Annotated in this window: 55 protein-coding genes; 38 read left to right on the forward strand and 17 right to left on the reverse strand. The window is 43.6% G+C overall.

Annotation, left to right across the window (positions count from 1 at the left end; translation table 11 throughout):
* The 12 genes from OCV54_RS09715 to OCV54_RS09770 all read left to right on the forward strand — a co-directional run.
* Positions 1–543: DUF4368 domain-containing protein (locus OCV54_RS09715; RefSeq protein WP_156327921.1), on the forward strand; the 543-nt coding region annotated here is incomplete at its 5' end.
* Between the two features lie 132 nt (positions 544–675).
* Complete coding sequence (locus OCV54_RS09720) at positions 676–1,068, forward strand: hypothetical protein (protein WP_055272543.1); 393 nt, start codon at positions 676–678, stop codon at positions 1,066–1,068.
* A 226-nt stretch (positions 1,069–1,294) separates the two neighbouring features.
* Complete coding sequence (gene queA / locus OCV54_RS09725) at positions 1,295–2,359, forward strand: tRNA preQ1(34) S-adenosylmethionine ribosyltransferase-isomerase QueA (RefSeq protein WP_055223842.1); 1,065 nt, start codon at positions 1,295–1,297, stop codon at positions 2,357–2,359.
* A 100-nt stretch (positions 2,360–2,459) separates the two neighbouring features.
* Positions 2,460–3,005, forward strand: a complete 546-nt coding sequence (locus OCV54_RS09730; RefSeq protein WP_055223760.1) for an alpha/beta hydrolase — start codon at positions 2,460–2,462, stop codon at positions 3,003–3,005.
* Positions 2,945–3,409 (forward strand): DUF2752 domain-containing protein, encoded by a 465-nt coding sequence (locus tag OCV54_RS09735; protein ID WP_082431310.1) that lies wholly within the window; start codon positions 2,945–2,947, stop codon positions 3,407–3,409. Before OCV54_RS09730 ends, OCV54_RS09735 begins: the two co-directional genes overlap by 61 nt.
* A gap of 75 nt (positions 3,410–3,484) precedes the next feature.
* The gene (locus OCV54_RS09740) at positions 3,485–3,961 is read left to right on the forward strand and encodes an LURP-one-related/scramblase family protein (RefSeq protein ID WP_055223764.1); all 477 of its coding nucleotides are present in this window, start codon (positions 3,485–3,487) and stop codon (positions 3,959–3,961) included.
* Between the two features lie 88 nt (positions 3,962–4,049).
* Positions 4,050–4,205, forward strand: a complete 156-nt coding sequence (locus tag OCV54_RS09745) for a hypothetical protein (RefSeq protein WP_004848591.1) — start codon at positions 4,050–4,052, stop codon at positions 4,203–4,205.
* Between the two features lie 237 nt (positions 4,206–4,442).
* Positions 4,443–5,168 carry a LytR/AlgR family response regulator transcription factor gene (locus OCV54_RS09750; RefSeq protein WP_055223766.1) on the forward strand — a complete coding sequence of 242 codons (726 nt, stop codon included), beginning with the start codon at positions 4,443–4,445 and terminating at the stop codon, positions 5,166–5,168.
* A gap of 260 nt (positions 5,169–5,428) precedes the next feature.
* Positions 5,429–6,463: a GHKL domain-containing protein gene (locus tag OCV54_RS09755; protein WP_262563306.1), complete on the forward strand. Its 1,035-nt coding sequence runs from the start codon at positions 5,429–5,431 to the stop codon at positions 6,461–6,463.
* Positions 6,464–6,503: 40 nt separating this feature from the next.
* Positions 6,504–7,925 (forward strand): hypothetical protein, encoded by a 1,422-nt coding sequence (locus OCV54_RS09760; protein ID WP_055223770.1) that lies wholly within the window; start codon positions 6,504–6,506, stop codon positions 7,923–7,925.
* 2 nt (positions 7,926–7,927) lie between these two features.
* Positions 7,928–8,824 (forward strand): hypothetical protein, encoded by an 897-nt coding sequence (locus OCV54_RS09765; protein ID WP_055223772.1) that lies wholly within the window; start codon positions 7,928–7,930, stop codon positions 8,822–8,824.
* 103 nt (positions 8,825–8,927) lie between these two features.
* On the forward strand, positions 8,928–9,158 hold the full coding sequence (locus tag OCV54_RS09770) for a hypothetical protein (protein ID WP_070099121.1): 231 nt from the start codon (positions 8,928–8,930) through the stop codon (positions 9,156–9,158).
* 140 nt (positions 9,159–9,298) lie between these two features.
* Here the strand turns inward: OCV54_RS09770 and aroA are convergent, their stop codons facing one another.
* On the reverse strand, positions 9,299–10,576 hold the full coding sequence (gene aroA, locus OCV54_RS09775) for a 3-phosphoshikimate 1-carboxyvinyltransferase (protein ID WP_055223777.1): 1,278 nt from the start codon (positions 10,574–10,576) through the stop codon (positions 9,299–9,301).
* A 41-nt stretch (positions 10,577–10,617) separates the two neighbouring features.
* Entirely contained in the window at positions 10,618–11,712 is a 1,095-nt protein-coding gene (locus OCV54_RS09780; RefSeq protein WP_055223779.1) for a prephenate dehydrogenase, read from the reverse strand.
* Between the two features lie 274 nt (positions 11,713–11,986).
* Between OCV54_RS09780 and OCV54_RS09785 the strand changes: the two genes are divergently transcribed.
* Complete coding sequence (locus OCV54_RS09785) at positions 11,987–13,258, forward strand: M18 family aminopeptidase (protein WP_055223781.1); 1,272 nt, start codon at positions 11,987–11,989, stop codon at positions 13,256–13,258.
* A 106-nt stretch (positions 13,259–13,364) separates the two neighbouring features.
* Entirely contained in the window at positions 13,365–14,477 is a 1,113-nt protein-coding gene (locus tag OCV54_RS09790) for an N-acetylmuramoyl-L-alanine amidase family protein (RefSeq protein WP_055223783.1), read from the forward strand.
* A gap of 51 nt (positions 14,478–14,528) precedes the next feature.
* Here OCV54_RS09790 and OCV54_RS09795 read toward each other — a convergent pair whose 3' ends face one another.
* On the reverse strand, positions 14,529–15,254 hold the full coding sequence (locus OCV54_RS09795) for a pseudouridine synthase (RefSeq protein WP_055223784.1): 726 nt from the start codon (positions 15,252–15,254) through the stop codon (positions 14,529–14,531).
* Between the two features lie 280 nt (positions 15,255–15,534).
* Between OCV54_RS09795 and OCV54_RS09800 the strand changes: the two genes are divergently transcribed.
* The gene (locus OCV54_RS09800) at positions 15,535–16,149 is read left to right on the forward strand and encodes an SH3 domain-containing protein (protein ID WP_055223787.1); all 615 of its coding nucleotides are present in this window, start codon (positions 15,535–15,537) and stop codon (positions 16,147–16,149) included.
* Positions 16,150–16,264: 115 nt separating this feature from the next.
* Here OCV54_RS09800 and OCV54_RS09805 read toward each other — a convergent pair whose 3' ends face one another.
* Both OCV54_RS09805 and OCV54_RS09810 read right to left on the reverse strand, forming a co-directional pair.
* Positions 16,265–16,918 (reverse strand): response regulator transcription factor, encoded by a 654-nt coding sequence (locus OCV54_RS09805; RefSeq protein WP_015533205.1) that lies wholly within the window; start codon positions 16,916–16,918, stop codon positions 16,265–16,267.
* 53 nt (positions 16,919–16,971) lie between these two features.
* A complete protein-coding gene (locus OCV54_RS09810) occupies positions 16,972–18,129 on the reverse strand; it encodes a sensor histidine kinase (RefSeq protein WP_015533204.1) in 1,158 nt (385 codons plus the stop codon).
* Positions 18,130–18,431: 302 nt separating this feature from the next.
* Here OCV54_RS09810 and OCV54_RS09815 point away from each other — a divergent pair, with 302 nt between their 5' ends.
* The 6 genes from OCV54_RS09815 (at position 18,432) to OCV54_RS09840 (ending at position 25,465) form a co-directional block, all read left to right on the forward strand.
* Positions 18,432–19,379 (forward strand): ABC transporter ATP-binding protein, encoded by a 948-nt coding sequence (locus OCV54_RS09815; protein WP_015533202.1) that lies wholly within the window; start codon positions 18,432–18,434, stop codon positions 19,377–19,379.
* 85 nt (positions 19,380–19,464) lie between these two features.
* A complete protein-coding gene (locus tag OCV54_RS09820) occupies positions 19,465–20,628 on the forward strand; it encodes an ABC transporter permease (RefSeq protein WP_055223789.1) in 1,164 nt (387 codons plus the stop codon).
* Positions 20,615–21,775: an ABC transporter permease gene (locus OCV54_RS09825; RefSeq protein ID WP_022217173.1), complete on the forward strand. Its 1,161-nt coding sequence runs from the start codon at positions 20,615–20,617 to the stop codon at positions 21,773–21,775. The genes OCV54_RS09820 and OCV54_RS09825 overlap by 14 nt, the downstream gene beginning before the upstream one ends.
* A 72-nt stretch (positions 21,776–21,847) precedes the next feature.
* Complete coding sequence (locus OCV54_RS09830; protein WP_055223791.1) at positions 21,848–23,653, forward strand: alpha-amylase family glycosyl hydrolase; 1,806 nt, start codon at positions 21,848–21,850, stop codon at positions 23,651–23,653.
* 31 nt (positions 23,654–23,684) lie between these two features.
* Complete coding sequence (locus OCV54_RS09835; protein ID WP_055223792.1) at positions 23,685–24,587, forward strand: NAD-dependent epimerase/dehydratase family protein; 903 nt, start codon at positions 23,685–23,687, stop codon at positions 24,585–24,587.
* A 344-nt stretch (positions 24,588–24,931) separates the two neighbouring features.
* Complete coding sequence (locus OCV54_RS09840) at positions 24,932–25,465, forward strand: hypothetical protein (protein ID WP_004848629.1); 534 nt, start codon at positions 24,932–24,934, stop codon at positions 25,463–25,465.
* Positions 25,466–25,597: 132 nt separating this feature from the next.
* On the opposite strand, the gene OCV54_RS09845 is transcribed toward OCV54_RS09840, so the two are convergent.
* Positions 25,598–26,836 carry an argininosuccinate synthase gene (locus OCV54_RS09845; protein ID WP_004848633.1) on the reverse strand — a complete coding sequence of 413 codons (1,239 nt, stop codon included), beginning with the start codon at positions 26,834–26,836 and terminating at the stop codon, positions 25,598–25,600.
* 419 nt (positions 26,837–27,255) lie between these two features.
* On the opposite strand from OCV54_RS09845, the gene argC reads away from it, so the two are divergent.
* The 9 genes from argC to OCV54_RS09890 all read left to right on the forward strand — a co-directional run bounded on the left by argC (position 27,256) and on the right by OCV54_RS09890 (position 38,292).
* Positions 27,256–28,296, forward strand: coding sequence for an N-acetyl-gamma-glutamyl-phosphate reductase (gene argC, locus OCV54_RS09850; protein WP_055223794.1), 1,041 nt, complete (start codon positions 27,256–27,258; stop codon positions 28,294–28,296).
* A gap of 55 nt (positions 28,297–28,351) precedes the next feature.
* Positions 28,352–29,578: a bifunctional ornithine acetyltransferase/N-acetylglutamate synthase gene (gene argJ / locus OCV54_RS09855; protein ID WP_022217177.1), complete on the forward strand. Its 1,227-nt coding sequence runs from the start codon at positions 28,352–28,354 to the stop codon at positions 29,576–29,578.
* A gap of 228 nt (positions 29,579–29,806) precedes the next feature.
* A complete protein-coding gene (gene argB / locus OCV54_RS09860) occupies positions 29,807–30,697 on the forward strand; it encodes an acetylglutamate kinase (protein ID WP_015533199.1) in 891 nt (296 codons plus the stop codon).
* 328 nt (positions 30,698–31,025) lie between these two features.
* On the forward strand, positions 31,026–31,643 hold the full coding sequence (locus OCV54_RS09865; RefSeq protein WP_022217179.1) for a ComEA family DNA-binding protein: 618 nt from the start codon (positions 31,026–31,028) through the stop codon (positions 31,641–31,643).
* Between the two features lie 30 nt (positions 31,644–31,673).
* On the forward strand, positions 31,674–32,360 hold the full coding sequence (locus OCV54_RS09870; RefSeq protein ID WP_015533197.1) for a response regulator transcription factor: 687 nt from the start codon (positions 31,674–31,676) through the stop codon (positions 32,358–32,360).
* Position 32,361: 1 nt separating this feature from the next.
* Complete coding sequence (locus OCV54_RS09875) at positions 32,362–33,837, forward strand: sensor histidine kinase (RefSeq protein WP_055223797.1); 1,476 nt, start codon at positions 32,362–32,364, stop codon at positions 33,835–33,837.
* A 9-nt stretch (positions 33,838–33,846) separates the two neighbouring features.
* Positions 33,847–34,782, forward strand: a complete 936-nt coding sequence (locus tag OCV54_RS09880; protein WP_117874671.1) for a GerMN domain-containing protein — start codon at positions 33,847–33,849, stop codon at positions 34,780–34,782.
* A gap of 108 nt (positions 34,783–34,890) precedes the next feature.
* Positions 34,891–37,260, forward strand: a complete 2,370-nt coding sequence (locus tag OCV54_RS09885) for a DNA internalization-related competence protein ComEC/Rec2 (RefSeq protein ID WP_055223798.1) — start codon at positions 34,891–34,893, stop codon at positions 37,258–37,260.
* A 75-nt stretch (positions 37,261–37,335) separates the two neighbouring features.
* Positions 37,336–38,292, forward strand: a complete 957-nt coding sequence (locus OCV54_RS09890) for a YitT family protein (protein ID WP_262563300.1) — start codon at positions 37,336–37,338, stop codon at positions 38,290–38,292.
* 90 nt (positions 38,293–38,382) lie between these two features.
* Here the strand turns inward: OCV54_RS09890 and pdxT are convergent, their stop codons facing one another.
* Positions 38,383–38,946 (reverse strand): pyridoxal 5'-phosphate synthase glutaminase subunit PdxT, encoded by a 564-nt coding sequence (gene pdxT, locus OCV54_RS09895; protein ID WP_055223802.1) that lies wholly within the window; start codon positions 38,944–38,946, stop codon positions 38,383–38,385.
* 1 nt (position 38,947) lies between these two features.
* Positions 38,948–39,826, reverse strand: coding sequence for a pyridoxal 5'-phosphate synthase lyase subunit PdxS (gene pdxS, locus OCV54_RS09900; RefSeq protein WP_004848658.1), 879 nt, complete (start codon positions 39,824–39,826; stop codon positions 38,948–38,950).
* A 263-nt stretch (positions 39,827–40,089) separates the two neighbouring features.
* On the opposite strand from pdxS, the gene holA reads away from it, so the two are divergent.
* Entirely contained in the window at positions 40,090–41,121 is a 1,032-nt protein-coding gene (gene holA, locus OCV54_RS09905; protein WP_055223804.1) for a DNA polymerase III subunit delta, read from the forward strand.
* Between the two features lie 142 nt (positions 41,122–41,263).
* On the opposite strand, the gene rpsT is transcribed toward holA, so the two are convergent.
* Positions 41,264–41,527 (reverse strand): 30S ribosomal protein S20, encoded by a 264-nt coding sequence (rpsT, locus tag OCV54_RS09910; protein WP_055143958.1) that lies wholly within the window; start codon positions 41,525–41,527, stop codon positions 41,264–41,266.
* 297 nt (positions 41,528–41,824) lie between these two features.
* On the opposite strand from rpsT, the gene OCV54_RS09915 reads away from it, so the two are divergent.
* The 5 genes from OCV54_RS09915 (at position 41,825) to OCV54_RS09935 (ending at position 48,753) form a co-directional block, all read left to right on the forward strand.
* On the forward strand, positions 41,825–42,505 hold the full coding sequence (locus OCV54_RS09915; RefSeq protein WP_055223806.1) for a hypothetical protein: 681 nt from the start codon (positions 41,825–41,827) through the stop codon (positions 42,503–42,505).
* Positions 42,506–42,529: 24 nt separating this feature from the next.
* Complete coding sequence (glgB, locus tag OCV54_RS09920) at positions 42,530–45,082, forward strand: 1,4-alpha-glucan branching protein GlgB (RefSeq protein ID WP_015533190.1); 2,553 nt, start codon at positions 42,530–42,532, stop codon at positions 45,080–45,082.
* A 150-nt stretch (positions 45,083–45,232) separates the two neighbouring features.
* Complete coding sequence (locus OCV54_RS09925) at positions 45,233–45,433, forward strand: cold-shock protein (protein WP_015533189.1); 201 nt, start codon at positions 45,233–45,235, stop codon at positions 45,431–45,433.
* A gap of 389 nt (positions 45,434–45,822) precedes the next feature.
* Positions 45,823–46,788, forward strand: coding sequence for a PfkB family carbohydrate kinase (locus OCV54_RS09930; protein ID WP_055223808.1), 966 nt, complete (start codon positions 45,823–45,825; stop codon positions 46,786–46,788).
* A gap of 114 nt (positions 46,789–46,902) precedes the next feature.
* Entirely contained in the window at positions 46,903–48,753 is a 1,851-nt protein-coding gene (locus OCV54_RS09935) for an alpha-amylase family protein (protein ID WP_055223809.1), read from the forward strand.
* Here OCV54_RS09935 and OCV54_RS09940 read toward each other — a convergent pair whose 3' ends face one another.
* Both OCV54_RS09940 and OCV54_RS09945 read right to left on the reverse strand, forming a co-directional pair.
* On the reverse strand, positions 48,754–49,806 hold the full coding sequence (locus OCV54_RS09940) for an alpha/beta hydrolase (RefSeq protein ID WP_055223811.1): 1,053 nt from the start codon (positions 49,804–49,806) through the stop codon (positions 48,754–48,756).
* A gap of 98 nt (positions 49,807–49,904) precedes the next feature.
* Positions 49,905–50,834, reverse strand: a complete 930-nt coding sequence (locus OCV54_RS09945) for an AraC family transcriptional regulator (protein ID WP_082431314.1) — start codon at positions 50,832–50,834, stop codon at positions 49,905–49,907.
* An 81-nt stretch (positions 50,835–50,915) separates the two neighbouring features.
* On the opposite strand from OCV54_RS09945, the gene OCV54_RS09950 reads away from it, so the two are divergent.
* Complete coding sequence (locus OCV54_RS09950; RefSeq protein WP_207641790.1) at positions 50,916–51,173, forward strand: hypothetical protein; 258 nt, start codon at positions 50,916–50,918, stop codon at positions 51,171–51,173.
* Positions 51,170–51,796, forward strand: a complete 627-nt coding sequence (locus OCV54_RS09955; protein ID WP_055223816.1) for a hypothetical protein — start codon at positions 51,170–51,172, stop codon at positions 51,794–51,796. Before OCV54_RS09950 ends, OCV54_RS09955 begins: the two co-directional genes overlap by 4 nt.
* A 208-nt stretch (positions 51,797–52,004) precedes the next feature.
* On the opposite strand, the gene OCV54_RS09960 is transcribed toward OCV54_RS09955, so the two are convergent.
* The 6 genes from OCV54_RS09960 to OCV54_RS09985 form a co-directional block, all read right to left on the reverse strand.
* A complete protein-coding gene (locus tag OCV54_RS09960) occupies positions 52,005–52,940 on the reverse strand; it encodes a thiamine pyrophosphate-dependent enzyme (RefSeq protein ID WP_004848697.1) in 936 nt (311 codons plus the stop codon).
* Positions 52,941–52,953: 13 nt separating this feature from the next.
* Positions 52,954–54,135, reverse strand: coding sequence for a pyruvate ferredoxin oxidoreductase, alpha subunit (gene porA / locus OCV54_RS09965; RefSeq protein WP_015533185.1), 1,182 nt, complete (start codon positions 54,133–54,135; stop codon positions 52,954–52,956).
* Positions 54,136–54,438, reverse strand: coding sequence for a 4Fe-4S binding protein (locus OCV54_RS09970; protein WP_004848700.1), 303 nt, complete (start codon positions 54,436–54,438; stop codon positions 54,136–54,138).
* Positions 54,438–55,013 (reverse strand): 2-oxoacid:acceptor oxidoreductase subunit gamma family protein, encoded by a 576-nt coding sequence (locus OCV54_RS09975; RefSeq protein WP_022217194.1) that lies wholly within the window; start codon positions 55,011–55,013, stop codon positions 54,438–54,440. The genes OCV54_RS09970 and OCV54_RS09975 overlap by 1 nt, the downstream gene beginning before the upstream one ends.
* Before the next feature lie 225 nt (positions 55,014–55,238).
* Positions 55,239–56,522, reverse strand: coding sequence for a sensor histidine kinase (locus OCV54_RS09980; protein WP_238050442.1), 1,284 nt, complete (start codon positions 56,520–56,522; stop codon positions 55,239–55,241).
* The gene (locus OCV54_RS09985) at positions 56,522–57,229 is read right to left on the reverse strand and encodes a LytR/AlgR family response regulator transcription factor (protein ID WP_022217196.1); all 708 of its coding nucleotides are present in this window, start codon (positions 57,227–57,229) and stop codon (positions 56,522–56,524) included. Before OCV54_RS09985 ends, OCV54_RS09980 begins: the two co-directional genes overlap by 1 nt.
* Positions 57,230–57,671: the final 442 nt, after the last annotated feature.

Consider the following 57,671-nt stretch of genomic DNA (forward strand, 5'->3'; position numbering starts at 1 on the left):
CGCCAGTGTTCCATGCACTATATCCGCTATGATGTACTGTATGCCTATGTGCTTGTAAGACTGCAATACTGGTCTATGCTGGCACAGAAAGACGAGGACAAGCTGCTGAAACGCCTGCTCAATGCCAGCGACAGGGAAAGAAACTCTGCGAAGAAAAAGCAGGCTGCGGAGCTGAAAAAGGCAGAGAAGCGTAAAGCCGAGGTTGACGGGCTGTTTGCTAAAATGTATGAGGACTGGTCTGCCGGACGCATAACCGAGTATAACTTCAATATGCTGTCCGAGAAGTACCAGAACGAGCAAAAGGAGCTTGAAACAAAAATAAGACAGCTTCACGAAACGATGGAAGCCGCCGTACAGACCGCAGCGGATGCTGAAAAGTGGATTGCCCTAATGAAACAGTATGTCAACCCTGTGGAGCTGACCGCAGAACTTCTGAACACTCTAATTGAAAAAATAACCGTCCACGAAGCTGTCAAGGGCGAGGACGGAAGCCGTGAGCAGGAAGTAGAAATCTACTACCGCTTCATCGGCAAAATTGACTGACCTTTCTTTTTTACCCAATAATATCTTTAATTAAGGGAAACGGGAAAGACCATGCCAGATATTGCCAGCGTGATCAAAATGAGTGATCTCTATCATATCAGTCTGGATGAACTGTTGAAAGGAGATCAGGATATGATGAAAAAGATAGAGAAGGACACAAATATCGTAAGGTCCAACAGTAGGCTTATCGCTGTGGGCATAGTGGCTATCATAGTGGCTGTCGTTGTCATATTTGCAAGTATCATGACGGGAAATGCGGTGTTGGATTTTCTTGCGGCGGCGCTTCCGTGGGTATTCATGGGGATTGCCCTTGCGTGTTTTCTTGCAACGAGAAAGCCTGATGAGAACACGCCGAAGCTCAGGGTGGCAGGATTTATACCTATCATGATAGGTGTGATGTTTATGATAGGTGGAATATATCTGATGAACGCATGTATGTGGAGAGGGATTGGAATTGGAGCGTTGGTTGTAGGCATTGTATTGAATGGAGTGGGGCTGGTAATTTTATTTTACAGAAAAAAATAGAGATGGAAAGCGTTGTTTGCTGTCCTTGAAATATTTGTGATAGTAGTATAATATGTAACTGTTTGGCAACGGATATATTGTATCTGATGCCAGACAGTTATTTTTGTGCGGACAAGGTATCAGAGAATATGATCACACAAGAAGCAAAGCGGCTGTATAAATTTGAAAACACGTTTTGTGTTTCTCAGAACATGATAGATTAGAAGATGCGAGGAATTACGATATGATGAAATTAACAGACTTTTACTATGATCTGCCACAGGAACTTATAGCACAGGACCCACTCCTCAAGAGAAGTGAGTCACGTCTCATGGTCCTGGACAGAAAAGATAATACGATAGAGCACAAGCACTTTTATGATGTGATAGACTACCTGAATCCGGGAGACTGTCTGGTCATCAACGATACAAGGGTTCTTCCGGCGAGACTTATGGGCGTCAAGGAGGATACGGGAGCATCCATAGAGGTTCTTCTTCTGAAGAGAAAGGACGACTGTACATGGGAGACTCTGGTAAAACCGGGCAAAAAGTGTAAGGTGGGTGCTCGTATAGTATTTGGTTCAGAGTCAAATGAACCTGACCCTGAGACAGGACTTATAAAGGGCAAACTTGTTGGTGAGGTCGTCGATATAGTTGAGGAGGGCAACAGACTCATCAGATTTGAGTTCGATGGAATATTCGAGGAGATCCTTGACGAGCTGGGACAGATGCCACTCCCTCCATATATCACACATAAGCTTGAGGACAAGAACAGATATCAGACAGTTTATGCAGAGCATGACGGTTCTGCGGCAGCACCGACTGCAGGACTTCACTTTACAACAGAGCTGCTTGACCAGATCAAAGCGAAGGGAATCAAGATAGCGCATGTGACACTTCACGTCGGACTTGGAACGTTCAGACCAGTGAAGGAAGAGAACATACTAGATCACCACATGCATTCTGAGTTCTGTATCATAGAGCAGGATGCAGCTGATATGATCAACGAGACAAAGGCTGCAGGCGGAAGAGTTGTGTCCGTAGGAACGACAAGTACCAGAACTCTTGAGTCCATGTCGGACGACGATGGAACAGTTCATGCAGGCAGCAAATGGACGGATATTTTCATTTATCCGGGATACAAGTTCAAGGTTATTGACGCACTCATCACGAATTTCCATCTGCCTGAGTCAACGCTTCTTATGCTTGTTTCTGCGCTGTACGACAGAGAGCATATACTTGAGGCGTACAAGGTGGCGGTTGAGGAGAAGTACAGATTCTTCTCATTTGGCGATGCTATGCTGATAAAATAGCAGAAGAATCAGGACGATTAGAATAAAGGCATGATGTAATAGGGGTGCTGATAATTTATGTACTCTGGATGGGACTTATATCCGGAGAGGAGACAGATATATGGGAAAGAAGATATGCGTGGTATTCCCGGGAATCGGATATCACACTGATAAACCGTTACTTTACTACAGTAAAAAATATATGATGGCACATGGATATGATATTGTTGATGTGACATATGGCAAGCTTTCGGGACATCTCCCGGAGGAGATACAGAAGGTATTTGATGATGGCTGGAATAAAGCGGTAGATTGTCTGAAGAATGTGGATTTCTCGGATGCTGAGGATATAGTATTTCTATCAAAGAGTATAGGTACGGCTATATCTGCAAGATATGTGGCGGAGAAAGGACTTAAAGTAAGAAATATATATTTCACACCACTTGAGATTACCATGCAATATGCCAATTCAAATGGCATAGCTTTTCACGGAACGGCGGATCCACTAGTGAATACGGGTGAGATAACCAAACTTTGCGAGGAAAGACATATACCACTCTACAGATATGAGGGTGGCAATCACTCAATAGAGACAAAGGATATTCTATGGAACATAAAAACGCAGAAAGATATAGCGGAAAAATATATAGATTATTTGAACTTCTAGGACATACAGAGGGGCAGTTATATATTGCGGGGATAGCAGTGCTCATAACACTGCTTATCGGCACGGCGGTATATATACTGCTCCTTCGTGTACTTCCGGATACAAGCTGGCTTGAGGGGTGTCAGATACGCCGGTTTACAGGGGTGATATGTCCCGCATGCGGTACGACAAGGGCTGTACTTGCCATGCTCCACGGACATATTCTGACGGCTATGTATTACCATGTGGCGACTGTGTATCTGGCGTGCATCTGCATCATATATTTGGTGGGCAATACGATCAGGCTTGCCACGAATGGCAGGACACCGCTTGTGAGATTCCGGTTGTGGTATGTGTATGTGTGGCTTGGGATATTTGTGGTGTCTTACGTGGTGAAGCTGGTGGTGCCGGGATATGTCATATAATGAGCGCAAGTTGAGTAGGCGTGTGCGTGTCATCGCGCTTATGCACGATGACATATGATATAAGGAGTGGATTTTATGAGACTTATGATAAAACAACGGGTATTTGCCTGGACAGATACCTACGATATATATGATGAATGGGGAAACAAAAAGTATTTTGTGAAGTCGGAGGCGTTTCGGCTGACGCATCAGGTTCACGTATATGACATTGCGGGAAATGAGATAGGTCTTATCAGTCAGAGATTATTCGCGTTCCTGCCTACATTTGACATCAGTGTGGGTGGCAGACCGTGTGGAAGTATCAGGAAGGAATTTACATTCTTCAAGCCATCGTACAGTATTGAGTATGGAGGATGGCAGTGTGATGGAGATTTCCTTTCGTGGAATTACAGTGTCACAGCTGGAAGCAGGCTGGTGGCAAATATAGCAAAGCAGCTTCTCAGCTGGGGAGATACATACACACTTGATATCTCAGATCCGGGTGATGAGATCATGGCACTTATGCTGGTGATCGCCATTGATGCGGCCAATTGTTCGCAGAATAATAATTAATTTTTAAACAGGTATTAAGAACTCCTTCATCAGAATCCATTGATAAGAAGAAAAAGATGCTTAAGGCAAGAAAGCGGATTGAAAATAAATGAGTTATTTGACAACAGAAGAATTTGAAAGTATTTTGGATAATGTGTCGATATTTCCAGTTACCTCAGTAGAATTAGGAGATATTTCACAGTATTTTTTTGAATGTGGAGATGCAGAAGAGTATGTCACATTTTTGATTAATAAGATCGTTTAGAAAGCATTTAGAAATTATCCCTTTTATGTTTAGTCGGATGTATGATAGCAGAGCTCTGGATCATCCTTGGAATCTGTAATTGAATATGTTTACAAAAAGGCTTTTCGGGTTATTTGTAACCGGAAAGCCTTTTTTGTCCAAAATCGGCACAATCATGTCGTTTCGTGCATTCAGCATTGAAGAGGTAATATAACAAAGTGTATAATATTCAAATGTTTTACATAATGGGGTGAGTATATGGACCAAAGAAGTAAGCTTAATATAGCGGTATGCGATGATGATATATTTGTAACTGAACAGCTGAGTGAATGGATAAAGGAATATTTTGTTTCCAATCATTTGGAAGAACCCAACATATATGAGTTTGACAATGGCGAGGATCTGATAAAAAGCGAAGTGAAATATGATTTTGTATTCTTGGATATAGTAATTCCGGGAATGAATGGGATAAATATAGGCAGACGGCTATTGGCGCAGAATGAGGAGTGTCTGATATATATAATAACGGCATACGACAGCTATCTTGATGCTGCTATGAGCTTGAGGGTGTTCAGGTATATTTCAAAGCCGCTTGACAAATCCCGTATATACCGAAATATACAGGATGGACTTAAGATATACACAACATCAAATACTAAGATATTGATTGAGACAAAGAATGAAAATATAATCCTCAGAGCTCCGGAGATTATTTACCTGGAGGCACAGGGACATACGCTATTTGTGAACACCAGTGAGGGAAAATACATCTCTGTGAGAAAGATGGATTACTGGGAGAAGACATTGGATACAAGGGGATTTTTTAGAACACACAGAAGTTTTATTGTGAATATGGAACATGTAGTAAGGTTTGATCATTCATTGGTGTATCTGGATACTGGGGTAACAGCCTATCTAACGAAACGCAATTATCAAAATTTTAAGCATGCATTTATGATGTATTTGGAGGGGGCAAGGACATGACAATGGCTATGATTTATGGAATCGTTTTTCTGATAGAAGCGTTGATAGCATTTCAATACTTCGAGTGGATGTTTGTAAAACCAAGATATACGGTGATAAAGAGATTTGTTTTGGTGTTGGCGTGTTATGTTGTTTTATTTGGTTTGTTTGAACTAAATATATTGATATTTAATTTTATTTCATTTCCAGTATTCAACTGGATAATAATAAAATTTGTATATGGACAAAAAACTTTAAGCTCAGTTTTTCACAGTGTGGCAATGTCAGTAATTATGACATTGTCAGAGATGGTGGTTGTGGCGGTATTTTCTGGAATCAGTCAAAAAGCATGGGATCCATCTGGTGGTGTTTTGACGGTATTATTTTTTGCAATGTTAAGTAAGTTTGTGTATTTCCTTGTGATGTTTGCAATCAGCCGATACGGGATGAGACACAGGGTGGATGTACATATGGGAGCACAGGGGTGGGTAATTCTTGTCATACCAGTGTGTGTGATAGTTGTTGTGTGTCTGCTCAATTACATGTGTTACTTTTCTGACATCAGCAAAATGCAGGAATCCATAGTGTTGTATTGTTCAATAATCTGTCTGGTGATAATTATTATTTCATTTGTGATCTACGGATATCTGCAGAGTGCCTACAAGGAGAATCTGGATAAGACATTGCAGATCCAGAGAGAAAAATATGACGTTGAGTATTATAAAAAAATTATCAGTCAGGACGAAGAGCAGAAAATAATGATACATGACATAAAAAAGCATATCAGCGGGATACATGATTTGCTCGAACATCATGATTACGATAAGGCAGTTGAATATACTGAAAGGATATATGAATCCAGCGAGTTGAAAGAGACTATAAGGTTTTCGGATGATCATATGGTAAATGTTATTCTTAATAGATATGCCAGCAGGTTCATTGATGCGGGGATTCATTATGATTTTGATGTGAGAAGGGCACGTATGGATTACATGCAGGTAGATGACTTAACTGTCCTTCTGTGTAATATGCTGGACAATGCCAGTGAGGCAATGAGTGAAATAGGCAGTGCCAGTGTGGAACTTAGAATGAATTCACAGGGGAACGATGGTGGAACGATCATAGCAATGACAAATGATTGTACGCACAGATATGATTCACAAAAGTCCGGTAAGCCGGATCAAAAATTCCATGGATTTGGAATAAAGAGTATGAAAAAGGTCGCAGAAAAGTATGGTGGCAGTGTTGATGCATATTATTCAGAGGATGATCAAAGATTCCATACGGTCATATATCTGTCAAATGCTACTATGTAAAACAGTTTGATGTTTATGTAAAATAAAACGGAGGTGTACTATGGACAAGAAAAAAATAATGTGTGCAGCACTTATTTCTGTTATGGCATTAAGTCTTGCTGCGTGTGGAAATAAAAAAGTTGATTATGGAATGAATGGTGGCAGTGATGATGCAGCTGATGCCGGTGGAATTAGTGGTCAGCTTGATGTTCCGGATAGCTGTGACGTAACTTTTGACACAGGAGAATCGAAACTCTCATCCATAACCTTGAAGGATGATGATATAGAGATCCCTGACGCTGGCAAAGTATATAAGGTCGGATTTGATGCGGTAAATGCGCCATGTTCAGGCGATGAGCTTAAAACTATAATATCAAAGCTTTTTGACGAGACATCAGAGGTAAGGTGGCAAAGTGCTGACGCTGCTGATTCAAAGGAGATACTGGACAACACGATAGAAATGTATAAGTCAGAAATAGAGAAAGCCTTGGCGAATGGTGATCCTGGTTATGCCGAACTTTTGGAGGTGGAACTGGTAAAATACGAAGAAGAAAGGAAGAATATGTCTGACGAGCTGCCATTAGCTACAGAATATAAGCTTAACGAGCATTATGTTGCGGAAAAAGATGGGATACAGAGAATATTTATGGCTGCATCTGATGCTGAAGATGGAGATGGATACAACAATAGCTATTTTACATACGATATGACACCAGAGGGTGAGGATAAGGCTCTTGTATCAGAGGTTCCTGGAACTGAAAGTACGTATGAGATCAATGTTGTCGGTGAAGACACATATGATGGGGACGAGAAGAATCCGATCACAGAAGATGAAGGACTCGGTTCTGCAATGAAGTTACTAGACAATCTGGGGATAAGCGGCTTTGCATGTACAGAGACAGAGGAGGCGGTAAGAGCCTGGACTGGAGGTTCATATGGTGAAGATATCTGTAAAAAGCCGGATGGATACAGATTTCAGTTCGGACGGAAGATAGATGGCATAGACGTGGTATACTCAACAGATATCGATACCGTGGATAGTATTGATACCGATAACCTTACCTATAAAGGTGGAGTTGACAAGGCGGTAATAAGTGTTGATAAGTTTGGGGTTGTCTCATCTACAGTGTATGTATATGCCGATGAGGATACGTTTGATAAAGAGGAGGTCAAGCTTTTAAGCTGGGATGAGATGATTAAAGCTGCGGGCGAGAGTATAGCCAAATATTATAAGGATCACCCGACAAATTATGGAACGGTGGAATTTAATGATGTGGAACTTGCCTATGTACCATGTGCTGATGAGTCGGGAAATAAGTATTTTGTTCCGACATGGATATTTTCTCAGAATGAATATAATGAAGACTACCGATGCGATATGCCCTTGCAGAGGGTATATATAAATGCGATAGATGGAAACTACATAGATATAGTGGATAACATGAAAAAGATGGGAATGTATGAGGAGACAGGCAGGAAATAGTCATGAACAAGATATCAAAGTATGTTGTGATTATAGTAGGCATATTGGTAATGGTGGTGTTGCTGCCATTAGGTTATGTTAGATATAAGACGCGTTACGAAGCTGAGCAGATAAGTGTGTTAACGTCTCCAGATGGTGATTATGAGCTTGTGATCTATTCTGTTGGCGACCCGGATTTTCCATTTGGAGCTGCCCATGGAAGACTGGTGCTGAAGGGCAAAGAGAAGACGGTTGCATATAGGTCATTTGAAGTGGCAAATGATGGTGCAAGATTTGACGAAAGCGATCTAAAGACGACATGGTATATTGATCGTGTGGAGGTGGTAGTGTCTGGCTCTGAACAGCGTGACGAGCTTGTGACCATGCGTTTTAATGGGCAGACCAGCAGTAGACGTCTCACGACCAGATATAGAAGAGAAGATACGGATATAGAAAAAGACAGCGAACAAGACTCTGCGATAACGGAAAAAGCTTCGGGTGACAGCAGGGAGAATGCAGAGAGCTCCACTGATTCCTCTGTTGATCCTGATGTAAATGATCAGCCAGAAAATAAGGAAATTACAGTCGGGTATCAGGCGATCTTTGAGAAATATTCAGATGCCACAGCTGGAAAATTCGAAGTATATTACGGCGCCTCGGAGTCATCATCAAGATGTATATTGTCTGAAAGTGATACTACAGTGGAATACATTGTATATGATGGCAAGTCAGAAAATGAGAAGTGCGGTCTGTATGTAAGGTATCGTACTGAAAAAGGCGGTGATGGAACATATGATTATGGCAGCGCCGAAATAGAAGATATCTATGCATATGTATTTTCCAGTGGAGAAGTGATAAGCAGTGGAAAGACAAACTGGGAAGATACTGGAACTGATGAGTTTGAGAGGGCAACGGAGTAAGCTGTTGTGAATAGTCCATGAACTGTGGTAAAATGAATTATAAAATAAGACTATTTAAATCATGAATTATATATATAATAAAAAGTATAAAGGCGGTGATTGTATGACAACAGTGAACACGAAAAGTGGGAAGATAATAAATGTAGTATCAAGAGAAGAAGAAAGTAAAACGTTAACGTTGTCTGATCGGGAGATGGATGCCAGAGCTGTTGAGGCGGTTAAAGCTGCAATAAATAAAGCCAGAGTATGTAAAAAACCAATAGCGGGATATGATAAAGAGAATAAAAAAGCATATATTGAATATGCAAATGGAGATATAAAATATGCAAAATAGAAAACCGATGGTTCTTGTATTTGCTGGTCCAAATGGTTCTGGTAAAAGTCAAGAGCACTGGGTGAAATAAAGGCGTCACTGTTATCGTAGGATGCGAAGCATCATAAACAGCAGTGACGCCTTTACTATTGATGAAAAATTTAACGTTCCAGCCCACCCAGATCATCATAAAATCCCGGATATGAGATGTTCACGCACTCGGCTCCGGTGATCTCTGTATCGCCATCAGCGTTAAGTCCTGCGATGGCAAAGCTCATGGCGATTCTGTGGTCCAAGTGACTGTCAATCACTGCACCGTGAAGAGGCTTTCCACCGCGTATGATCATTCCGTCATCGGTTGCAGTTATGTCTGCGCCCATGGATGAGAGAGCGTTTACCATGACATCTATTCTGTTTGATTCCTTGACCTTGAGCTCCTGGGCATCCCTGATGATGGTCTCACCGTCTGCAAAGCATGCGAGAACTGCGATGGCAGGGATCTCGTCAATGAGCTTTGGTATGATGGAACCCTCAATGACACAGCCCTTGAGACTTGATGTCCTGACTGTTATGTCAGCGGTTGGCTCACCGCATCCGCTCACTACATTGGAGTATTCCATATCGCCGCCCATTGCCTTGATTACTTCAAGTATTCCGTCTCTGGTCGGGTTGATTCCAACATTCTTGATGGTGATGCATGAGTTCGGAGTGATAAGTCCTGCAACAAGGAAGTAAGCAGCTGATGATATATCTCCAGGTACAAGTATCTTCTGTCCAACAAGCTTATCCACAGGCTTTACGGTAGCCGTAGTTCCCTCTGTTTTTATATTGCCGCCAAATGACTCAAGCATGAGTTCAGTGTGGTTTCTTGACACATATGGCTCGGTGACACTTGTCTCGCCGTCTGCATAGAGTCCGGCAAGGAGTACACATGACTTTACCTGTGCTGACGCGACAGGTGAGTTGTAGTGTATTCCATGGAGTTCCTTTCCGTTTATAAGGAGCGGTGCACAGTCATTTCCGAGTTCGGATGTGATGTCGGCACCCATCATGGAGAGAGGCGTCATGATTCTCTTCATAGGGCGCTTACATATAGAAGCATCACCTATAAGCCTGCTTGCAAATGGCTGAGCGGCAAGTATACCTGATATAAGTCTGGTGGTTGTTCCGCTGTTGCCGACATCGAGTGTGCCTTCAGGCTTTGACAGTCCATGCAGTCCTTTGCCGTGTACAGTAACGACACAGCCGTCGTAATCAATATCTATACCCATCTGCCTGAAACAGTTCATGGATGATATACAGTCTGCTCCATTTAAAAATCCGTGTACCTCGGTTATTCCATCTGCGATTGAGCCGAACATGATGGAGCGGTGGGAGATGGATTTGTCCCCCGGTATTGTTATCTCTCCGTTAAGTGATTTTACTCTGTTGATCTTCATAAATTCTCAGTATTCCTTTATTCTAGTGTAATATGTTTTACCTATCGGTTATAAATCTTATAGCCTGCGGCCTTCAGCACATCCTGCGCATTCCGTCTTGAATCAGCATCGTAGAATGAGAGTCTGAGAACCCCTTCCTCATCCTCCCGGTTGTGGGAGACTCCGATGTTCTTGAGGCTTATCTTTGCCTCTGCGATAAAAGCTGCCACCTTTGCCAGCGCACCAGCCTCGTCAGGGATATCTACGAACAGTTCATGGTGCATTCTTATGACACCGCTGCTGTTGTTAGGGATGGAATCCCTGTAATCTCTGGCGGATGCAAAAAAAGCATTTATCCCAGCCGCATCGCGCTGTTTAATATGATAAATCATTTTGTCTATAAGCTCAACATATTCCTGAAGCCCGTGTACGATATTGTCAGGATTTGCCAGAAGAATGTGCTCCCATACCACTGGATTGGAGGATGCGATTCTGGTTATATCTTTGAAGCCTCCGGCTGCCAGTGATTTGAAAATATTGTCCGGGCTGTCTGCCGCTGCGACAAGGTTGACCAGTGAGGCGGCTATGACGTGGGGCACATGACTTATGTAAGAGGTTATACGGTCGTGCTCAACAGGTGAGTATGTGATCGGTATCGCTCCAAGATCTCCGATAAATGTGGAGAACTCCTCAGTCTTGCCCGGCAGAACTCCGTCTGCAGGTGTGATGAAGTAATAGGCATTCTCTATGAGCCTGTCGGTGGCCGCCTCGTAGCCAGATCTCTCAGAGCCGACCATAGGGTGTCCGCCGACAAAATACCTGGCAAGCCCAAGCTCCTGGACTGCTTCGTATATGTCGAGCTTTACGCTTCCGACATCAGTCAGTATGGTGCTGTCTGTAAGAAATGGCTTGAGCTGGCGCAGGTATTCTATATTATAGTGGACCGGTGCGCACAGAAAGATATAGTTGCATTCTGCTATGGTATGGATATCATCTGTATATTCAGTCAGTGTCCCATCGGAGACAGCTTCCTTGAGTGTAGATAGATTATTGTCAAAACCGACTATTCTGTAATCAGGGAAAATGCGGTGGATGGATTTGGCAATAGATCCTCCGATAAGTCCCAGACCGATAAATCCTATTGAAAAATCATTCATTTTACGTTCTCCTTTAACAGTTTGACGCATAAAAGCGTTAAAGTATCTATTGGCGATTATACAGCCTTTTGAATGACAGGGCAAGAGAAGATTCACATTGCGATAAAAAAACTTGAATATCAGATGTGGATATTAAGCTAAAATAAGAAGTAAGGGAATTGTATAAGCTGAAGATTTGTACTAAAATCTTTGTGGAGAACGCAGACGATGCACATAAGAAAGTATACTGATGTGTGCGTTTGTCGACCGACCATTATAAGGAGGATAATTTATTATGATAGATACACTTTGCAGACTACTTGACGCCGGTGTCACACAGTTTCATGTAGTGAAGGAATGTGAAGCCATGCTGCAGGATCACGGTTACATGGAGCTTGATATGGGAGAACGCTGGGAGCTCACGGCCGGAGGAAGATATTATGTGAAGCCATACTCATCTATGATGGTGGCGTTTGCCGCAGGGGAGATGCCTGAGTATGGCAGGCTGAATATCGGCCTTGCACATACAGATTTTCCTATGCTCAAGATCAAGACTCAGCCGGATATGAACAGAAGCGGCTACCAGACACTGAATGTAGAGCCGTACGGCGGACTTATCAAGGAGACATGGTTTGACAGACCGCTTGGAATCGCGGGCAAGGTCATGGCGCAGACCACGGATCCGTTCAGGCCGAAGACGTATCTGTATGATTCAGAGCGTGCCATGTGCATAGTGCCAAGCCTTGCACCGCATCTGAGAAAGGATGCACCCGGGGAGAAAATGAATGTGCAGAAGGAGCTCATACCTGTATATGGTCTGGATGGTCAGAAGGTGAAAGACAAAGATATATTACAGTATGTGGCAGATGACCTTGGGCTTTTGAAGAACGATATTCTTGATTATGATCTATACCTGTATAACATGGATGGAATGGAGATAGTTGGGGCAGATAAGGATATGATAGCTTCTCCGAGACTTGACAATGTAACTTCCGTGTCAGCGCTTGTTGACACCATGTGCAGAGAGACAAATGGCAATAATACAAATGTTATAGCATTGTTTGACAATGAGGAGATAGGCAGCAGATCAAAGCAGGGAGCAGATTCGGTGCTTCTGTCGGAGATAATAAAGCGTATCATGGCTGGATTGGACATTGAGGCTGGAGCAGGAAGACGCCTTATGAGAGATGCATTCATGCTGTCACTTGATGTGGCGCACGCAACCCATCCGAATTATTCAGAGAAGAGTGATCCGACAAATCAGATTGTCATGGGACGCGGAGTGGCGCTCAAATCAAGTGCAAGTCAGAGATACGTGTCAGACAGTGAGGCATCTGCGGTCATCATGGCTCTTTCAAGAAATCAGGAGATAAAGATACAGCGTCAGGTGAACAGGTCGGGTATGGCAGGAGGACAGACTTTAGGTCCTATAGCTTCATCTTATCTGCCAGTCAGAGCTGTAGACATGGGAATACCGATACTGGCTATGCATTCAGCGGTGGAGCTTGGAAGTGCGGAGGATTATGCACAACTTGAGAAGATTTGCGGTGCAGTATTTGAAATGTAGTATGGTGAAATCAGGTATTTGAGCAATTTACTTGTGCAGTTATTACGATTGTGTTACAATAAGATGATGTATTTTTAACTTCAATAATCACTTACGGAGGATACTCATGAAGAAGAAACATTTAAAATATGCAGTGCTCTGCTTTGGACTTGCCTCTATGCTGGCATTTGCCGGATGCGGAAGCAAAGGTGACGATGCTACCACAGCCAATCCGACGGAGACAGAGGCGACCACAGAGGCAGTGACGGTGGCGACTACGGAAGCAACAACTGAGGCACAGCCGGAGAAGGACAAGGATGGCTTTACAATATGTAATGACAAAGTAAAGACTCTTGACTATGTGAATGTCAGAACGAGCCCATCAACTGATGGAGAGATATATCAGGAAGTTGCAAATGATGTTGAGCTGGACAGAATCGGTTATAACGATGAGTGGAGCAAGGTATCTATAGATGGTGGGGAATACTATATATTCTCAGAGCTCCTTGAGGTCGTAGGCGGAGGAGATAAGTCTGATGCATCGACTGAGGCGACAACAGAGAATTCATCGGCTGCATCCACAGAACAGGGAACTACATCCAATGTTGGTGAGGGCAAGATGATAGTTATAGATGCCGGACATCAGCAGAATGCAAATGAAGAGACCGAGCCGATAGGCCCTGCTGCTACAGAGACAAAAGTAAAGGCAACCGTTGGCAACACAGGTGTATCAACAGGAATAAAGGAATATGAGCTGAATCTTCAGATCGCACAGAAGCTTGAGGCAGAGCTCACATCCAGAGGCTATACAGTTAAGATGATCAGAACATCGAATGATGTTGATATAAGTAATGCGACGAGAGCAGAATATGCGAACAACCTTAAGGCAGATGCAGTTATAAAGATCCATACAAATGGATCGACAGACGGTAATGCGACAGGTGTGATGACAGTATGTCAGACATCATCTAATCCATATAATTCAGCTATCTATGATCAGTGCAAGAGTCTTGCCACGGATGTTTTATCAGGACTTCTGGCTTCCACAGGAGCTAAGAGCGATGGAATATGGGAGACGGATACCATGAGCGGAATAAACTGGAGTACAGTTCCGGTAACCATAGTGGAAGTTGGCTATATGACTACAGCATCTGAGGAGGCACTTCTTGTAACAGACGATTATCAGAACAAGATCGCCAAGGGAATAGCAGATGGCCTTGATAAATATATTACAGAATAGAAGTCAGTAACATAAATAAAAATAGAGAACAGGATTTCCTGTTCTCTATTTTTATTGTGGCATATCGAACCGGAGAAGACTGACCTCTTCTTCCGAGAGACTTCTGTAGGCACCTGTTGGAAGCGATTCGTCTATCTTCAGCTCACCCATTGCAATTCTTCGCAGAAAAGTAACTTTCATGCCGACGGCCTCAAACATTCGCTTGACCTGGTGAAAACGTCCCTCTGTTATTATGAGTTCGATCTCCGATCTGGCAGCGGTGCTGTCGGAAGATAATATGCGCAGATCTGCGGGCAGTGTAGGTTTTTCATCTCCGATATCCACACCTGTGGCGAAAATGTTTATGGTATCATCTGTTACATATCCGTCAATCTCTGCGTAATATGTCTTGGAAATGTGGTGTGCAGGAGACAGAAGATGGTGGGTCAGTGCTCCGTCATTTGTCAGAAGTAGAAGTCCTTCTGTGTCTATATCCAGCCGTCCCACGGGTGACAGGTCTTTTGTATTTTCTCCTTTTAGCAGATCGATAACGGTCTGATGCACGTTATCTTTGGTGGCGCTTACACACCCCGCAGGTTTGTTCAGGAGGAAATATCTGTATCTGGAATAATTCAGAATCCTGCCATTATATTTTATAGTATCGTTGTTCTCATCTATCTTTACATCTGAGGATTTAACCGGGGCACCATTGACGGTGACAGTGCCTTTTTTCACATACTGCTTTACCTGACTGCGGCTGCCGATCCCCATTTCAACTAGAAATTTATCAAGTCTCATAATGTACTCCTTTTGTTGACTGTATGATGTCATATGATACCACGAAAATGCGCTTTTTTCAGCAGAAAAGTTAAATGTTACAAAACACAACATGTCGTTACAAACAGTTGTGTAAAACCACTAGAAATTGGTATTTTTTTGTCAGAATCAGTTGACACATGCACATGTGTAGTGTATTATATTTAACAGAAATGTAACAAATGCGGTAACTTTGTAAAAATTAGATTACGAAATACTACATAGAAAATAGCTTGGATTAAGGGTAAAAGAGGAAAAATTAATGACTAGATCACGCAGTAAGTTTGGAAGATTTGTAGATCACATGAGAAGGAATGTTCTCAGTTATAAATATTTAAGACATAACATTTTGATGACAGCACTTGTGGTTGTAATGGCTCTTTGTGTATTTGCTGTCATAAGTTTTGGAGAGAAGGCTGACCCGCTTGCGGATGAATTATATGCGAATGATAGTGTGACTATCAACAAGAGTCAGGCAGTGATGATGGCAGACAGCAGTGTGCAGCTTGCCATCGACGCAGTGGTGCCTGCAGGAAGTTCAGTATCGGCCAACGATACGGCCAGAGTTGCCAGCAATGCATCAGGTAGTATACAGTCTGTGACTTCAGCGTCTACCGAGGCAGTGACAACAGAGGAAGCGACAACAGAAGAGACCCCTTCAGAGGTGCTTCCGGGCGTAACAGCATCAGTGATATATGATGGTGTGTATGTCCATACAGAGCAGTCATCAGAATCAGATATCATAGCTACAGTGAACAGTGGAGAGATGTTCGACGTTGTATCACAGGATGAGGGCTGGATAGGAGTTCAGTTATATGATGGCTCGATCGGATATATTTCAACAGAATATGTAAGTGTGGATGCCTCACTTCAGTAGTAGTGTATATGAGTACCCCTCACCCAGGTACGACCCAGTAAGACAGAAAAAGCAAGCCGCATGTCATTCAAGGATGGCGTGCGGCTTGCTTTTTTATTGTTGTATTGACTGTTGCTCAATTGGTTAGCTTTTTGTAGTAGAAGCACGCCAGCTGTGTGCGGTCTCTCAGCTGCAGCTTGTCAAGGATGGAACTGATATAGTTTCTTACTGTACCCTCGCTCAGATACAGGCTTGATGCGATTTCTTTGTTATTCAGACCATCTGCAACAAGTCTGATAATATTCATTTCCTTGGAACTGAGTTCGTATTCCATTCCGGCAAATGGCGATGGCTGGACATCTGATGAGGTAGTGTCCATATGTCCAATAAGATCAGGGAGTTTTCCAACTATCTCATCCCCGAATACAGTCTGTCCATTGTATACTGCTTTTACTGCCGGTGCGATGCTCTCAAAATTCTGCTTCAGTATATATCCCTTTGCTCCGATACTCAGTGCTTTGATTATATATTCGTCATCTGAAAATGTTGTCAGGAGAAGAATGCGGGCATCCGGGTGAGAGGCCATGATAGTCTCAGAAGCCTCAAGGCCATTTATGTTCTCCATGCGGATGTCCATGAGTAGAACATCCGGTTGATATTCTTCGTACAGTCTGATCGCATCAGCTCCACTGCCTCCCGTGGCGGATACCTGTATGTCGTCGCAGGCTTCGAGTATGGTCTGAAGTGACAGTGCCACCAGTTGGTCGTCATCTATTATAACTACATTCATTTGTCGGTTTCCTCCTATTTATAATCAGGATATTTTGCATATCTGTTTGGAATTCAGTCTGTAAAATCTCTTTTCATGATATTGATCAATATGGAAAATCCGTCGTCGGTTGATATCTTCATTGTGCCTCCAAGTTTGTTTACTCTTTCCTGGATACCATTTAAGCCCATACCGCCAGAAGCGCTTCCTTGTGCCGGGGATGGATCGGAGCGGATGTTCTGTCCATTGTCTGTTATATACAGTTGATAAAATGCCGGGTGTTCCCGCACGCGGATATCCATATGGTCGCCGTTGCTGTGCTTCAGCGTATTGTTAATGGCTTCCTTTACTATGTTGATGAATGAGTATTTGATCTCTCTTGGAAGCTTATCTGACATGTCGTAATCCATGTAGATGTCCATGTCGCTGACGTTGTTGATCACATCATCTAGGGCAGTGCGCAGGTCTATGGATTCATCGTGTAGATCGTGGACACTTTTTCTCATGCTGTCCATTGCGGTATCCAGCGTAGATTGCAGCTGTGCCAGGGGCTTCTCAAGACGCTCGTCTTTGTTGATAACTTTGATGGCACCGGTCTGAAGTATGGATCTGGTGAGCATATGACCGACATTGTCATGAATCTCCCGGGCAATCCTGTTTCGCTCTGACAGGGTGGCGGTGAGTACCATGTTGTCCTGATTTTCCAGCAACTGGCGTGTGTTCTGTGCAACCAGCATGTCGTGTTCTGCAGTATTGTCCCTCATGGCAAGAAGCTCAGCCCTCAGCAGATTTATCCGGCAGCAGTACACGCTCATAGCAAATGAGAATGCGATGAGGCATATCTGCGGGAGAACTGACATCAGAGGATAGTTGACGCACATGTATATGGATAACAGGACAAGTATGACTGGTGACAGCCGTTGTCTGTATCTGTACATGTCGTAGCTGACTATGGACACGAACATATAGACTGGGTGTAGCCAGAATGCGGATACAAGATACGCGCATACCAGTGCCTCGCATATGTATGGATATATTCTGCTGTGGTTCTCGGCGCCCTTCGTGGTGGCTCTGTTCACTGCGGAGATCCCGGCAAGTGCCGGATAGACCGCACCGGCAATGAGCGACAGGAGCAGTGCGATGATGATCCGGGTGTCCGTGGCAGTATTATGCGCATATATCATGACAAATGCTGAGACCAGCAGGAGTCCTTTGTTGATGAGATGTTTCATAATTATTCTCCATAATGTAGAAAATGCTGTAGTATATATCGTGCTGTCTGAATAGCCGTGCCGGGCAGTGTGTGCAACCTAGTGTAATAATTATTATAAATAAATATGAGGGAAAAAGAAATATGACAAATGTCACATTGTGAAGATGACGTTGTTCACTGTGAAAACAGATCAAGGGTGTATATAATGAGAGCATGTAATAAAGAATGTAGCATGCTGATGCGTGCAGACTATCATGTTATGAACGACACTCATAAGATAATGAGGGGCAAAAAACAGGATATCAAAACAGGAGGATATATATGAGTAATTCAGAAAATGCAATAGAGGTTACCAATCTGGTAAAGCGATATAAAGATCTACTGGCGCTGGATCATTTCAGTTTGACGGTGAAGGCGGGGGAGATACTTGGACTCCTTGGACCAAACGGCTCCGGCAAAACGACAACTATAAATTGTATACTGTCTCTGCTCACATTTGACAAGGGCGATATAAAGGTATTTGGCAAAGAGATGAAGCCCGACAGCTACGATATCAAGAGAGAGATCGGAGTTGTAATGCAGGATGTGGCGGTGTTCGATGAACTGACTGTATATGAGAATATTGATTACTTCTGCGGCCTCTATATAAAGGACAAAGAGAAGAGACGCAAATGTGTTGAGGAGACAATGGATTTCGTGGATATTGCGGATTACAGGAAATTCCTTCCAAAGAAGCTCTCGGGTGGACTGCTGCGAAGACTGAATATTGCCTGCGGAATAGCGCATAAGCCAAAACTTATATTCTTCGATGAACCGACAGTGGCGGTCGATCCGCAGAGCCGTAACAGAATACTTGAGGGGATCAAGCGTCTGAATGAGGAAGGTGCCACCATCGTATACACATCCCATTATATGGAGGAGGTCGAGCAGCTCTGTGACAGGATAGTCATCATGGACAAAGGAAAGTCTGTAGCTGTAGGAACAAAGGAAGAACTTAAGAAGATGATCAAGAACACTGAGACCATCAAGGTTGAGGTGCTTGGACTTACAGGCAAACAGATATCGGAGCTTCGCAGACAGCCGCATATGTATGAGGAGGAATATAGCGATGGTATGTTGACGCTGAGATATTCTGGTGGAAGACACAATCTGGTGAGACTCATGGAATTCTTCAAGGAGCACGATATATCATTTGGCAGGGTTGTTACGGAACTCCCGACGCTCAACGATGTATTTCTGGAGATCACAGGCAAGGAGCTCAGAGACTAAACGAAATTCAGGGCAGAGATATGAGATCGTTGAAATCGTATTGTATATGGAAAATTGAGATGAATCAGGATTAAAGGAGAGAATTATGTTTATACGGGACTTTTTATACACCATAAAGATCATGGTCCGAGGCAGGGTGTCGATCTTCTGGACACTGGTATTCCCGCTGCTTCTTGCAACATTCATGTACATGGCATTTGGCAACATATATGAACAGGATGAGATGTTCAGGAATATCAAGGTGGCGGTGGTCACTGAGGATGAATCGGCAAATGGACTTAATTATATGCTGGATGCGCTGTCGGATGGCGATGACGCCCTTCTGTCGGTTGCGAGGATGAGCGAAAGCGATGCGGAGATGTCACTGGCTGATGAAGAGGTCGAGGGCATCATATATACGGATGATGTGAAGCTCACGGTTGCGGAGAGTTCTGTCAATGCGAGCATACTTGAGACAGTGCTTTCTGAGTACAAGCAGTACGAGCATGCACTTATGGATATATATAAGGATGGCATCGGACTCCAACAGTATATGTCTGGGACTTCCGGCGTGGATGATATGTCGGACCTTGTGGAAAAACTCTCAGAACAGAGATCATATTATACAGAGAAGGCCAGCACTGAGGGCAGCCAGAATGTGTATAACAATTATTTCTATGCCATATTTGCCATGAGCTGTCTGTTTGCATCACTTTCATCTATAGAGATGATGGGCAATATTCAGGCAAATGTGAGCGCTACGGGAAAGAGAAAAAATGTGTCCCCACAGAGAAAAATGACCTTTGTTTTGGCAGAGTTTGCTGCACTGCTGATTATACATTTTGTGGTCGAGGTCATAAGCTTTATATACATGTCATGCATAGGAGTGGATTTTGGCGACAGAGTATGGGAGATCCTGCTTACTCTGTTTGTGGGCTGCGTTATCGGTCTGGCAATAGGAGTCATAGTTGGGGCTATATCAAAGCTTGCTGAGGGGACCAAGATAGGTATTGTGATCGGAATATCCATGGTGATGTCCATCCTTTCTGATCTGTGTATAAACGGAGTAAAGTATGAGATACAGCAGCACGTGCCGATTATAAATAAACTCAATCCCGCGGCTCTGATATCGGATTCATTCTATGCGCTGAATGTTTACAGTGACCACCAGGTTTTCACTGAGAATATCGTCATAATGACTATTGAGGCTGTGGTGCTCATAGCAGTTGGGATTCTCATGGTAAGGAGGAACAGATATGCAAGTGTTTAAATCTTTTTTCAAGGTTTTGAGAAAATATATTGGGCAGATGATCATGTATGTGGGAATCCTGTGTGGAGTCATGGTTGTGTTCATCAATGTGGGAAACACAGATCCACAGAACTATTATAAGGATAAAACGATCAAATATGCGGTGAGCGATGAGGATGGCAGTGAGATGAGCAGAAAATTGATGGCTTACCTGAATGATACGCAGCAGCTTGTATATGGCGTTGATATGGACGAACGAGGTATTCAGGATGCTCTCTACAACAGGGCGGTGGATTGTGTGATCAGGATACCAGATGGCTTTGGCGATGCATGGGCAAATGATACTGCGGATGGTCTGCTTGAGATAACGACTATCCCCGGAAGTCAGGCGTCCATGCTGTTTGAGACAAGGCTTGACAGCTACATGAATATGGTGTCTCTGTACAAGAGGGCTGGAGATGATGTGAACGATGCCGATAAGAGAGCGAGGACGGCACTTGAGCAGAAGGCTGAAGTCGATATGGCCGAAGGAAAGACCTCAGGACATTCCATGTTATATAATTTTTACAACTATCTGGGGTGGGTCATGATATGCGTTATGATAATTGGGGTAGCGCCTGTTTTGCAGGTATATAACAGGAAAAAGCTTAGAGCGAGAATAGAGTGCTCATCATACAAATTTTTCAGGTTGAACAGGGAACTTGTCCTGGGGATGATGTTTACTGGATGCGTATTGTCTGTAGTATTTATAGTACTTTCCAGAATACTTATAAAATATGATATAGTCTCAGCAAGGGGCGGAATGTTCATACTCAATATGCTGGTGTATGCCTGTGTAGCACTCTCGCTGGCATTTCTAGTTAGCAAGCTTACACAGAGTGAACAGATTCTTTCCATGTGTGCAAATGTCATATCACTTGGAATGGCATTCCTCTGCGGGATATTTGTGCCGAGAGAGTTCTTAAGTGACACTGTGATGGCGATAGCACATTTCCTTCCGGCATACTGGTACGCAAATGCAACGGATGCCATCGACAATTTCACATCTGGCAGTTCGGTGGCAGGAATATTTGTGAGCATGGGAGTACAGGTGCTCTTTGCCGTTCTGTTCATACTTGTTGGAGTGATCGTTGACAGGTACAAGACCGCCGGCAGGGCTATGGCTTAGAAAATACACTGGAAGTTATGAGGCATGGTCTGTTATAATGTTCTTTGGAGGGAGTATAGGAGGAACGAGAAAGTGCTTAAAAAGAAAGTGCTGAAACAGAACAACTTACTCAGACTGCAGAAGAGACTTGCAGTGATGATGCTGGCCCTGACACTTGGACTCGGTACAGGGTGCGGCAAAGCAGATGACGGAGCGGACGGTGCTGCGTCGTCAGAAACAGAGACTTTGGCGTATGGTCAGACAAACGATCAGACAGATGCCGGAGCCGAAGAAGAAAATGGACAGGAGTCTAAAAAGGATAATGACGAGCCTTATGCAGAGGGAACATATTCCAGTGATGCATACGATGTGGCAGAATTTACGGCAGAGCCTCGTAAGAAGACCGACGAAGAGGGTAATCGTGGTGTGTATTACGAGATATTTGTCAGATCATTTGCCGATTCAGACGGTGATGGTATAGGCGATCTGAATGGCGTCACGGAGAAACTTGACTATCTGAAGGAGCTCGGGATCGATGGGATATGGCTCATGCCGATCACTGCATCCGATACCTACCACGGATATTCCGTGACGGATTACATGGCGGTGAATCCCGATTACGGAACAGAGGATGATCTTAAGAGATTGCTTGACGAAGCACACAGCAGAGACATGAAAGTCATCATGGATCTGGTCATCAATCACACCAGTATCAATCATCCGTGGTTTCAGGCGGCAAAGTCCGATGAGAACAGCGAGTACAGAGATTATTACAGGTGGGTGTACAAGACCGACAAGAAAGACTGCAATCATCTTCTCGACAAATCAAGCTGGGGAGATATGGTGTGGCACCAGGAAGGAGACTTCTATTATTATGGTGTGTTCGGTGCGGATATGCCGGATCTGAACTATAACAATCCGGATGTTAGACAGGCTGCGAAGGATGCCGCCGGTCACTGGCTGGAGCTTGGCCTTGACGGTTTCCGTATGGACGCCGCAGTTCATATCTATGGGGCGCATGAGTTCAAGCAGCAGGAAGATTCTGAAGCGGCAAACATCAACTGGTGGAACGAATTTGCCGGTTACTGCGAGAGCATAAATCCTGATGTATACCTGGTGGGTGAGGTATGGCAGGATGACAAGGTGCTGGAAAATTATGTCCAGCCATTTAACACGAAGTTTGATTTTGCAATTCAGCAGAAGATACTGAACTGCGTACAGAAAGGCATGGCGGTGCCAGGCTTTGGTGATTCTCTTTCCGTGGCGATAGAGAATATACAGAATAAATATGACGGCGTGGATGTCAACTATCTGAATGGAGTATTTGGAGCAAATCACGATCAGGACAGGATAGCATCGTCGGTGAACAGCCTGGATAAGGCGAGACAGATAGCAGCGGTATATATGACACTTCCAGGCAATCCATATATTTACTATGGCGAGGAACTCGGAATGTACGGCAGCAAGCCGGATGAGATGATAAGGACACCGTTCCTGTGGGGAGATGACAGTACATACAACACGTCATGGGAAAAGGACGATCAGAATGCCGAGACAAAGGGACTTGCCCAACAGATGAAAGATCCGGATTCAATGTATTCATATTACAAGACACTGATAGCGCTTAGAAAAGACAATCCTGCCCTTATGAAAGGAAGCTACAGAGCGGCATCGCTCACAGGTGACAGTGTGACAGCATACTTCCGTGAGACAGATGGACAGAAACTGCTGGTGGTGCACAACTTTGCAGAGGGCGATCAGACGGTATCACTTGCTGAGTGCGGAGACATAACAGTTACAAATGTACTTTATTCAAGTTCTGGTGAGACAGGTGTGTCAGACTTTAGTTCAGTGAAATTAGCTGGAAATGAGAGTGTGGTACTGGAACTTGGTGAGTAGATAAAAAATCCCAATTTAAAGGAGGCTCTCCATGAAGAAAATACTAATAACGGGTGGTACAGTATTTGTAAGCCGGTATGCGGCGCAGTATTTTGTGGACAAAGGCTATGAGGTGTATGTGGTGAACAGAAATTCAAGGCCGCAGGTTCCAGGTGTGAAACTTATAGAAACGGACAGGCATGACCTGGGAGACAAACTCAAAGACATCTATTTTGATGTTGTGGCGGACATAACCGCATATAATGCGGAAGATATCACAGACTTATGTGACAGCCTTGGTTCATTTGGTCAGTATATCATGATCAGCTCAAGTGCAGTGTATCCAGAGTATGGAGATCAGCCATTCCGTGAAGATTCAGAACGGGCACTCAACAGATACTGGGGGTCATATGGTACGGATAAGATTGCTGCGGAGGATGCATTACTTGACAGAGTGAGTGATGCTTACATACTCAGACCACCATATATTTATGGACCTATGAACAATGTATACAGGGAGGCTTTTGTATTTGACTGCGCCAGGGCGGACAGGCCATTTTATCTGCCCGGAGATGGTGGAATGAAGCTGCAGTTCTTCCATGTGAAGGATCTCTGTATCCTGATGGAGAGAGTAATAGAGGAAAAGCCGGAGACTCATATCATGAATGTGGGAAATGTGGAGCCGGTCACTATAAAAGACTGGGTGACGATGTGTTACGCCTGCTTTGATAAGATCCCTGCGTTTGTAAATGTCAGTGAGGATATAGAACAGAGAAATTATTTCAGTTTTTATAACTATGAATATTATCTCGATGTGCAGCAGCAGAACAAAATATACTCGGAAACAATATCATTGGAAGATGGATTGAAAGAATGCGCAGAGTGGTATGTGGAAAATGAATCAGAAATTGGAAAAAAGTCATATATGGAATATATAGACTGTAATTTAAAATAATGTACGTTGGTGCAGCGATATTGTAAATGATATGTATTTAGGGAGATCTGGAGCTTCGGCTCCGGATCTTTTTTTATAGATATACATTCAAATATCGTCGAGATATACGATGTGTATAAATTCATTAAGAAAGTGTAAATTCGTTATAAGTGGGTTTACATCTTCGCTAGCATTGATATAATGCAGATACATAGTGAGAGAGTTCTTGACAATGATGGAGTTTTACTCATTGTTCTCAAATAAGATTTTAGTTCTTTTTTAGTAGAAATAAGTGATCTGAAATTTCTATAGTTTAATTTCCATAATGATTTTTGGCAAATATAAAATAATAAAGGAGTTACTGAATGATAAAAAACAGGAATGTTAGTATAATAACGGACGAAAATAATAATCAAATAGTAATTATTAATGACAAAAAATTTAAAGGCTTATCAAAAGATGATTGGCAGCAGATAGAAAAATACTTAAAAGGCTATATATCGGATTGTTATGAAATTACAGAAACAAATGATGTTGTTTATATTGGAAAAGAATTTCCGTCTGAATATGCAGGTTCGAAAAGCAGAATTGCATTAAAAGGTGCAAGAAAAAAGGCAAAGGCATCAGCATCACAGGGAATTCCAGAGCTAATAAAAATAGCCAAAAATCCACGTTGGGAAGAGAATAAAGAGCAAAAGCATAATAAAGATGCTAAATATGGTTGGTATAGATATGATATAAGGTTTGGACTGCCTGTGTATGATGATAAAACGGGCAATTTAGATAGATATAATATATTCACAGCTATTCTTCTTATAAAACATTCAGAGGATGGTAATAAGTACCTGCATGATATTACCACAATAAAAAAAGAAACGAGCAGCCCGCTTGAGTCGTAAAACTGTACGGTGAAAACCCATTTCTTTTGATATATTCTATTTCAGTCTTTTTGTTTTGTCAAGAAAAAAACATCCTCCATCATATTCATAACGAGTATGATGGGGGATGTTTCATGTCTACACTATAATAAATTACTTATTGTTAGCGTTGTCCTTCTCCTCACGCTTCTGATCCATCATAGCACGAACCTTCATTGAAAGACCGAACAGGTTGATGAAACCTGAAGCATCCTTGTGATCGTAGAGGTCGCCAGTTGTGAATGAAGCAAGGCTCTCTGAGTACAGAGTATAATCTGATGTAGTACCAGCCTTGATGATGTTACCCTTGTAGAGCTTCATCTTTACATGACCAGTTACACGCTCCTCAGTCTTGGCAACAAATGCTGAAAGGCTCTCGCGGAGAGTGCAGAACCACTTTCCTTCATATACAAGTGCTGCGAACTTTGTTCCAACAAGCTTCTTGTACTCCATAGTATCACGGTCAAGTGTGAGCTCCTCAAGCTGCTTATGAGCCTCTGTGAGGATAGTTCCACCAGGTGTCTCGTATACACCACGTGACTTCATGCCGACAACACGGTTCTCAACGATATCGATGATACCGATACCGTGCTTTCCGCCGAGCTTGTTCAGCTCACGGATGATATCAGAAGTCTTCATCTTCTTGCCGTTGAGTGCTACAGGGTAGCCCTTCTCGAAGTCAAGGTCAATGTACTCAGGCTCATCAGGTGCCTTCTCAGGTGTAACTGAGAGAACCAGAAGGTCATCGTAGTTTGGCTCATTTGCAGGATTCTCAAGCTCAAGGCCCTCATGGCTGATGTGCCAGATGTTACGGTCACGGCTGTAAGAATGCTTTGCATCAAATGGAAGATCGATGCCGTGTGCCTTACAGAATGCGATCTCATCCTCACGTGACTGCATAGTCCACTCAGGCTGTCTCCATGTAGCGATAACCTTGATGTCCGGTGCAAGAGCTTTGATAGAAAGCTCAAAACGAAGCTGGTCGTTACCCTTACCTGTAGCTCCGTGGCAGATGGCAACAGCGCCTTCCTTACGTGCAACCTCAACAAGCTTCTTTGCAATGATAGGTCTTGCAAATGAAGTACCGAGAAGATACTTGTTCTCATATACAGCGTCAGCCTGAACTGTTGGCATGATGTACTCATCACAGAGCTCATCTACAACATCGATGATGTAAAGCTTCTCAGCTCCTGAATACTTTGCTCTCTCGTCAAGTCCCTCAAGCTCGCTCTCCTGACCTACATCTATACATGCACAGATAACATCGTATCCGTATGTCTCCTTTAACCATGGGATGATGGCAGTGGTATCAAGACCGCCTGAATAAGCCAGTACAACTTTTTCTTTAGCCATTTTAATAAATCCTCCTATAAATATAGTGTTTTGAAAAATTACTTTATAATATATTCCATTTTTCGCCTACATGAACTATACAACGCAAATGTATATTATGCAAGCAATTTTTCAAAATATCCATTTAATCAGCGTATAATATGCATGTGATTTATACATGGATACATAGCTAAATGGCGGCAAAAACGTTGATGAACCGTATATTTTTAACGATTATGCAAATATTCAAAAAAACCATTGCATAATATGCAATCAAAATGTATAATTATAAAAAGTTTTTTGTAGGAGGGATAACATATCGTCTGATTAGATGAATGTTGACTAGGCTGACTAAGTGGGTATACAATCAAACAGGATATGCCTTAAGACAAATCCGTGGGAATGGAAATATAAATTTTTACATATATATGGAGGCAGTTATGATTAAGGTAGGAATTATCGGATCAACAGGATATGCAGGACAGGAGATAGTAAGAATTCTTCTTGGACATAAGGAAGCGGAGATCGTATGGTATGGATCAAGAAGCTTTATAGATCAGAAGTATTATCAGGTATACGGCAACATGTTCCAGATCGTGGATGCAAAGTGTATGGATGACAACATGGAGGAGCTTGCCTCACAGGTAGATGTAATATTTACCGCCACACCACAGGGACTGTGCGGATCACTGGTAAATGAGGAGATACTGTCCAAGGTCAAGATCATAGACCTCAGTGCAGATTTCAGAATAAAGGATGTTGCTACTTATGAGAAGTGGTACAAGATAGAGCACAAGAGCCCACAGTTTATTGACGAGGCTGTGTATGGTCTCTGTGAGATAAACAGGGAGGATATAAAGAAGTGCAGACTTCTTGCAAATCCTGGATGTTATACAACTTGTTCGATCCTTTCACTCTACCCACTGGTTAAGGAAGGTCTGGTTGATGCCAACTCCATCATCGTTGATGCTAAGTCTGGAACATCAGGTGCAGGAAGAGGCGCGAAGATCGCAAATCTCTACTGTGAGGTCAACGAGAGCATCAAGGCTTATGGTGTTACAACACACAGACATACCCCTGAGATAGAGGAGCAGCTTGGATATGCGAATGGCAGTCCGATAGTCATTAATTTCACTCCACATCTTGTTCCTATGAACAGAGGAATACTTGTAACAGCATATGCCAACCTCAAGGAGAAGGTCGACTACGATACAGTGAGAGCTGCATACGATAAGTACTATGCAAATGAGAGATTTATCAGAGTCCTCGACAAGGATGTATGTCCTGAGACAAGATGGGTTGAGGGAAGTAACTATGTGGATGTCAACTTCAAGATAGATGAGAGAACAAACAGAGTCATAGCCATGGGTGCACTTGACAATCTCGTAAAGGGAGCAGCAGGTCAGGCTGTGCAGAACATGAACATCATGTTTGGATTTGACGAGGCTGAGGGCCTTCGCATGGCTCCTGTTTTCCCATAAATATCAGGTTTGAAGCATTTGCCTCAAAATAGGCACTTGGAAATAAGGTGGTAGGATGAAGATAATTCCGGGAGGCGTGACCGCCCCTGCGGGCTTTAGGGCAGCGGGACTTCACGTTGGAATAAGAAGAAATAAACTGAAAAAAGATATGGCACTTCTGGTGAGCGATGTTCCGGCTCATGTGGCAGGAGCATTTACACAGAACATGGTTCAGGCGGCTCCGGTCATATACGACAGGCGGCTTTGCCAGAATGTGGGAATGTGTCAGGCGCTGGTGGTAAACAGCGGTGTGGCAAATACCTGTACCGGAGAGCAGGGAATCCATGATGCGGAGGCCATGGCGGCCCATGTAGGTAAGAGCCTTGGCATAGATCCAAGCACGGTTGCGGTGGCTTCTACAGGAGTCATAGGAATGAGACTTCCGATGGATGTCATACAGAGCGGTATAGATATGCTGGTGCCGGAGCTTTCATATTCTATAGATGCCGGAGTGGATGCCGCGGAGGCGATCAAGACGACTGATATCTATAAGAAGGAGATAGCCGTAACTTTAGAGATCAAGGGGCAGCAGGTCACCATCGGAGGTATGTGTAAGGGATCAGGAATGATCAATCCTAACCTGGGAACCGTACTCAGCTTTATCACGACAGACCTGAATATCAGTTCAGAGTTGCTGGGCAAGGTGCTTAAGGCTGACGTGGTCGATACATACAATATGGTGTCAGTGGACGGAGATATGTCCACCAACGACACTGTCATGATATTTGCAAATGGCATGGCGGGCAACGAGGAGCTGCTGGAGACCGATGACGACTTTCCTGCATTTGTCGAGGCAATAAGATATATCAACCGCGCATTTGTCAGGGCGATAGCCTCGGACGGCGAGGGTGCTACCAAGATGTTTCAGGTGGATGTGTCGGGCATGCCGGATAAGGATACTGCAAGACATCTGGCAAAGGCGATAGTGGCCTCCAATCTTGTAAAGTGTGCCATGTACGGAGCTGATGCCAACTGGGGCAGAATAGTGTGCGCCATGGGACAGAGCGGCGTGAAGTTTGATCCGTACAGGGTGGATATAGAGATAGCCAGTGTGGCAGGACATCTTGAGATCGTAAAGCATGGAGTGACAACTGATTACGATGAGAAGGAAGCAAGCCACATACTTTCAGAGAAGCAGATAAAGCTCAAGGCGCATATGAATATGGGGGATGAGATGGCCACAGCGTGGGGCTGCGATCTCACATATGACTATATCAAGATAAATGCGGATTATAGAAAGTAAAATCCAGTGAGATAAGCCATATAAAAATGGAAGCAGGTTATAAGATAAAACATATTGCGTAAATTTAAAAATAGATTCTAGTCAATAAATCAAATAAGACTAAATTGAGACGATGCGTTAATCGTTGACATTGATCAGGCTGGAAGATAAAGTTGAAGGCAAAAGACAGATAAACCTAAGGTAGATAAACCGAAGATATATAAATATAGAAGAAAGAAGGACAGAAAAATGGTTATAGGTGATTACACAGTAGATCAGGTAATTGAGAAGGCACAGACACTGATAGAGGCTATGCCATATATCAAGAAATTCCAGGGCAAGACAGTGGTTGTAAAGTACGGCGGAAGCGCTATGCTTGACGAGAATCTCAAGTACAACGTTATCAAGGACGTTGCCATGCTGAAGCTTGTCGGCATGAAGCCGGTCATCGTACACGGTGGCGGCAAGGAGATCAGCAAATGGGTAGAGAAGGTCGGCAAGGAGGCAGAATTTATCAACGGTCTCCGTGTTACAGATGCAGAGACGATGGAGATCGCAGAGATGGTTCTCGGCAAGGTCAACAAGAGTCTTGTAAGTCTCATGCAGAAGATCGGACTTAAGGCAGTCGGAATCAGCGGCAAGGACGGCGGAATGTTCACAGTCAAGAAGAAGTTCCCTGGTGGCAAGGATATAGGTTATGTGGGAGAGATAACAAATGTTGACACATCCATCCTTACATCACTTATCGAGGATGATTTCATCCCGGTTATCGCACCTATAGGAGTGGATGAGAACTACGAGGATTACAACATCAATGCGGACGATGCTGCTTGTGCAGTAGCAACAGCTCTTGAGGCTGAGAAGCTTGTATTCCTCACAGATATCGAGGGAGTATTTATTGATCCAACAGACAAGTCAACACTTATCTCAGAGATGGATATACACGAGGCAAAGGACATCATAGAGAAGGGCGTTGTCGGCGGTGGTATGCTTCCAAAGCTTAACAACTGTATCGCAGCCATGGAAAATGGAGTTTCAAGAGTGCATATACTTGATGGCCGTCTCCAGCACTGCCTGCTTCTTGAATTCTTCACCCAGAAGGGTATCGGAACTGCTATCCTCAAGGAGCCTTTATTCTAGGATGCATGGCAGAATATAACAAAGCTTCAAATAATAAAATAGTAAATTATAAAACAGTATATATGACCATGGTGGACAGCCATCTGTAAGGATGGAAGATTACCGGTCATGTATGCTGTTTTTTTATGTCTGATCTGAATCGGGGAGTTTATAAAAATGTTACATTTTTATGTATTGTAAAAAGTATCAATGAATAAGGGATAAAAGGGCTCTTTTGTGAAAAAAGTAACAAAAATGAAATAAAATAGAAATATATTGTTGTAAATTCAGAGGTGTTTAGATACAATAAACCTGTGTAATTCTGTGCTGACACAGGAGGTGTCGCACGATGAAGAAAATAATTAAAAATTTAGCATATTTATGCGTGCTGACAATGACATTATTGTGTTCCGGCTGTGGAGAAGAACAGGTAACTATATCCGGTAATTCAGAAGAGAATGTTACGGAGAAAGTTTCGCAGCAAGGCGCGGAAGAAGCCGGAGCAGACGAGAGTCTAACGATACATTCAGAAACTCCAGAATACATAACAGTTTTTGTATGCGGAGCAGTGAAGAATGAGGGCGTATATGAGCTCGAAGCCGGATCCAGGGCGAATGATGGCCTTGAGGCGGCGGGAGGATTCTCCGATGACGCAGATACCGTTGCGGTGAATCTTGCAGATGTGCTTGAGGATGGTCAGAAGCTGTACTTTCCTGTCGGAGGTGAACAGCTTCCGGATGAGAGCAAAGCCGGGACAGATGCGTCGGAACAGAGACTGGTCAACATCAACAGTGCAGATGCTGCGGAACTTATGACGTTACCGGGAATAGGCGAGACGAAGGCCTCGCAGATTGTTGAGTACAGACGGAAGAATGGAGCATTTGCCTGCAAAGATGACCTTAAGAATGTCAGCGGCATAGGAGACAGTATATATGAGAAACTGGAGACATATATATCGACAGAATAGAATGAGTCTCGGGGTAGAAAGGATGTTAAGATGAAGAAAGTTCTTGTTGTGGATGATGAGAAGTTGATCGTTAAGGGGCTGAAGTTCAGCCTGGAACAGGACGATATGGAAGTGGATACAGCCTACGATGGCGGTGAAGCTATAGAGAAGATAAAGGCAAATGATTACGATATAGTTCTGCTGGATATAATGATACCTGTATACACAGGAATAGAGGTTTGCCAGATGGTCAGAGAGTTTTCCAATGTTCCTATTATCATGCTCACTGCAAAGGGTGAGGACATGGATAAGATCATGGGACTCGAGTATGGTGCAGATGACTATATAACAAAGCCATTTAATATTCTTGAGGTGAAGGCCAGGATCAAGGCTATACTTAGAAGAAGCAACCGCAAGCAGGCACCTGCAAAACCGTCAAATGTAATGGAGATCAACGGAATGAAGGTTGAGCTTGACAGCAGACGTGTATTTGTCGGTGGTAAGGAGCTTAATTTGACAGCCAAAGAGTTTGACCTTCTTGAGCTGCTCATGGCGCATCCAAACAAGGTATATTCAAGAAATGAACTCCTGAATACGATCTGGGGAGATTCCTACCCGGGAGATGCGAGAACAGTTGATGTGCATGTTAGAAGACTTCGTGAGAAGATAGAAGCTAATCCGGGTGAGCCGGTATACATTCATACAAAATGGGGAGTAGGATATTTCTTCAAGGGCTGATATGAAAAAAAAGAAACGTGCAACAGTTGAAACAGAAAAAATTGAAGAGAAGAATACCGCCCAGGAGAGATCCATAGTCAGTATCAGAGTGGGGCAGAGAACGATCATATCGCTTATAGTGGCAGTCAGTGTGGCAGTGATCGCCTATGCAGCACTGTGGATACTGGCGGGCACTGTGAATTCGAAGAGTGAGAGAAATCTTGACAGACACGCACAGGAGTGTGCAGAATACATTGCCCATATAGTGAATGAACACAAGGCGGAGGATGATATAGGGAGAGCCGTGGACGAGATAAAGACCATGGCTTATTCTCTCTCTGCCCGTATAGTTATAGTGGATACTGATTACAAGGTCGTGGTGGACTCCTATGGAAAAGACACCGGAAGATATCTGGTGGATGAGAACGTGTTCAGCGTAATGAAGGGGCAGCAGAAGTATATATCAGAGACAGAGGAAAATGTGTACAGGCGCATAGTTCCAGTGATCAACAGTGAGGGCTATACAGATGCGGTGGCACTGATATCTCTTGAGACCGATGCTCTCGAGAACCTGTCAATATATATGAAGAGAAATGCAACTTATCTGTTTGCGATATCGTTGATACTTGGATTGATAGCTGCTTATTTTGCGGCTAAGTTATCAGTCAGGGATGTGAACCATGTCAGAAACGAGATAGAGGGAATGAAAGGCGGCAGCCTTGAACCGATGAGCGTGGACGGTATGTTCAGGGAGACACAGGAGCTGACAAAGGATATAAACGATATATTCAACAAGGCACAGCTTCTTGAGGAGTCCCGTCAGGAATTCGTGTCAAATGTCTCACATGAGTTAAAGACACCGATAACATCCATGAAGGTTCTGTCAGAGTCGCTGCTCACCCAGAGTGATGTGCCGGCGGAGATGTACAGAGAATTCATGGAGGATATAGTTCAGGAGATAGACAGGGAGGCAGAGATCATAAGTGATCTGCTTACACTCGTTAAGACTGACAAAGGCTCTGACAGCCTGAATAAAGAGCCTGTGGATATGAATGAATTTATGGATCTCATACTCAAGAGACTTAAGCCTCTGGCGGAGAAGAGAAGTATACAGCTTTCATTTGAGAGCTTTGGAGACATAAAGGCAGAGATAGACAAGGTGAAGTTTACTCTTGCGATCTCGAATCTGATAGAGAATGGAATAAAGTATAACGTTGATGGCGGTTGGATAAAGGTTTCGCTCAATTCAGACCACAGGAACTTCTATATCAAGGTAGCAGACTCCGGTGTAGGAATACCGGAGGATTGCATAAATCATATTTTTGAGAGATTCTACAGAGTAGACAAGGCGAGAAGTCGAGACACTGGTGGAACCGGTCTGGGACTAGCCATCACGAAGAATATAATTATCATGCACAAAGGAACTATAAATGTGTATAGTGAACCGGGAAAAGGAACTACATTTACGGTAAAGGTTCCATTACAGGCTCACGAGTAAGGGATTAATATGACGACGAAAAAAAGAATTATGCTCACTGCCGTGGTCATGGCTGCAGTGGTGATTCTTGTGGCGTGTGGAAGCGACAGCAAGAATGGCAGAAAGAAAAATTCAGCAGACAATTCAGATGAAAATCTGACTCTGTACTACGCAAACTCAACGTGGACTGATCTGTTCCCGGAGGTTTTCACCCGAGACCAGCTCGTCACGACGGAGAATCTTATCGACACTGTGATGAACGCATTGATGGACAGTGGGGAAATGACGGATAAACAGGTTCCGGTTCCCCAGGGCGTTACGTACCAGAGATATACATATGACGGTCAGGCGACGATCAATCTTATGTTCAACGTTGACTGGGAGGCCACTGACACATATGAGATGGTGCTAAGCAAGGCGGCATTTGTGAGAACTCTGACACAGATCGAATCGGTGAAGAAGGTTGTGTATGAATACACTGACATTGCAAATGAGAACAGTATCGTGCGTGAGGAGCTCACAAATGATTCATTTTCAGATATGGACAACTTCATGAATCCACATGAAGAGTACAACATATATATGCCGGACAGCACAGGACAGAAGCTGGTTCAGAAGACCATAGATCTGGACAGATCAGCGCCTGAATCACTGGAGGAACAGATGGTTGCAGGACTGAGAATGAGTTACGATGGAACAGTTGTACCGCTCAATGAGAAAACTGTGGTTAAGAGTGTCACTGTGGATGATGCTGACGATGTGTGTACGATAACATTTAATGAGAGCTTTGCGGATGGAACAGCAGGTGTGGACGATGAGATACTTGTGTATTCTGTTGTGGATTCCCTCATGGAGCTTGAAGATGTCAAGAGTGTACAGATAAATGTGGATAATACAAATAACAGATTGAACAACATCGATCTCAGCAGGAAATTTACTGCTGATTATTCAAAGCTTGAGATATAAACAGAAGTTTGAACAAAACAGGAGGATACGAATATAAAGAGACCATTATTCTGGATAGCAGTATGCTTTGCGCTTGGAGAGGCGTATAAAGAGGCTGCTGACAGTTCAGTGCTTATAATTGGTCTGATCATATTGGCTGCACCGGTATTGTCGGTTTACATGGACAAAGCCGGTACAGCCATGTTTTTTTATAGTGGCAAAGCTCATGGTGATAAAGACAGAAAGAACAGGATCGTCAGATGCGTTCTGAGTATGATGATATTTGGAATGATCTTGTTGACCGGTTATATGAATGGTTGTGCTATGTCAAAGCAGGAGAGACTCGCAGAAGAGCTCGATGGGCAGCAGCCGGGCGGTATAGAAGGAAAGGTGTACGAGATCAGGCAGTCCGGCGATGAATGGCGGGTATATGTGTATGCGGAATGGATAACATTTGGCGGAGGCGACTCAGAAGAAACTGTGGAATACCGGGGAAGATCAAAGGTATTGCTGTACATGGAAGACGTGGGAAGCCTGAAGACCGGAATGAAGCTGACCTTAAGCTGCAGTCTGTCAAGGCCGGACTCTGCAGATAATCCGGGCGAATTCGATGCGCGGGAATATTATTCGCACAAGGGAATATATATAGTAGGAAAGGATATCTCCATTCTGGAGTGTGGAGAGGACTACAGCCGTATAGGAGACAGTCTGTTCAGGCTGCGTATAAAGTCCGGGGAGATCACAGACAGTGTGTTTGGAGAGACGGATGGCTCGGTGATAAAGGCAATGCTACTGGGGGATAAGAGCGGCATTGACAGGGATACGAAGAAGCTGTTTCAGATGAATGGAATAGCTCATATTCTGGCGATATCCGGTGTGCACATAGCAATAATAGGAATGACATTATTCGGCGTGCTGCGAAGGCTTACAGGGTCATATATGGCATCTGGTATAATGGCTATATCTGTGATCGTACTTTACGGAGTTATGACTGGGATGGCGAGTTCAACTGTAAGAGCCATGATAATGATGGTGATATCTGTGATCGGTCAGGTAAAGGGGCGAAGCCCTGATATGCTTACATCCGCGGGAACCGCGTCAGTCATACAGGCGCTGATTGATCCGGGTATCATCCTTGATGCCGGATTTCAGTTGTCTTTTGCCGCAGTGCTGGGGATGGCGGTGCCTGGAGCACTTATGAAAAAGCTTATTCCAACTAAGAATAAGGTAGTCAGTACACTTGTAATGAATCTGGCGATAACACTTGCCACCGGACCGCTTGTTATATTCTATTATTACCAGTTTCCGCTGTATTCGATCTTTCTGAATCTGCTCATAGTGCCATTGGTTTCTGTGATAATATTTGTGAGTATCGTCGTGATTGCGGCTATGCTTATTTTTCCCGGGATACTACAGGGCAATGAGATGGCGGTGGGCATAGGAGCGTTTCCTGTGAAGCTGATACTTGCAATATACAGGCAGCTTTGCGAATGGGCGATGAAGCTTCCATTTTACAGTATAAATACAGGCCATGTGTCGGTTATGATGATCGTAGTATTTTATATGGCTATGGTTGGAGTGCTGATCCTGCTTGTAAGAGCAAAGAGTGCAGACTGCGCCAGGGTGAGGAGGCGGATGGTCTGTCTGTGCGCTGCTGTGATCATGACCTTGTGCTGCGTGTGTTACGAAGTAGCTTCATTTGACCGGGAGTTCAGAGTTGTATTTATGGATGTTGGTCAGGGAGACGGCATACTTATAAGGTCTGGCATGGGAGTAAATATATTGATAGATGGGGGCTCGTCGAGTAGCAATAAGGTTGGTGAGTACGTGATGGTGCCTGTTCTAAAGTTTTATGGTGCAGCTCATGTAGATTATGCATTTGTGACACACGGAGATAAGGATCATGTGTCCGGTATCCAATATCTTCTAAGCGATACGAACTCCGGTATCAGAATAGATAATCTTGTGGTTCCGATGTATGGTGATATTGAAAATATGGGTGAACTGCTTGAGCTGGCAGAGAAAAGAGGCGTAAATATCATATATATGGACGGCGGTTCTCAAATGTCCTGTGGCAAGGATGCAGCTAAGGTGTGGTTAAATTTCTTGCATCCGTCCGAAAAAACTGATATAAAAGATGCAAATGATCTTTCTGCGGTTATCCGTCTGGAGTATCGAGGGTACAGTGTTTTATTTACGGGAGACCTGGGAGAAGATGGAGAACGGGAGCTTATCTCGGAGGGCGGTGATCTGAGTGCTGATGTGTTGAAGGTCGGACATCACGGCAGCAGATATTCTACGAGTGGGGAGTTCCTGAGAGCAGTCGACCCGGATCTTGCGATCATATCGGCGGGGGAGAATAACCGATATGGTCATCCGCACGGGGAGACACTGGAGCGTTTGGATGCCTGTGGAGCTGATGTAATGAGTACCATAGACCATGGAGCTATATGTGTAGAGATAACGGATGGTGGAATTTCGGTAACCGGATACAGATGATCAGGGAGTTATGAGAATAAGAATTCTGAAAGGAGAACAGGGGAAGGAAGAAACGACTATGATGTGGAAAGGAAGATGAGTATGACAAAAAAACTAAAATTACTGCTGGAATTTGTAATGCTGACACTTGGCGCAGTTATAGCTGCATTTGCTATCGAAGAATTTCTCGTGCCGAACACCATACTTGACGGAGGCGTCATCGGTATAGGTATCATGATCAATAATCTCACAGAAGTGTCCCTGAGTATTCTGACGATCGTTCTTAATGTTCCGTTTCTTATAATAGGTTCAAGACAGCTTGGTAAGATGTTCATGGTGAAGTCCGGTTATTCCATGGCTGTATTCTCAGTATTTGTGGAGATATTCAAACCCCTTGAAAATGCAACCTCAGAGACCATACTTGCGGTGTGCTTCGGCGGTGTGATACTTGGACTTGGAGTTGGTATCATCATCAAGTTCGGCGGGTGCTTGGATGGAACGGAGACCGTGGCCATCATGCTGAACAAGAAAAAAGACTGGCCGGTTGGAAGAGTTGTTCTGGGCATGAATCTGATCATATATTCTATTGCGGGAATGCTCTTTGGTCTGGACAGGGCGATGTACAGTCTTCTTACATACTTTATAACATCAAAGGTGCTTGATATGGTTGAGACCGGTCTTGAGCAGGCGAAGGCAGCCATGATCATAACTGATGATGCCAGAGAGGTGGCAGACAAGATATACAAGAAGCTTGGAAGAACAGTTACCATCATGCAGGGCAAGGGAATGATAAGCGGCAACAAGACAGTGCTCTACTGTGTTATCACGAGATTTGAGATCGGTGAGCTGAAGAACATCATCAATTCCATAGATTCTTCTGCATTTGTCACAGTTACGGATGTGGCGGAGATCATCGGCAACCACATCAAGGATAATGAATACAAGGAGATCCTTGAGAAGATAGAGGAGAAGGAAGAACCGCTCACAAAGCTTCCTGAGCATGAGAGTATGACGGGCTTTGATGGCCTGGAGCATACCGGAAAAATAGATTAGAAAAAGCCTGTGACATATACCGGCAGATAACTGCTGTATATGTCACAGGCTTTTTTTTATTTATATATGTTTTAGACTGTAGTCAATATATTACTGGATATTGTCTACAAATGCCTTGTGGATCCTGTAGTCGCTGTCAAGCTCAGGGTGGAAGGAGAGGGCAAACTGGTTGCCGTACTTAACTGCCACGATCTTGTCATCAACTGTTGCAAGGACATCAACCTCAGGTGAAGCCTCAGCCACATAAGGTGCACGGATGAAAGTCATAGGAACCTCACCGATACCTTTAAGCTCGGCCTCTGTGTGGAAGCTTCCAAGCTGTCTTCCGTAGGCATTTCTCTTTACTGTGACAGGGAGAGTGCCAAGGTGTACAGTGTCATCACCTTCGATGTGCTGTGCCAGAAGAATAAGTCCTGCACATGTGGCAAGAACCGGCATGCCACCCTCGATCTGAGACTTTATAGTGTCGAACATGTCGCTGTCTCTGAGAAGCTTTCCTTGGACTGTGCTCTCACCGCCAGGAAGGATCAGGGCGTCATAAGGCTTGTTCAGATCTCCGGCATTTCTAAGTTCTATGCATGATACGCCGAGCTCGGAAAGTACATGCTCATGCTCTGCGAAAGCTCCCTGTACTGCCAATACACCAACCTGCATATTACTTACCCCTTTCTGCCATGAGGATTGCGATCTCCTGCTCGTTGATACCAACCATAGCTTCACCAAGTCCCTCTGAAAGCTTTGCAACGAGATCAGCGTCATTGTAGTTTGTTGTTGCCTGAACGATGGCAGCAGCACGCTTAGCAGGGTCTCCTGACTTGAAGATACCTGAACCTACGAATACACCCTCAGCACCGAGCTGCATCATGAGAGCTGCGTCGGCAGGAGTAGCAACACCGCCGGCTGCGAAGTTTACAACTGGGAGACGATGATTCTCATGTACGTACTGAACGAGATCGTAAGGAACCTCAAGCTTCTTAGCTGCCTCATACAGCTCATCTGTTCTCATGCTGACGATCTCAGCGATCTGGCTGTTCATCTTTCTCATATGTCTTACGGCCTGAACGATATCACCTGTACCAGGCTCGCCCTTAGTTCTGATCATTGAAGCACCCTCGTTGATTCTTCTGAGAGCCTCGCCGAGATCCTTGGCACCACATACAAATGGAACCTTGAACTGTCTCTTGTCAATATGGTATACGTCATCTGCTGGTGAGAGAACCTCGCTCTCGTCGATGTAGTCGATCTCGATGGCCTGAAGGATCTGAGCCTCTGCAAAATGTCCGATACGGCACTTAGCCATAACAGGGATTGATACAGCGTTCTGGATTCCCTTGATCATCTGTGGGTCACTCATACGTGATACACCACCTGCAGCTCTGATATCTGCTGGGATTCTCTCAAGTGCCATAACTGCACAAGCGCCGGCAGCCTCAGCGATCTTAGCCTGCTCAGGTGTTGTAACGTCCATGATAACTCCGCCCTTAAGCATCTGGGCAAGTTCCTTATTTAACTTATATCTTTCTGTTGTCTCCATGTTGAACCTCCGTTATAATTAGATTTGTGTTTATTGGAGTGAGTGTACATAAACTCACAATCTGTAGGTGATTATAAAACCAAAGTGACATTATAGAAATAATCAATATGTGATTATAAAAACAGGTCAGACAACCTCTGATATTATCAAAATACATAGAAAAACAGGTCAGATTTGCCACATAAGATATAATTATGGTAGAAACTGGTACTGTATTTTGAAAATCATATTGTGAGACATAAGCTTGATGAAGGAGAAACGTAATGGCTGCAACAAAGAAAAAAGAAAAAAAGAACGCGATGGCGGTCATAAACCAACATATAAAGACGGGGGAGTTTGCCAAGATATATCTTCTGTATGGGGAGGAGAGGTATCTCGTGAACCAGTACAGGGATAAGCTGCTGTCGGCTCTGACTGATAAGGACGATAATCTGAATTTTATGAAATTTGCCGGAAATGGGATCGATACATCTGAGCTTCTTGCATTCTGCAACGAGATGCCATTTTTTGCGGACAGAAGAGTTGTCCTTGTGGAGAACAGTGGTCTGTTCAAGAGTAGCAACGAGGATTTTGCAAAGAAGCTGGTGGAGATAGAGGATACATCAGTTGCCATATTTGTAGAGATGGATGTGGACACCAGGTATAAGCTGTTCAAGGCTGTGGACAAGAATGGAGAGGCTCTGGATTTTGCGACCCCTGATGAGAAGATGATGGTCACGTGGGTGAAGTCACTGTTCCGTGCCGATGGTGTTGCCACCACAGACACGGCGATATACAAGATAATCGAAGCTGCTAACATGGATATGAACTGTATCAAGAATGAGGTTGACAAGATGATAAGCTACGCCGGAGACACGAAGCAGGTCAGCGAGCATGATGTGGATCTTCTGTGCAGTCAGGATGCGGAGAGCAAGGTGTATCAGATGATAGACTTCATCATTGCAAAGCAGAAGGAGAAGGCTTGCAGTATGTATCACGATCTTCTTGAGAATAAGGAATCGGCGATCATGATAAACGCATGTATCATGAGACAGTTCAACAAGCTCCTTCTGGTAAAGATGGCATTATCAGATGGTGCGCAGGACGCCAGCTTGGCGAAGATCGCAGGATGCCCGGTGTGGGCGGTGAAGAATTACAAGGCTCAGTGCAGGGGCTACAGCATGGCACGGCTTAAAGACATAGTGGAGAACTGTCAGGACATGGACTACAAGCTCAAGACCGGACAGGTTATGGATAACGCGGCGATGGAGGTCATGATCGTGGAGCTGTGTGAGATGCAAGTAGGAGGCTGGTGATGATATTAGATATTGAGGCAAAAAAATAACCACTGTGAAAACAGTGGTTATTTTTTATATAACTATGATTGGTTCAAATATATGCAGCCGTTTAATATATCCAAATCCTTGTGTCAAAGTTATGTAGTTATCAGCCAGATGCTTAAGCCATCTTGTTAACTGCAACTGCAAGACGTGATACCTTACGAGCAGCGTTGTTCTTGTGGTAGATGCCCTTTGAAGCAGCCTTGTTGATCTCTGATGTAGCAACAACAAGTGCCTGCTGAGCAGCAGCCTTATCACCAGCAGCGATAGCAGCCTCAACCTTCTTGATAACTGTCTTAACCTTAGACCTGATCATCTTGTTTCTAAGTGTCTTCTTCTCGATAACATTGATTCTCTTCTTTGCAGATTTGATATTAGCCAAAATTCTTACCTCCATAAAATCTAATTAAATATAATAAGGTTTTACATTAAAACCGGACACGGACAATTCAATGTAAACATACTCACATATAATAGATGAAACGCAATTCGTTGTCAAGACTAAAAAACAAAAAAATGCGCATTTTCGCGGATTATTTTCATGTTGTTTCCTAAGAAAAATGAAGTAAAACAACATGTTACTTTCCTTTACATAAAAAGGGGTAAATGGTATCATATATGCAGTGGGTCTTAATGATCCATACATATTATAATACAGGAAAAGCAGAGAAATATACAGATGTTTAAATATAGATTTTTTCAGGTGATAATGGCACTTTCGCTGGTCTTGCTGATCATCTCCACGGCGATAATGTGTTCGTTCAGCGTTTGCAGGGTTGCGGAGAAGAGCTACAAGCCGAGTAATAGCGGCACGATAAGTTCAGTCATGAATAACGGACAGACTGAGGAATTATCAGAATTTGATGCGTGGGTGGAATACAGTATCGTGCTGGATGCCCTGGATGGGGACAGCGAGCAGGAGTACAGGTTTGGCAACGTATATCTGTCCACTGAGAATGTGATGAGGCTTGAACAGCTTGCAGACATCAAATCCAAGGCAAGCAATGGTGTGTTCATATCCATTGTGCTTCTGGTGGCATGCTTTGTAGTCATAAGGAGAAGAAGACTGTATGAGTGTGTTGTATGGGGCGGCGCTGCAGGCGTTATAATAGGAATAATCAGCTTTATAGCCATGGCGGTATCCGGCAGCGGAATCATGTATGGCATAAGAAGAATGGTGTTTGGAGAAAGCTATGCGGAGCTTTTTCCGGGACACGATGTCCTGCCGGATATAATACCGGCCGGTACGGGAACGAAGGTTCTTTGGGTGTATGTTGGAACGATATTTGTTGGACTTGTGGTTACTATCATAGTCAGGGTTATAAGCTATAAGAAATCACGTCCACACAAATTCAGATAGAAGGTTACATAATGGGAGGTAGTTATGAGAAAAAGAATCGAGGAGTGGATAAACTGGGTGCTCTATGATGAGCTCATTGCCAGCAAGATCAATGCGCCAAAGCATTTGCTGGGAATCCATGATTATGGTGAAGGTCAGATAATCGTTGTGTACAAGCCGGGGGCGATCAGGGTAGAGGTTACATCGCGCACAGGCAAGAAGATACACACCATGGAACAGATGACAAATGAAGGACTGTTCGCCATTTATTTTGATAAGAAGGAGTACGATGGCAACAAGTACAATGTTGTCACCACATATGAGGATGGCACCATTATAAACAGTGCAGATCCATATTCATTTGAATCGCTTATCACGAATTTTGACACATACCTTTTTGCGGAGGGTAGACATTACAATATATATGAGAAGCTTGGCGCACACCCTATGACTATAGACGGTGTACGTGGAACCTACTTTGCAGTGTGGGCTCCTCATGCAAGACGTGTCAGTGTAGTCGGTGATTTCAATCTCTGGGATGGTAATGTAAATCCTATGCAGATCACGGCAAATGAGGGAATATACGAACTGTTCCTGCCGGGCGTGGAGCCGGGCGCTGTGTACAAGTATCAGATCATGACCAGATATGGTGAGATACTGTACAAAGCTGATCCATATGGCAACCAGTGTCAGATGAGACCGGAAAATGCCTCAGTGGTTGCAGACATAAGCAGCTATAAGTGGAAGGATACATCATGGATGAAGGATAGAAGCAAGATCAGCCGTACTGACAGAATGCGCATGCCTATGTCCATATACGAGATGCATCTCGGCTCATGGCACAAGAAGGTTGAGGATGATGATGCAGGCTTCTACACATACAGGGAGCTCGCTCCTATGGTGGCAGACTATCTCAATGAGATGGGATATACGCACGTAGAGCTCATGGGTATATCAGAGTATCCATTTGACGGCTCATGGGGCTACCAGGTTACCAATTATTATGCACCGACCAGCAGATATGGTGATGCAGTAGATTTTATGTATTTCGTTGATTATATGCACAGCAAGGGAATCAGTGTTATCCTAGACTGGGTGCCAGCACACTTTCCTAGGGATGCGCACGGACTTGGACGTTTTGATGGGATGCCTCTCTATGAGCATCCGGATCCAAGAAGAGGAGAGCATCCTGACTGGGGCACATATATATTTGACTATGGCCGCAATGAGGTGGCAAACTTCCTCACGGCAAATGCTCTGTTCTGGGTCGAGAAGTTCCATATAGACGGACTCCGCGTGGATGCTGTGGCATCCATGTTGTATCTCGACTATGGCAAGCAGGATGGACAGTGGCTGCCAAATGAACATGGTGGAAACGAGAACCTTGAGGCAATAGCACTTATGCAGAATATAAACAGCATCATGGAGGAGAGAAATCCGGGGGCATATCTAATAGCAGAGGAGTCAACAGCGTGGGCAGGTGTAACTGCTCCGGCATCCATGGACGGACTTGGTTTCCTGTTCAAGTGGAATATGGGATGGATGAATGACTTCCTTGAGTATATGCAGATGGATCCATATTTCAGACAGAACAACCAGAACATGCTGACTTTCAGTCTTTCGTATGCGTATGCTGAGAACTATGTTCTCGTCATATCCCATGACGAGGTAGTTCATCTCAAGCGTTCAATGATAGAAAAGATGCCTGGCAGCGAGGAGGACAAATTCGCAAATCTCAGAACTGCGTACGGATTCATGTATGGACATCCGGGCAAGAAGCTGCTCTTTATGGGGCAGGAATTTGCACAGCCTAGAGAGTGGAGTGAGGCGAGAAGCCTTGACTGGTTCGTCTTAGACAATCCGCTCAATCAGGGCATGGAGAGGTATGTCAAAGCGCTCAATAAGCTTTACAATACCAATGATGCGATGTATGCGAATGACACAGATCCAATGGGATTTGAGTGGACAGATTGCGATCACCCAGACATGAGCATACTTTCATTTGTAAGACGAGGCTCAACTCCGAAGAAGCAGCTGCTTTTCGTATGTAACTTCACTCCGGTTGAGAGAGATAATTACAGTATACCGGTTCCGTGCTACACGACATACAAGGAGATACTCAACTCAGATGATGTACAGTTTGGCGGAAAGGGCAGACTCAACGGCAAGCCGGTCAAGGCAGTGGACAAGAAGAATGCCAGAACTCCTTACAGTATAGACATCACGGTTCCGCCACTCTCAACAGTTGTGTTTGAGTACGATTACACGGATATGACACCTGAGCTTGAGAAGAAGGAAGCTGAGGCCAAGGCTGCTGCAAAGAAGCGTGTGGACGCAGCAAAGAGAAAGGCTGCAGCGGCACAGAAGAAGGCTGAGGAGATAAAGAAGGATGCCGAGAAGAAAGCGGCTGAGCTGAAGAAAGAGGCGGAGAAGAAGGCAGATGAGCTGAAAAAGGAAGCCGAGAAGAAGACTGCTGAGTTGAAAAAGGAGGCATCTGAGATCTCAGAAGAGGTAAAGGATGATATAGCAGATATAGAAAAGTCAGTGGTGGCTGTTGCTGATGACATCAAGAAAGATATAAAAGCACGCAAAAAATAAACTTGCAATATGAGACAACAGGTCATATAATGTCAGTGTAAGTGCAAAGGGGCACAGAACGATATCGTTCTGTGCCCCTTTTTTGTACATCAGGCGGGTGACGATCTTCCTGATCGTAAGAATCCGGGTAGTTTTTAAGGAGGAAGCAGTATGAAGACAGGAAAAGTAAAATGGTTTAATGCAAAGAAAGGCTACGGCTTTATATGTGATGAGGATGGAGCAGATGTATTTGTACATTTCTCAGCACTGAATATGGAGGGCTTCAAGGTTCTTGAAGAGGGAGATACAGTAGAGTATGAGGTTGTGGACGGTGAAAAGGGTCCACAGGCGGCAAATGTGACAAAACTGTAAATACAATGCGGTATATGTCAAAACAGCCATATATTTAAAGCGAATACATGTTGAATTAGGAGAACATCCCCGGGTTATGATTACAGATGATCAGGGGATGTTTTTTATGAGCAACGAATTGGAGCATGCTATTGCGTAGAACTGAGATGAATATCTACAAGGCCTCGTGTTACATAAATACAAGAATATTATAGATGTCGCCATATGCTAAAATTGTATGTCTGCTATAATAAAAACAACACATATTTAAAAATCATCTTGACGGCTGGCGATGATAAAATGTAGAATACACATATATGGTGAAACATGTTTCATGCATTTGTTGTTGCTGATAAACAGTTAAATAAACAGGCACGTATTTATTTTAGATTATAAGGGGGATATGTACCATGAAGAGATTTGATGTTGTGGCACTTGGAGAACTGCTCATAGACTTTACACAGAACGGGCTCAGCGGCCAGGGCAATATGATGATGGAGGCCAATCCAGGCGGAGCACCATGTAATGTTCTCGCTATGCTGCAGAAGCTTGGCAAGAAGACTGCATTTGTTGGAAAAGTAGGGGATGATTTCCTTGGAAAAATGCTTGCCGGTGTTGTGGCTGATGCCGGGATCAACACTGACAATCTGAAGTTTGACAGGGATGTACACACAACACTTGCATTTGTGCATACATACGAGGACGGAGACAGAGACTTTTCATTTTACAGGAATCCGGGAGCGGATATTATGTTAAGCGCAGATGAGGTGGATGAGAGTATCATAAAGGATGCCAGGCTGTTCCATTTCGGATCACTCTCACTGACATATGAAGTGTCACGTGCTGCAACACAGAAGGCTGTGGCTGCTGCAAAGGAGTCTGGATGCATTGTCACATTTGACCCGAACCTCAGGGAGCCTCTGTGGAAGACGCTGGACGAGGCCCATGATCAGATTGACTGGGGTATGAGACAGTGTGATGTGCTCAAGATATCAGATAATGAGATACAGTGGTTCACAGGAAGAGAGGATTTTGACGAGGGTATAAAGATACTTCAGGACACATACAATATACCTTTGATACTTCTCTCCATGGGAAGAGATGGAAGCAGTGCATACTACGGGGATGTAGTCGCTGAGGCAAAGCCGTTTATCCAGGAGAATACTATAGAGACCACAGGCGCCGGGGACACTTTCTGTGCATGCGTGCTGAATTATGTACTTGATAATGGACTTGAAGATCTTGACACTGATAAGCTTACAGAGATGCTTGTATTCGCAAATGCTGCTGCATCGATCATCACAACACGCAAGGGAGCACTCAAGGTTATGCCGGAGAGATCCGAGGTTGAGAAGCTCATTGCCGAGAGACAGTAATAGATAAAAATACGGCAACAGATTAAAACAGGTTGTGTACGGTAATGATACAGATTATGTAAATAAAATGAGAATGATAAGTTAATTGACTATAGTCAGAAAAGGAGAAGATAAATGGCAGGTTCAAAGACAGTGAAAAAGACTGCAGAATATACAAAGAGATTTGATGAGAGATATGACGAGCTCAAGTGGCTCTACTGCGAGCTCTATAACAACAATATGGAGGCATTTGACTGGCTGTGCGATTCTCTGTATGGTTATTATCAGGAGAGAAATGCTGATCTCAAGAAGCTGGACAGAAGCCGTGTCAAGAATCCGGACTGGTATAAGCAGAATGATCTGTTAGGTATGATGATGTACACAAATGCATTCGCGGGAACGCTGAAGGGTGTAAAAGAAAAGCTTCCATATGTGAAGTCATGTGGTGTGAATTATCTTCATTTTATGCCGCTGCTGGAAAGCCCTAAGGGCAGAGATGACGGCGGATATGCTGTTGCGGATTTCAGAAAGGTAAAGCCTGAGCTTGGAACCATGGAGGATCTGGAGGACCTCACTGCAGAGTGTCACAGACAGGGTATAAGCTGCTGTCTGGATTTCGTAATGAACCATACAAGTGAGGATCATGAGTGGGCAAGGGCAGCGAGAAATGGAGATCCTGTTGCAAGATCCAGATATTTCTTCTATGATGATTGGTTCGTTCCTAACATATATGAGGAGACTGTGCCTGAGGTATTCCCAACTACGGCGCCTGGTAACTTCACATGGATAAATGACTGCAATCAGGTGGTCATGACTACATTTTACCCATACCAGTGGGATCTGAACTATGCAAATCCTATGGTGTTCAACGACATGGTCGGCAACATGCTCTATATGGCAAACCGAGGTATAGATGTCATCAGACTCGACGCTGTTCCGTATATATGGAAGCAGATAGGCACAAACTGCCGTAACCTTCCACAGGTTCACACTCTTGTCCGTATGATGAGGATAATCAGTGAGATAGTATGTCCGGGAGTCCTTCTTCTAGGAGAGGTCGTTATGGAGCCTTCCAAGGTAGTTCCATACTTTGGAACAGTTGACAAGCCAGAGTGCCATATGCTCTACAACGTGACAACCATGGCATCCACGTGGAATACGATAGCCACGAAGAATGTGGGACTCTTAAAGCGCCAGATGGATCAGCTGTGTGCACTTCCAAAGGATTATGTGTTCCTGAATTACCTCAGATGCCACGATGATATCGGCTGGGGACTTGACTATGACTGGCTGGCACAGTTCGGCATAGATGAGGTGGCACACAAGAAGTTCCTGAATGACTATTTCACAGGAAAGGGATACAACAGTGATTCCAGAGGTGAGCTCTATAACGATGATCCTAGACTCGGAGATGCCCGTCTGTGTGGAACAACAGCATCCCTGTCAGGCCTTGAGGCCGGCCAGTACGAGGCAAATGCAGACAAGATCGACCAGGCCATTGCCTGTGATCTCATGCTTCATGGATACCTGCTGGCACAGAGCGGAATCCCGGTTCTGTACAGCGGTGATGAGATAGGACAGACAAACGATTATACTTATAAGAATGATCCGGACAAATGTGCGGACAGCAGATATCTGCACAGAGGAAACTTCCCATGGGACAAGGTTGAAAATAAAGATCCTGTAGCCATGAAGATATTTGACGCGCTGCGCCACATGGAGGATATAAGAGCATCGCATGATGTATTTTCATGTAATGCAAATGTCTACACCATAGAGACAGGATGTGCAAGCGTCCTCGGAATAGTGAGGGAATATGCAGGACATGAGCTGAGGGCATTTTTCAACTTCAGCAACATGGATCAGCTCATCTGGACTATGCCTGATGATCAGGCTGACATATATACCGATCTCATATCAGGCAAGACACTCCGCGAGCTTGGAGCAGTCATGCCTAGATATGGATGCTGGTGGTTCTACAGATAGTTATTCGGAATCTTTTTTATAGAACATAAGAAGAGTATTTTTGATAGAAGGCTTAAAGACTGTGTTATGGTCATAGCCTTCTATTTTTTCGTAGGTTAGGTTTAAGCCAGAATAATTTCTCTCTTGTAAATCATTGTAGAAATCCTCGATAGAAGATATGAAGTTTTTATCCTCATCTGCACCTACGGTTACATAGACATTAGCATTTAGAGTCTGTGTTCTGTTGTAATATTCTTCTTCGTACGTAGACATGAATTTGCCGTCAGTATTTGCCCACATGGAAGGACTGCCAATATAATAATTTGCAAATGTATTTTTTCCTATAGTGTCATTATGGAACAGAGCGTAGTAAGCCCAGTATCCACCCAGGGAATGTCCTGTGAGAGTCATATTTTCAGGGTTTACAGAGTATATTTCTTCCAGGTAAGGAATCAGGTTATCTACAATAAAATGCAGGAATGAATCAGGGTTAGTCTGGAGATCTCTTTTTCTGATGACATCATAATTGTAAGTGTTTGGATACCCTATGCTGACAAGGATAACGTCCTGTATCTGGTCAGATGTCATAAGAGGTCTGAGTTCAGGGTGATCACTGAGTCTCCAGACTCCATCGGTCATAACAACCATTGGATATGAGCTTGCTTCGTTATAATCAGGTGGAAGAGATATATGGACAACAAAAGTGTCATCTATCTCAGCATCATAAATGGATAATTCGTTGATATAGTCTGCACAGGCGGGATCAAGAGTTGTCACCTCGTTATAATACATATGCTCGGGAGAGAGTTTTCCCATGGTTATGCTGGCACGTTCCTCTGGAAGTAAACCTGTTGGAGTTGGCGCTTCTTTAGTAAGCTCCTCAGTTGTGATTTCTTTGACTGAGGTTTCACTTGTTGTTGCTTCTTCGATTGACGTATCTTCGGATGAAGAATAGCTGGTGACCGATTGGGTGACAGTAGAGTCATTCTTAGATGCTGACGAGTGCTGACACCCGGTGACAACTAATATAATAGCTATGCTGAATGTGGTCAAAATTGTTAATTCCTTTTTCATAAAAGGCCTCCTTTGATTGTATTTAGTAATTATCACATAAGTGAGAAATACTATAAAAACAATATCACAGGAGTTGCATTATGACCTGTCAGCAATGGTTAAACCTTGTCGGGGCGGATTTGCAGGAGAAGGTAATTTTGTTCCTTTTTTAATGATACATTGCTACACTCTAAGGTTATGTCAGGCGCTATGTTATAATGAGAAAATGGTAGAAATTCTGTGTAAATTTTATACCAAAGTGACTGCTGCCCGGCAGGAGTAGTATCTGAACAGTCAAAACAGATCCATTCGCCGTCAGGAATGCTTGTTATCGAATAATCGGATATATTTAATCCGGAAATTTCTTGTTTTGTGATCATTCGTCCAAATGTGTAATTAAAGCATGAAATTTCATTATTGAACTTATCAATATTTATAAAATCATTTGATCTGTAACCGAATAAGCAGTTATTTGGTTTTTCATCAGTGGATTTAATTTCCATTAGTTTATCCCAGCTTTGACTGCAGCATTCTCTTGTAAATTTTGGAATCAGAACATTATTTTTCGCGGTATCGAGGCTTGTGAAAACCCTGGAATAACCGGCAATACACATGTTGTTGATCTTAACGATTCTGTAGTTGAGCATAGATCCCCCATCTGCTGTGACCCTTAATACAATCCGGGTGAAATTATGGAGACCGGACTTGTTATTTCGAACATAAGTTGGAGAGTTTCCATGAAAGCGTGTGAAAGCCTTCGTGAAGCTTTCGGGTGTGTCATATCCGTATTCAAGTGCAATATCAGTCACCGTGCGGTTGGATGAAATGAGTTCTTCTCCAGCCAGGGAAAGCCGGCGGTTTCTGATATATTCCCCTATAGTATATCCCGTGATTAGATGAAATACTTTTCTGAAGTTGTCGGGAGAGGAGTAAGCCTGCCTGGCTATTGTATTTTGGTCCAATACTTCACCGTCAATAAGGTGAGTCTCAATATAATCAATTGCGTTAATAAGTCCTTCGGTCCAATTCAAATGGTTTTCTACCTCCATGTAATGTATGTATATCACTATAGCACATATTTGTAGTAAATTGTTATAATGGACATATGAAAGTCATATCGGTTTGTTAATATGCAGGTCAAGGAGGTGATGATGTATTGGATCAGTCAGGATTCACCAGAGAGATATGAAAAGCCGCGGATCGTGTTTCTGATAGTCTGTATATGGTATGATATAAAAAATATTTATCTAAAAGAAACCAAATGCGGAAAATCCCCCACTACATTAGTTAAGGAGGTAGGAGAGTTGGCCGGTCAAAAGAATAACAATGTGAATGACGGTTTAAACAGACATTTTGAAGAAGTCTATAAAAGACAAAACGTAGCGTGACCCTGTATCTGATATCAAAGTGCAAGGGATTTGATGATATAAATGATGTGCTGCAGGAAATGTATATGGAGTATTTCAGGACTATACAAAAGAAGGGGATTGAGTATGTTGATGACGAGGAAGCATTTCTGATAGCGCTGTGCAAAAGGAAGCTGTCGGTCGAGTTCGGTGATCTTGGAGTTTATGATGACCATCTTGATGTGAAAGTTGACAATGATGGCACATGGAGATTTGAATGGGAGCTAGGTGGAGATATCACTTCCGTGACAAGAGAGACACATACAGTCCTTGAAGATACAGGGGCTGTAGTCACCAAATGTGAGGTTTCCCAGATATCCATCAGGGCAGTGCTCGATATAAGCGGTGCAAAAAATATGACCTCAGACAAAAAATACGCGGTCCTTTCCGGTGTAAAGCTGAAAGACGGAACAATGCTTACAGATATTGTTGAATCGGGAAACGAAAATACAAACACATCTGGCGAATATGAACTTCTGTTTACCACAGACCGCATATTGGATGTAAGCCAGGTAGACAGCCTGCTGTTCTGGAAAACAACAACCGAAGATGGTGAGGATGTGCAATACACTCTCAATGATTTCTACGAGATGCCATTTAACTGATATTTTCCTTTTGTGTATACAACCAGAAAATACATATGGCGCAATATGCAACAATAAGCAGTTTAGAACTAAAAAAAATAATAAGATAGGATGTTCTAAGAAATTAGTTTTAATTATCTATAACAACAGAAAATCCGTATATTGCAATATGCAGCAATCAAACGTGATTGTGCATATGCACTATACGGATTTTCGTCCGTCATACAATTTAATTCTTAGAACATCTATACAGCAGATCCTCCCAACGGCGGTCAACCTCCTGCTGATACTGAACGAGAAGGTGCTCGTTCTCAGGCTTGAACAGGTGCTTGAATCTGCCCTGCGTTCTCAGGAAGTCCTCGATAGGAAGCTTCTTCTTAGGAGAGTAGGAGAGGATCCATTTGCCCTCAATAACCTCGAACAGAGGCCAGTAACATGTCTCGACTGCCAGCTTGCAGATGTCCATGATCTTCTCTGTAGGGTATCTCCATCCTCTAGGACATGGTGACATGACGTTGAGGAAAGCTGCGCCAGGTGTGTATATGGCCTTCTCAGCCTTCTCATAGAGATCACGCATGTTGCCGAGAAGAGTAGACTGTCCAACATATGGGATGTCGTGGGCAGCCATGACCTGTGCGAGATCCTTTCTGTTCTGCATCTTACCATTTGACTGTGAGCCTACTGGTGTGGTTGTGGTGTCAGCATACATAGGAGTAGCTGATGAACGCTGGATACCGGTGTTCATGTATGCTCCGTTGTCATAGCACACATATACCATGTCATGTCCACGCTCCATGGCACCTGACAGTGACTGAAGTCCGATGTCATAAGTTCCGCCATCACCGCCAAATGTGATGAATTTATATGTGTCATCTATCTTGCCTTTTTTCTTCAGAACGTTGTACGCTGTCTCAACACCGGAGAGGGTAGCGCCTGCGTTCTCAAATGCATTGTGTATGTAGCTGTCCTCGTATGCTGTGTAAGGATACATGAAGGTTGAAACCTCAAGACATCCTGTGGCGTTACCGATGACCGCCTTGTCGCCCTCGTGAAGGGCGCGGAGTACAGTTCTGACAGTGATCGTACCACCGCAGCCTGCACACATTCTATGACCTGGAGCAAGACGCTCAGGCTTGTTCATTACTTCTTTAAAATTATATGCCATTTCATCTTACCTCCTACTGTCTAAGTCCTATGTACTGATACTGAGGAATCTCAGCACCGTTCTCTATCATGTCTTCAAGCTGTGCAAATACGCCCTTGGCGCTGTCCACAGTGTAGTCACGTCCGCCGAGACCGTAGATGTAGCTGACAGCCTTTGTGGTTGCCTGAATGTCATACAGGTGCTCCTTGACCTCTGCTGAGAGAGGACCGCCGCCTGCTCTGAATCCTTCCGATCTGTCAAGGATTGCCACAGCCTTGGTGTGGGCGAGAGCCTTTGCAATCTCCTCACCAGGGAATGGTCTGAACACTCTGATCTTCAAGAGTCCGACCTTCTTGCCTTCGTTTCTCAGCTCATCTATAGCTTCCTTTGTTGTTCCGGCAGCAGAACCGATCATAACGATGGCGTAGTCAGCGTCGTCAAGTCTGTACTCCTCAAAGAATCCGTAGTGACGGCCTGTCATCTCCTCGAATTCCTTTGCAACGTCAAGAATAACCTGCTTTGCATTCTTCATGGCAGTGTTCTGAGCCATCTTAGTCTCCATATAGTAAGGAGATGTGGCGTAAGGACCGACAGCCATAGGCATCTCAGGATTTAACAGATACTGCTCAGGGGTGTATTCACCTACAAACTTCTTTACGAGATCATCCTCGATGAGGGTGATGTTTTCAACGGCATGGCTTGTGATGAAACCATCCTGACATATCATGATAGGAAGTCTGACATCCTTGTGCTCAGATATTCTGTATGCCTGAACAAAGTTGTCATATGCCTCCTGATTGTTCTCTGCGTATATCTGAAGCCAGCCTGTATCACGTGCGCCCATACTGTCTGAGTGGTCACAGTTGATGTTGATAGGGCCGGAGAGTGCTCTGTTTACAAGTGCGAGGGCAAGTGGAAGACGATTGGACGCTGCCACGTAGAGCTCCTCCCACATGAGAGCCATACCACATGATGATGTGGCTGTGAGTGTACGGCAGCCGGCAGCCTCTGCGCCGATCGCTGCACTCATGGCACTGTGCTCACTCTCTACCGGTATAAATTCTGTATCGATCTCTCCATTGGAGATAAATGTTGAAACGAACTGAGGTATCTCAGTTGAAGGTGTTATAGGAAATGCAGGCATAACATCCGGATTGATCTGCTTTATAGCATGTGCCACAGCCTCATTTCCTGAAAGACGTTCTCTTATAGCCATTTATTTGCCCTCCTTCATAGTGATTGCTCCGAATTTGCACTGGTATGCGCATATACCGCAGCCCTTGCAGTGCTCCAGGTCAAATGCGAGACGCTTGCCTGATACGACCGGAATGCATGAATCCGGACAGACAGGTGCGCACAGAAGACAGTGTACGCATTTGCTCTCGTCTAGGACAGGGGTTGAAGTCCTCCACTCACCTGTGTTAAATGCCTTGGATGTGCCACCGCCGTATACGTGGTTTCCAGGTGTGAGCTCTGTCCATTTGCTATTGTCATGTATCTTGCTTATATCTGTTCTCATTACTTCATTACCTCCCTGAAGGCGAGCTTTAATGCTTCCATGTTGCCCTCGATAACCTCTGGTTTCTTGGCAAATTTGTGCTGATATGACTGTCTCATATCTTCGAGGAAAGGTCCCTCCTCCATGATTCCGCTGACAGCAACGATGGCTGCAAGCATAGGAGAGTTAGGAAAATTCTTGCCGAGAGTCTTCATGGAGATCTCCTTGGCATCAAGTGTGTATACCCTGCCCTTGTAACCCTTGAGCAGTGGACGGACCTCGTCCGGAGTCTTAGGTGTATTTATAATGATGGCGCCATCCTCGGCGAGACCTGCAGTCACATGTACAGGTTCGATTAGAGATTCGTCAACTACAACCACATACTGTGGCTCGTAAATGTTGGAATGTACTCTGATAGGCTCACTGCTGATCCTGTTGTAGGCAGTGATAGGTGCGCCCATTCTCTCTGGACCATACTCAGGGAATCCTTGAACATATTTACCTGTTTTGAATGCCACATCTGCGAGGAGCAGGGCAGCAGTCTTGGCACCCTGACCACCACGTCCGTGCCATCTGATTTCGATAGTATCTTTCACTTTCACATCTCCTGTCAAAAATTTCTCATTAAGTTCCGTTTATTAGGAAAAATAATCCTTTTGATTATACCATTTATAGATAATAAGTAAAGAATAAAATTAAGGAAATAAGTCGAAAAACAAAAAAATTTAACGCGGATAACAGAAATACCTAAAAATGTTGGATTTAACGATGGGATAAGTTATCTGAAAACTATAAAAAAGCATTTGGAATCATAAAATTTATTATATGCTGACGACAAAGTGGATACAGTTCTGTCCATCCACCGTCTGATTGTCCAACAGTATTTCACCATGGTACTTGGATGTGAGCTGTTTCAGCTTGTAAAGTCCGATACCTCTGGAATAAGCTCCATCCTTCAGAGGCTTGGTCGAGTAGCCCTTTGCGAAGAAGTTCTTGCGCATTTCCGCGGTGAGCTGCGATCCGGCATTGAAGGTTTCCACGGTGGTAGTCTTGCCGTCAGAGTCTATGATGACTTTTATCATACCTCCGTCTTCAGTTGCGTCAAATGCATTGTCCACCAGAATGCTCATGACATCCAGAAGCTCAAATTCCGCTGCCTTGGATGTGAGTGTGGAATTTTTGACATCTATATCCAGATTGATATTATGCTCCTGCGCAAGGTTCATCTTGCTGAACAGAAAACCTGCGATCAGTTTCATGTTGATCCTCAGAAGATACGAATTCTTGATGACATGGTCATTGCAGGAGGTATCCAGCTCATTTGAAAGGGCAGCAGCGAGGGAATCATAATCAGTGTAACTGATCGGCAGCATGCTGATGGCCTGAAGCTCATTGTTGTAGTCATGCTGTCTCATGCGCACCTGATCTATCAGATCCTCTATAATAGGAAGATACTGTTCATATGACTGTAGCTGCTTCCGGGATTCTCTGAGGCTCATATAGTTCTTGTACATTCCCGAGTATAAAATGAGGATAAGTATGACTATAAACAGGAAAGTCATAAATATATTCATGAAGTCCTTAGGGGATATACGCTGGTATAAAACCATAGATACCATGAGGGCAAATACTGCGAGTATTATATTCCTGGATACCTGATTTTTCACTATAAGAGCATCGTACAGCTTATCCATATGTCCGAATTTGTATAAAAGTATAGCTATGATGAAAGCCATGGCTTCGGTTATATATGTTGAAGTGTTGGTGAATGGATTGTCCGTAAACTGCATGATGACAACCATCTGGATGAGGTTCAGTATAGTCATGATGATAAGTGTAATTGCGTATCCCGTTATGATCTTCATCGGCGGATATCGGAATACCAGAGAGTAGAATACAAAGCAGTATATGTATGTTATCAGTGTGAATATTAACATGGAGTCTGTAACTGTGGCAATCAGAGAGACTGGTAAAGTCAGCAGAAGCAAAGGTGGAAGTCTCTTTGCTATCTGGGAAAATTTTACATTATATATCGCCATCAAGAATACTAAAAATACAAAGGTATCAAACAGTATCTTGGAAAGAAAATCAAAATATGCAGCCATTATCTGTTCTCCTGGTAAGTTTCTATAATAGTTTTGTATTTGCGCCCGACCGGTATGGATTCTTGAGCCAGTTTCAGCGTTATAAGTGAATTGGATCTGTCGTAGCTCTGTATGTAGTCGGGATTGAAGTAATAGCTTTTGTGGCATCTGACCAGAGGTACATCACCAGCAGCCTGCAAAATTGACTCGAAGGTCGGGTTGGTGACGATAAAATCGCCGTCGGATGTGAAAATGTGCTTGTGGTGGCCGGATGCACATACATAAATTATTTCATCCATGCTTATATGGAAAAGTATTCCCTGGATATCCTTTACGCGGATCCTTGATGTCTGGTCGTCAGGCTGTGTGAGCACCGAGTTGATCCCTCCTACGACATCGATTCTGTCATAAGGCTTTGAGAAATAATACTGGCAATGATACTTGTTGATGACATCAAGGTTTGGAACGGTGATGTCGGTGATGAAGATGACAGGTGTGTCATTGTATTTGGGAATTCTTCGGAGATAACCACATACATCCAATCCGGTCTTTCCTCCACCGAGATCAATGTCCAGTAAAAAGATATCAATATCAAATGAATCTATTATTGTTATGGCATCGTTGTAAGTTGATGCAGTGTTGACAACAGCGTCTGCGTACTCTTCTTCAATTATATGTTTTAAGCCGGTAAGCTGGATATTGTCATCCTCAACAATCAGAAAATTCATAATCAAACACTCCTGTGAAAAATTGATAGATAAACAAAACTCTTAAATTATTAACATATCAGGAACATTCTATCATACAAATGGGAATTTCTACAATAGGTATAATTAAAGTATATGTGTGTTGTACACGAAAATTTATGTCGTTCAGGTTGTTATACGCGTCGTTTGTGTCGATTTTTGCCAAAACTATTGGAAAAATTATACAAATAGTATAGTGTATGTAACAGAGGATAATTAACTCTGAGGGGAGATTGATTATATAGTGTCAGATAGGATGTATCAGGTACAGGTATTTCGGTTAAGGGTATCTGTACAGTATATTCAATTTGATGCATAGGATCTGCCATATGTGCCTGAGCATGTATGGCAGATTTTTTGCGTTAAGCTGTAATATAATACTATTTAAAATTTGAAAATAATATGGTATGATGTAGAGAAACAT

The organism is Coprococcus aceti (assembly GCF_025567285.1).
Lineage (GTDB): Bacteria > Bacillota > Clostridia > Lachnospirales > Lachnospiraceae > Coprococcus > Coprococcus aceti.

What these genes read in the sequence shown, in the direction of transcription:
- OCV54_RS09720 (WP_055272543.1), top strand. Translation starts at nt 676, where the DNA reads ATGATGAAAAAGATAGAGAAGGACACAAATATCGTAAGGTCCAACAGT.
- queA (WP_055223842.1), top strand. Translation starts at nt 1,295, where the DNA reads ATGAAATTAACAGACTTTTACTATGATCTGCCACAGGAACTTATAGCA.
- OCV54_RS09730 (WP_055223760.1), top strand. Translation starts at nt 2,460, where the DNA reads ATGGGAAAGAAGATATGCGTGGTATTCCCGGGAATCGGATATCACACT.
- OCV54_RS09735 (WP_082431310.1), top strand. Translation starts at nt 2,945, where the DNA reads ATGGAACATAAAAACGCAGAAAGATATAGCGGAAAAATATATAGATTA.
- OCV54_RS09740 (WP_055223764.1), top strand. Translation starts at nt 3,485, where the DNA reads ATGAGACTTATGATAAAACAACGGGTATTTGCCTGGACAGATACCTAC.
- OCV54_RS09745 (WP_004848591.1), top strand. Translation starts at nt 4,050, where the DNA reads ATGAGTTATTTGACAACAGAAGAATTTGAAAGTATTTTGGATAATGTG.
- OCV54_RS09750 (WP_055223766.1), top strand. Translation starts at nt 4,443, where the DNA reads ATGGACCAAAGAAGTAAGCTTAATATAGCGGTATGCGATGATGATATA.
- OCV54_RS09755 (WP_262563306.1), top strand. Translation starts at nt 5,429, where the DNA reads ATGTCAGTAATTATGACATTGTCAGAGATGGTGGTTGTGGCGGTATTT.
- OCV54_RS09760 (WP_055223770.1), top strand. Translation starts at nt 6,504, where the DNA reads ATGGACAAGAAAAAAATAATGTGTGCAGCACTTATTTCTGTTATGGCA.
- OCV54_RS09765 (WP_055223772.1), top strand. Translation starts at nt 7,928, where the DNA reads ATGAACAAGATATCAAAGTATGTTGTGATTATAGTAGGCATATTGGTA.
- OCV54_RS09770 (WP_070099121.1), top strand. Translation starts at nt 8,928, where the DNA reads ATGACAACAGTGAACACGAAAAGTGGGAAGATAATAAATGTAGTATCA.
- aroA (WP_055223777.1), bottom strand. Translation starts at nt 10,576, where the DNA reads ATGAAGATCAACAGAGTAAAATCACTTAACGGAGAGATAACAATACCG.
- OCV54_RS09780 (WP_055223779.1), bottom strand. Translation starts at nt 11,712, where the DNA reads ATGAATGATTTTTCAATAGGATTTATCGGTCTGGGACTTATCGGAGGA.
- OCV54_RS09785 (WP_055223781.1), top strand. Translation starts at nt 11,987, where the DNA reads ATGATAGATACACTTTGCAGACTACTTGACGCCGGTGTCACACAGTTT.
- OCV54_RS09790 (WP_055223783.1), top strand. Translation starts at nt 13,365, where the DNA reads ATGAAGAAGAAACATTTAAAATATGCAGTGCTCTGCTTTGGACTTGCC.
- OCV54_RS09795 (WP_055223784.1), bottom strand. Translation starts at nt 15,254, where the DNA reads ATGAGACTTGATAAATTTCTAGTTGAAATGGGGATCGGCAGCCGCAGT.
- OCV54_RS09800 (WP_055223787.1), top strand. Translation starts at nt 15,535, where the DNA reads ATGACTAGATCACGCAGTAAGTTTGGAAGATTTGTAGATCACATGAGA.
- OCV54_RS09805 (WP_015533205.1), bottom strand. Translation starts at nt 16,918, where the DNA reads ATGAATGTAGTTATAATAGATGACGACCAACTGGTGGCACTGTCACTT.
- OCV54_RS09810 (WP_015533204.1), bottom strand. Translation starts at nt 18,129, where the DNA reads ATGAAACATCTCATCAACAAAGGACTCCTGCTGGTCTCAGCATTTGTC.
- OCV54_RS09815 (WP_015533202.1), top strand. Translation starts at nt 18,432, where the DNA reads ATGAGTAATTCAGAAAATGCAATAGAGGTTACCAATCTGGTAAAGCGA.
- OCV54_RS09820 (WP_055223789.1), top strand. Translation starts at nt 19,465, where the DNA reads ATGTTTATACGGGACTTTTTATACACCATAAAGATCATGGTCCGAGGC.
- OCV54_RS09825 (WP_022217173.1), top strand. Translation starts at nt 20,615, where the DNA reads ATGCAAGTGTTTAAATCTTTTTTCAAGGTTTTGAGAAAATATATTGGG.
- OCV54_RS09835 (WP_055223792.1), top strand. Translation starts at nt 23,685, where the DNA reads ATGAAGAAAATACTAATAACGGGTGGTACAGTATTTGTAAGCCGGTAT.
- OCV54_RS09840 (WP_004848629.1), top strand. Translation starts at nt 24,932, where the DNA reads ATGATAAAAAACAGGAATGTTAGTATAATAACGGACGAAAATAATAAT.
- OCV54_RS09845 (WP_004848633.1), bottom strand. Translation starts at nt 26,836, where the DNA reads ATGGCTAAAGAAAAAGTTGTACTGGCTTATTCAGGCGGTCTTGATACC.
- argC (WP_055223794.1), top strand. Translation starts at nt 27,256, where the DNA reads ATGATTAAGGTAGGAATTATCGGATCAACAGGATATGCAGGACAGGAG.
- argJ (WP_022217177.1), top strand. Translation starts at nt 28,352, where the DNA reads ATGAAGATAATTCCGGGAGGCGTGACCGCCCCTGCGGGCTTTAGGGCA.
- argB (WP_015533199.1), top strand. Translation starts at nt 29,807, where the DNA reads ATGGTTATAGGTGATTACACAGTAGATCAGGTAATTGAGAAGGCACAG.
- OCV54_RS09865 (WP_022217179.1), top strand. Translation starts at nt 31,026, where the DNA reads ATGAAGAAAATAATTAAAAATTTAGCATATTTATGCGTGCTGACAATG.
- OCV54_RS09870 (WP_015533197.1), top strand. Translation starts at nt 31,674, where the DNA reads ATGAAGAAAGTTCTTGTTGTGGATGATGAGAAGTTGATCGTTAAGGGG.
- OCV54_RS09875 (WP_055223797.1), top strand. Translation starts at nt 32,362, where the DNA reads ATGAAAAAAAAGAAACGTGCAACAGTTGAAACAGAAAAAATTGAAGAG.
- OCV54_RS09880 (WP_117874671.1), top strand. Translation starts at nt 33,847, where the DNA reads ATGACGACGAAAAAAAGAATTATGCTCACTGCCGTGGTCATGGCTGCA.
- OCV54_RS09890 (WP_262563300.1), top strand. Translation starts at nt 37,336, where the DNA reads ATGAGTATGACAAAAAAACTAAAATTACTGCTGGAATTTGTAATGCTG.
- pdxT (WP_055223802.1), bottom strand. Translation starts at nt 38,946, where the DNA reads ATGCAGGTTGGTGTATTGGCAGTACAGGGAGCTTTCGCAGAGCATGAG.
- pdxS (WP_004848658.1), bottom strand. Translation starts at nt 39,826, where the DNA reads ATGGAGACAACAGAAAGATATAAGTTAAATAAGGAACTTGCCCAGATG.
- holA (WP_055223804.1), top strand. Translation starts at nt 40,090, where the DNA reads ATGGCTGCAACAAAGAAAAAAGAAAAAAAGAACGCGATGGCGGTCATA.
- OCV54_RS09915 (WP_055223806.1), top strand. Translation starts at nt 41,825, where the DNA reads ATGTTTAAATATAGATTTTTTCAGGTGATAATGGCACTTTCGCTGGTC.
- glgB (WP_015533190.1), top strand. Translation starts at nt 42,530, where the DNA reads ATGAGAAAAAGAATCGAGGAGTGGATAAACTGGGTGCTCTATGATGAG.
- OCV54_RS09925 (WP_015533189.1), top strand. Translation starts at nt 45,233, where the DNA reads ATGAAGACAGGAAAAGTAAAATGGTTTAATGCAAAGAAAGGCTACGGC.
- OCV54_RS09930 (WP_055223808.1), top strand. Translation starts at nt 45,823, where the DNA reads ATGAAGAGATTTGATGTTGTGGCACTTGGAGAACTGCTCATAGACTTT.
- OCV54_RS09935 (WP_055223809.1), top strand. Translation starts at nt 46,903, where the DNA reads ATGGCAGGTTCAAAGACAGTGAAAAAGACTGCAGAATATACAAAGAGA.
- OCV54_RS09940 (WP_055223811.1), bottom strand. Translation starts at nt 49,806, where the DNA reads ATGAAAAAGGAATTAACAATTTTGACCACATTCAGCATAGCTATTATA.
- OCV54_RS09945 (WP_082431314.1), bottom strand. Translation starts at nt 50,834, where the DNA reads ATGGAGGTAGAAAACCATTTGAATTGGACCGAAGGACTTATTAACGCA.
- OCV54_RS09950 (WP_207641790.1), top strand. Translation starts at nt 50,916, where the DNA reads ATGCAGGTCAAGGAGGTGATGATGTATTGGATCAGTCAGGATTCACCA.
- OCV54_RS09960 (WP_004848697.1), bottom strand. Translation starts at nt 52,940, where the DNA reads ATGGCATATAATTTTAAAGAAGTAATGAACAAGCCTGAGCGTCTTGCT.
- porA (WP_015533185.1), bottom strand. Translation starts at nt 54,135, where the DNA reads ATGGCTATAAGAGAACGTCTTTCAGGAAATGAGGCTGTGGCACATGCT.
- OCV54_RS09970 (WP_004848700.1), bottom strand. Translation starts at nt 54,438, where the DNA reads ATGAGAACAGATATAAGCAAGATACATGACAATAGCAAATGGACAGAG.
- OCV54_RS09980 (WP_238050442.1), bottom strand. Translation starts at nt 56,522, where the DNA reads ATGGCTGCATATTTTGATTTTCTTTCCAAGATACTGTTTGATACCTTT.
- OCV54_RS09985 (WP_022217196.1), bottom strand. Translation starts at nt 57,229, where the DNA reads ATGAATTTTCTGATTGTTGAGGATGACAATATCCAGCTTACCGGCTTA.